This is a genomic window from Streptomyces qaidamensis (assembly GCF_001611795.1).
GTDB lineage: Bacteria > Actinomycetota > Actinomycetes > Streptomycetales > Streptomycetaceae > Streptomyces > Streptomyces qaidamensis.
Genome location: NZ_CP015098.1, coordinates 7,468,703 through 7,526,373, shown reverse-complemented (window position 1 = coordinate 7,526,373; position 57,671 = coordinate 7,468,703). Strand labels below are relative to the sequence as shown.

The window sequence follows — 57,671 nt, the reverse complement described above, 5'->3', positions numbered from 1 at the left end:
CGGGGGACGACCAGGTTGCACACGACCCTCACCCCGACCAAGGAGAGCGGCACCCTCGTCGCCTACCTGTACGACGTGGGGCCGCTCGGCCTCGGCAAGCTGGTCACCCACGCGCCGTACACCTTCCACGGGCGCACCCCCGGAAAGCCGTTCGGCGTCGACCTGGAGCTGTACTCCACGGCCTATGACGTCCCGGCCGGGCATCGCCTCGCCCTGGTCGTCGACACGGTCGACCCGCTCTACATCGAGCACAACCCGTCCGGCGCGCAGCTGACCTTCTCCTCACCGGCGAACGACCCGTCGTACGTGTCGGTTCCGCTGCGCGAGCAGTGATCTCCGGCTGCCGCCGGACGGGCCTGGCCGATGTGAACCGCCGCCCCCGTGGCCCTCGGGCCGTGGGGGCCGCACCCGGAGGGAAGTGCCCCGCGGACGGGGCGGGCGGTCTGCTCACCCCCGTCGGGATCGGCGGTCTTCGGCGAAGTCCCCCTCTCCGACAGGGATGAAGGGCACATCGTAGTCGAGGTCCGATCCGATGAGCCGTCCGGTGCCCGCCCGTTCAGTGCTTGAGGATCTTGGAGAGGAAGTCCTTGGCGCGGTCACTGCTCGGGTTGGTGAAGAACTCGTCGGGGCTGCGGTCCTCGACGATCCGGCCGTCGGACATGAAGACGACCCGGTTGGCGGCCGACCGGGCGAAGCCCATCTCGTGCGTGACGACGATCATGGTCATGCCGTCGCGGGCCAGTTGCTTCATGACCTCCAGCACCTCGTTGATCATCTCCGGGTCGAGGGCCGAGGTCGGCTCGTCGAAGAGCATCGCCTTGGGCTCCATGGCCAGGGCGCGGGCGATGGCCACGCGCTGCTGCTGGCCGCCGGAGAGCTGCGCCGGGTACTTGTCCGCCTGGTCGGCGACGCCGACCCGGTCGAGGAGTTCATGGGAGCGCTTGTCGGCGTCCTCCTTCTTGCGTCCGCGGACCTTGACCTGCCCCAGGGAGAGGTTCTGCAGGACGGTCTTGTGGGCGAAGAGGTTGAACGCCTGGAAGACCATCCCGACATCGGCGCGCAGCCTGGCCAGGGGCTTGCCCTCCGCCGGCAGCGGCTGCCCGTCGAGGACGATCTCTCCGGACTCGATGGTCTCCAGCCGGTTGATCGCCCGGCAGAGGGTCGACTTTCCCGACCCCGAGGGGCCGATGACCACGACCACCTCCCCCCGGCCGACGGTGAGGTTGATGTCCTGCAGGACATGCAGCTCCCCGAAGTGCTTGTTGACGTCACGCAGCTCGATCAGCGGCTCGACGGCCATGCTCAGCCCTACTCACTCTCAGCTGTGTGGTGGTTGCCGCAACGTATCCAGGCAAGATCGGACTTGTCGGGCGACACGCACTTTTCGATCATTAGCCGTATTTAAGTCGGACTTTGGGCCAAAGGTTGCGGTCATGGGGCTCACGACTCCGCGACTTCGGCGTACAGCTGCGACAGCTCGGGGACCCCGTTCACCGCCCACTCGTGGCCGGAGTCCACGACGTCGAACTCCCGGCCGGAGACCAGTCGCACGACCGGTTGTCCGTCGGACCGGATCTCCCAGGCGGCTCCCGGCACCGTGCGCACGATGACGGTGCCGAGGTAGAGACCGGCGTCGTTGCCGAGCCAGGGCAGCGTCTCCTCGTCGTCCCGCCAGCGCGGCACGAGCTGGTCGAGCGCCTCCAGGGAGGCCGCCGAGTCGTCCAGCCGGACGCCCTCCCGGTACGCCTGGGAGCGGAGCAGTTCGCACTCGGCGAGGAGTTCCGCGATGCCTGCGGGGTCGGGGAACCCGACCTTCTGGCGCCGGTTGCCCAGGAAAGGGATGTTCATACTCCCAGCGTGTCATTCGTACCGCCGTACGCACCACAGGGCGCGCGGGTCCGCCGATCCCGGTCGAGTTCAGGCCGAGTTCACGCAGCGCGCGTTGACGGGTCACTCCCGTCTCCCTAACTTCACCGTGCGTCTTGTGTCCCGGCTGTCGTTGTCTCTTCGGTTTTCGTCTCTGCGTTTCGTCTGTCGCGTCGTATGTCGATGAGCGGGAGGAGTCGGCCGTGCGCCGATGTGTCCGGGGGATCCTGGTCGTCCTGACCCTGTGCGGGTCGCTGGTGCCGACGGTGTCGGCGCAGGCCGCCGAGCGGGGGCGGGCGGCACCGGTGCCGCTGGAGCGGCTGTTCGACAACGTGGCCGTCAGCGACGACAGCCGGCCCCGGGAGGCCGACTTCGACGGCTCCGGCGCCTCCCTGTCGGCGCGGGACCTCACGGCCGCGGGCTGGACGCCCGGCCGCGCGCTCACCGTGCAGGGCGCCCGGCTGACCTGGCCGAAGCGCCGGCCCGGCGAGCCGGACAACGTCCGCGCCGCCGGGCAGGACGTGCGGGTCACGGGGCGCGGGGACGCCCTGGCCTTCCTGGTGGCGGGCACCGCCGGCACGGAGGTGGGCGGCCCGGGCACGGTCAGGTACGCGAACGGCACCCGCTCCGGGTACCGGCTGACCGCGCCCGACTGGCGCACCGGGCCGCTCGCGACCAAGGCGGTGGCCCTGCCGCACATCAACACGCCCGGCGGCCAACTCGACCGGCAGGCCCGCCTGTACGTGGTGACGGTGCCGCTGGTGCGGGGGCACGCGGTGAAGTCGGTCCGGCTGCCGAGCGCGACCGGGCTGCACGTCTTCGCGGTGTCGGTGCGGTCCGCCACGCAGGGCTGGACGGGCAGCTGGACCACGGCCACGGGAGGCTACGCCGCCGTGGGCCCCTGGACGGGCCGGACGTTGCGGCTGGTCGTGCACACGTCCCTGGGCGGGCCCCGGGTGCGGATGCGGTTCGACAACACCTTCGCGGCCGCTCCGGTGCGGATCGGGAGCGCGACGGTCGCGGTGCAGGCGTCGGGCGCGGCCGCGCGGGGCACCCCGGTGGCGCTGTCGTTCGGCGGTGCCGCGGGCGTGGCGATCCCGGCCGGGGGCCAGGCGTACAGCGACCCGCTCGGCTTCTCCGTGCCGGCGGACGCCAATCTGCTGATCAGCTTCCACCTGCCCGGGACGGTGGCCGCGGCGCCGGTGCACGGGCTCGCCCAGCAGCGCTCGTACGTCAGCGAGCCCGGCGACCACGCGGTGGACGCCGCCGCCGGGGCGTACACCTCGGTGATCACCCGCTGGCCGCTGCTCGCCGGGGTCGACGTGAGCGGCGGTCCCGGCTCCGTGGTGCTGCTCGGGGACTCGATCACCGACGGCGACAAGTCCACCGTGGACGCGAACCGGCGCTGGCCGAACGTCCTGGCCGGCCGGCTCCTGAAGCAGGGCACCGTCCCGAGCTACGGCGTGCTGAACCTCGGGATCTCGGGCAATCGAGTGGTCACCGACCGGTACCCCGGCGACGGGGTGTCCACGGACACGGCCGGGGTGAGCGCCCTGCACCGCTTCGACCGGGACGTCCTCGCCCAGCCGTCGGCGCGTACGGCCGTCGTCTTCGAGGGCGTCAACGATCTGCGGTGGGGCACGTCGGCGGAGGCGGTGGTCGCCGGGCTGCGCGAGCTGGCGGCGCGGGGGCACGCCCGGGGGCTGCGGATGCTCGCTGCGACGATCCTGCCCTGCGAGGGCGAGGCGCGGTGCACCGCCGCCGTCGACGCCGAGCGGGTCGCGGTGAACGAGTGGATCCGCGGCGGCGGGGCCTTCGACGCCGTGCTCGACTTCGACGCGGTGGTCCGCGATCCACAGCGGCCGTCCCGGATACTCCCCGCGTACGACAGCGGGGACCGCCTGCACCCGGGCGACGCGGGGCTGGCGGCCTTGGCGGACTCGGTCGACCTGGGGCTGCTGCGGCCCTGAAGCCCCTAGGAGGGTGCTGAAGATCTTGGCCGGATCGGCGAGCGGCGCCTGGTGCGTGCGGCTGCAAGGCGCCGGAGCGTCCTCGTAGCGGAGCTACCAGGGCGTTTCGGCAACGCGGCAGACGTGCGTGCCAGGCGCCGGGAGCCCGGCCAAGATCTTCAGCACCCTCCTAGACGTCCAGGTCCACGACGACGGGGGCGTGGTCCGAGGCGCCCTTGCCCTTGCGCTCCTCGCGGTCCACGTACGCGTCGCTGACCGCCTTCGCGAAGGGCGCGTTGGCGTACACCAGGTCGATGCGCATGCCGCGGTTCTTCGGGAAGGAGAGCTGGCGGTAGTCCCAGTACGTGAACGGGTGGTCGTACTTGAGGGGCCGCGGGACCACGTCGGACAGGCCCGTCTCGCGCAGGGAGGCCAGCGCGGCGCGCTCGGCGGGGGTGACATGGGTGGAGCCCTCGAAGAAGGCGGGGTCGAAGACGTCGTCGTCCGTCGGCGCCACGTTGTAGTCGCCCATCACTGCGAAGGGGCGGCTGCCCGCCGCGTCACCGGCGACGGCCGCCTTGAGGGCCTCGAACCACTGGAGCTTGTAGGCGTAGTGCGGGTGGTCGACCTCACGGCCGTTCGGCACGTAGACCGACCAGACGCGGAGCGGGCCGCACGTCGCCGAGATGGCGCGGGGCTCCACCGAGCCGTCGAACCCGGGGTCGCCGGGCACGCCCTTGACGACGTCCTCGATGCCGACACGCGAGAGCACCGCCACGCCGTTCCACCGGCCGGTCGCGTGCACCGCCGACTCGTAGCCCAGCTCGCGCAGTTGCTCCGAGGGGAACTGCTCCTCGGCGACCTTGGCCTCCTGGAGGCACAGCACGTCCGTGCCGCTGCTCTCCAGCCAGGCCAGGAGCCTCGGCAGGCGGGCGGTGATCGAGTTCACGTTCCAGGTCGCGATGCGCATGCCCCACAACCTACCCGGCGGGTCCGACAACGCGTCCCGGTCCCCTCGGGGCCTCAGACCTCGGCGGACTCCCCCGGCGTCAGCCGCAGGTGCTGCGCGCCGCCGAGGTGCCCGATCTGGCGGTCGTAGATCGGACGGGCCAGGTCGGTGAGGAGGGCGTCGTGGATGTCGTAGGCGCGCTGCGGCCGCACCTCGCGGACGTAGTCGATGACCTCGGAGATCTTGCTCCAGGGGGCCATCACGGGGAGCATCAGCGTCTGCACCGGGTGGTCGGGGACGGTGAGGGCGTCGCCGGGGTGGAAGACCCTGCCGCCGTCGACGAGGTAGCCGACGTTGGTGATGCGCGGGATGTCCGGGTGGATCACCGCGTGCAGTTCGCCGTGGACCTGGACGTCGAAGCCCGCGGCGGTGAAGGTGTCGCCGTGGCCGACGGTGTGGACGCGGCCGGGGAAGGCGGCCGAGATCTTCTCCGCGACCGACTTCAGGGTCCAGAGCTCGGCGGCCGGGTTGTCCTCCATCGCAGCGCGCAACCGGAACTCGTCGAAGTGGTCGGGGTGCTCGTGGGTGACGAGGATCGCGTCCGCGCCGAGCGCGGCGTCCTCCTCGGTGAAGGCGCCGGGGTCGAGGACGAGGGTCCGGCCGTCCTTCTCCAGGCGGATGCAGGCGTGCGACTTCTTCGTGAGCTTCATGATTCCATCCTGCCTCCGCGCTCTCCCGCGGGCTCACTCCTGGGGTGTGGTCTCCTCGCGGATGACCTGCTGGGCCACCTTGAAGGCGCTGTTCGCGGCCGGGACGCCGCAGTAGACGGCCGCCTGGAGCAGCACTTCCTTGATCTCCCCCGGGGTGAGGCCGTTGCGCAGGGCGGCTCTGGTGTGGAAGGCGAGCTCGTCCAGGTGGCCGCCGGCGACCAGGGCGGTGAGGGTGACGCAGCTGCGGGTGCGCCGGTCCAGGCCGGGGCGGTCCCAGATCTCGCCCCAGGCGTAGCGGGTGATGAACTCCTGGAAGTCCCCGGAGAACTCGTCGGCCTGGGCGAGCGCCCGGTCCACGTGCGCGTCGCCCAGCACTTCGCGGCGGACCTTGATCCCGGCGTCGTACGGGTCGGGCCGGCCCTGGACCTGCGGCGGTACGGCGAGCGGGGCGATCTCGGCGACGGGCCCGGTCTGCAGGGGCTGTGGCGGGGCGGCAGACAGGACCGGCTTGAGGGCGGCCGCCGGCAGGGCGTTCTGGCCGGTGGAGGTCTCGAAGACGGGCTGCCAGGCGGTGGAGAAGTGCCGCACCAGCAGGTCGGTGACCGCCCCGGGCTGCTCCACCGGGACCAGGTGGGAGGCGCCGGGGACGACGGCGAGGCGGGCGTCCGGGATGCCGGCGACCAGCGTGCGGGCCTCGGCGGGGCCGGTGACCTGGTCGTCCGATCCGACCAGGACCAGGGTCGGTACGCCGACCCGTCCGAGCTCGGGGCGTACGTCGAAGGAGGCGAGCGCCTCGCAGGAGGCGATGTAGCAACCGGGGTCGGTGGTGCGCACCATTTGCACGGCCCACTCGGTGATCGCGGGCTGCGCGGCGGCGAAGCCGCCGGTGAACCAGCGCTCGGGCGCGCTGCGGGCGATCGGGTCGAGGCCGTTCGTGCGGACGATCACGCCCCGCTGCCGGAACTCGTCGGCCGTGCCGAAGCGGGGCGAGGCGGCGATCAGCGCGAGCGAGGCGAGCCGCTCCGGGTGGCGCAGGGCCAGCTCGATGCCGACGGCACCGCCGAGCGCGCAGCCCGCGTAGCCGAAGCGCTGCACGCCGAGCCCTTCGAGGGTGGCCAGCAGCCGCGTGGTGAGCTCACTCACCGATCCCGCCGGGTACGCGGGAGCGCCGCCGTGGCCGGGCAGGTCGAACCGGAAGACGCGCCACTGCTTGGTCAGCTCGGGGATCTGGCGGTCCCACATGTGCCATGTGGTACCCAGTGAGGGACCCAGGATCAGGACGGGAGCCTCTTCTGGCCCGTCAAAGCGGTATTGCAGGGTGTTCGGTGGTGTCGCGCTCACCCGTCTGAGCCTCTCATCTGTCACGAGATGTCACATCGCCGGGGTGGACCTAGCGGGCCTTGCCCGGCTCCGGTCCTGCCAACGAGAACCCAGGTATACATTCTCCGGCATGTACTCGTGGCCGTGTCGGCAGTGGGCCTTCCGGGCGCGTGCCCTCCTTCAGCCGCTACGAGCAACGCTTTCCTCTTTGATCACGGCCTCCAGGCGGTTCAGGAAGCAGCATCGAGTGTGGTGGCACGAACGAGGCTCGGCGTGATCCCAGGGCTCGATCAAGTTCCGTGGTTGCGGGGAAGGTTGGCGATCGAGGTCGGTAGGGGCGGGTAGCAGTGCAGGCACGGGGATCCGTGATCATTTTGGTGTCTAAGCCGATGATCACGGGGATGTCCCGTGCCTGCTGTTGCATCTTCCCCTATCCCCGCCGTACTGACGAAGCTGGGTCCGCTGGATCCCGACCGGATCGCTGACCTGCGCCCTTACCTCGAATCGGTGCCCGATCCGCGTTCCTGCCGGGGCCTGTGGTACTCGCTGACGTCGATCTTGCTGGTGTGTGCCTGCGCGGCCATCGGCGGCGCGAAGAGCATCGACGAGCTCGCCGAGTTCGGCGAGCGGGCCACGCCTGCGCTGCTGGCATCCCTCGGTGTGCGCCGTCACCTGCTCGGCTGGCGGCGCAGCCCGAGGCCGGTCACCATCGGACGCGTCTTTGCCGCACTCGACGGCGATGCCCTGGACCAGGCAGTGGGCGCCTTCCTGGCCGACACCCGCCGCACCACCACGGACGAGTCCGCCACCCGATCGCGGCAGGTCATCGCCGTGGACGGCAAGGGCCCTCAAGGGCTCCTCCCACCTGGGTACGCCGCGCCGGCACCTGCTCTCGGCCGTCACACACGCACCCGTGGCCACGCTCAACCAGGTTGAGGTCGGTGCGAAGACGAACGAGGTGCGCCACTTCAAACCCTTGCTGTCGCCGCTGAACCTGGCCGGCGCCGTCGTCACCTTCGATGCCCTGCACTCGGTAAAGGCCAGCATCACCTGGCTCATCGAGACGAAGAAGGCGCACTACATCGCCGTGATCAAGACCAACCAGCCCACCGCCTACGCCCAGCTCGCCGCCCTACCCTGGGCCGACATCGCCGTCCAGCACAGCGCCTCACAGACCAGGCACGGCCGCCGCGAGTCCCGCTCGATCAAGACCTGCGCCATCACCGACAACCTCGGCGGCATCGCCTTCCCCCACGCGGCGCTCGCCGTCCGCGTCCACCGCCGACGCAAGCCCGCCGACAAGCCCGAGAGCCGCGAGAACCTCTACGCCGTCACCAGCCTCGACGCCCACCAGGCCGGACCGGCCGCGCCGGCCGCCGCGATCCGCGGGCACTGGGGCATCGAGAACTCCTCGCACCACATCCGGGACGTGACCTTTGCCGAGGACGCCTCGACCGTGCACGCCGGCAGCGCACCCCGCGCCATGGCCGGCTTCCGTAACCTCGCCATCGGCATCCTCAAGCTCCTCGGAGCCGAAAACATCGCCAAGACCACCCGCGTCATCCGCCACGACCCCGAACAAGCACTCGCCATCCTGGGCATCACCAACAACCCGGACTACCACGGAACTTGATCAAGCCCTGCTCACGAAGGCGTCGGCATCTCACGCGACGTGTCGGAAGCGCGGCGTGTCGACGAGACCCGTTGAGTGCCGGACAAAGTCTGCCGGTGAGCAGATCCCCAGTCGGGGATCTGCTCACCGGCTCGGAACATCGGCCAGGACCGTGAGGGCTCAGGAGGAATCGCCGCGAATGAGCTCGAGAGGTCGCTGTCGAGAACGAGGTGGAAGCAGAATGTCCAGCTTGAGGTATCCGACCAACTCCGCGACGGCCTGGTCGATATAGGCGTCCATGTTGACGTCGATGCTGGTGATGCGAGGCGACACCAGCTGCATGGCGGGGGTGTTGTCGACTCCAATGATCGCGACATCGTCGGGAATCGCGAGCGTGAGGCGTCGGGCGACGGAGGCGACAGCGAGCGCGACGGTGTCGTTGTACGCGGCGACTCCGACCGGCGAGTCGGGGAGCATGGGTGCGAGGGCGTGGAACGCGCCATCCGCGTCGACAGGGATATCGACTCGAATGGGCTCGCTGAGTCCGAGGGCGCGAGAGATGTCCTGAAACATCTCGAACCGTCGATCGCTGAAAGGGTCCGGGCGTTGGTCGAGGAGTCCGGCGTACACGATTGGTCGCCGACCGCGCCGCTGCAGTTCAGAGACCTGCATCTCGGCGATATCAAGATCGAGGTGCACGGTTTGCGAGTTCTGATCAATCCGCGGCACGGTTGGCACACCCTGTTGGGCGAGTCTGTCTCGCGCCTCCTGGGGGAGCGCGCCCAGGTCGACGACAGCGAGTGGCCGTAGCCGCAGCAGGGACGACACCGTCGTGTCGGGATCCTCGTCCGCGAAGCGGAGGACCACGTTGCCAGAGAGAGAGCCGGCGTCTGCGATGAGGCGGTCGAGGGCGTCTTGCTGGTTCTGACCGATCGTTGAGTTTGGCGCCAGCGCGACGATGGTGTCGCCACGGCCTGTGACCAGGTTGCGGCCGGCCGGGGAGGGGCGGTAGTCGAGCTGGCGAGCAGCAGCGGTCACTTTCTCTCGTGTGCTTTCGCTGAAGCTGCTGGCCCGCCCGCCCAGGATGTGGCTGACGGTGGCGCGGGAGACTCCCGCGACGGCAGCCACATCCGCGGCTGTGGCGGGTCGACCGGCGATGCTCGTCATGCCCCCATCATGACACGTTGCGCCAGAGTTATCACGTGTGCATGATGACTTATCACGTGTGCATACGCGTGTGACCCGATCTCACCCGCTTGAACGACCAGACAACAATGGGGTTGAAGCATGACTAACGATGCCAACAATCCGGCAAGCGCCGGTCAGCCCCCGGTGGGGCTCCCGGCAGCTGCCGCGATCGCTGCGGAGCAGCTGAGTGATACGGCTGCTGTGCCCACGGTGAAGCTCCGCAAGGGTTACCTGTCGGTTCTGATCCTGAGTTACTGCGCCCTGTACGTGGCGTGGATCGCGCCGACGGCGTTCTCGCTGGCGATCCGAATCGAACAGATCGCACCCGACATCAAGGACACGGCGATTGCGATCGCGGTCGGTGTGCCCTCGCTGATCGTGCTCGTCACCGGGCCCTTGGTCGGCGTCCTCAGTGACAAGACCCGGCTTCGTTTCGGGCGGCGCCGGACGTGGATGCTGGCGGGAATGCTCATGGGCCTCCTCGGCTCGGTCCTCGTCGGGTTGTCGGAGAACATCGGCCTGCTGATCGCCGCGTGGACACTCGCCTTCATCGGCTATACGGCAGCGGGCGGCATGTTCGTCACGCACCTCGGTGACAAGCTGCCCGAGCAGCAGCGCGGCAAGGTCGCGGGTTTCACGGGAGCCGTGACGCAGATCGCCCCGGTGGTCGGTGTCGCCATCGCAGGGGCATTCAGCGCCATGCCACTGGCCATGTTCGCAGCGCCCTCCGCGATCGCCTTCATCCTCGGCCTCGCGTTCATCGTCGTGATGAAGGACGATCCTGCACCGGCAGACAGCTCGAAGATCAACTTCCGTCAGCTCGCACAGGGGTTCTACTTCAACCCTCGCCGCCACCCGGACTTCGCGTGGGTGTGGATCAGCCGGTTCTTCATCTTCCTCGCCCTGTCGATCATGTCCCTCTACACCGTGTATCTGCTCGGTGATCGCCTCGCGCTCGAGCCGGGCGCGCTCGCGGGCCTCGTTGCGACGGGCGGACTGCTCGGCATCGGCGTCGCGATCACCGGATCGATCCTCAGCGGTGCGATCTCGGACCGCATCCGGCGTCGCAAGCCGTTCATCGTCATCGCAGGCCTCCTCCTCGCGGGCGGACTGGTCGTCACGGCGACACTCACCTCCATCACGCAGTTCTACATCGGGTCGCTGGTCGCGGTATTCGGTGTGGGCATCTTCGGAGCCATCGATCAGGCCATCGGACTGGACACCCTGCCCAGCGACCAGGGACAGAACGGACGCTTCCTCGGAATCTTCAACCTCGCCAACCAGCTGGCACAGGGCGTGGGCCCGTTCCTCGCCGCGGCGATTCTGTCCCTTCTCGGCGGGGACTACACCGGCGTGTACATCGTTGCCGCAGCGTTCGCCGTGGTCGGTGGACTGCTGATCCTCGGGGTTCGACCCGGACGGCCCACCACCGTCGGCATCCCTGTCCCGAAGATCTGACCCGAAGACGACTCCGCGAGTTCGCCGCGGAATGGAGGAACACCTATGCCCGCAACGCTGTTCAACGACGACTGGACGGTCAAGCCGAAGACGAGCATCTTCGCTCAGATCGGACAATCCGCTGACTCGGGAAAGTTGGTCAGGCTGCCGCATGACGCACTGATCTCGGCCGAGCGCGACCCGGCAGGCTCGGGCAAAGGCGCGTACTTCCCGTCTGCGGCGAACTTCGAGTACACCAAGACATTCCTCGCGCCCGACGCGTGGCGAGATCGCAACGTCCGCGTCGAGTTCCAAGGCGCCTACCGTGACGCGGTGGTCTACCTCAACGACGAGTACGTGGGTCAACGCCCCTACGGGTACTCGATCTTCGAGGTCAATCTGGACGACCACCTGCGTTTCGGAGAGGAGAACACTCTGCGCGTTGAAGTACGCGCCCAAGACGACTCCCGCTGGTACACAGGCGTCGGCATCACGCGGGACGTGCTCCTACACGTGACGGACCCGTACCGAATCTCCTCTTACGGCGTGCAAGCGCGACTGGAGGACATCGATGAGGAAATGGCGACCGTGAAGGTCGATATCACCCTCCTCAACGGTCGACGCCATCGCACTACCGCACGAGTGGATGTGACCATCCGCGACGCCGACGGCCACGCGGTCGCCAACGCGACGACACCCGCCACGGTCAGCGGCGGGCAGGCCGGCACGGTATCGACACAGCTGTACCTTCCGGCCCCGCGTCGGTGGTCGACCGATGACCCTTACCTCTATTCGGTTGACGTGCACGTCCGCGAGGGCGACACGACGCTCGACCGATCCGAGGTCCCCTTGGGGCTCAGGACGATCCAGCTGGATCCTCAGCGCGGTCTGCGCCTCAACGGCACCCCGATCAAGATTCGAGGCGCCTGTGTCCATCACGACAATGGTGCTCTCGGCGGAGTCGCCCTCGCCGCCGCGGAAGAGCGCCGAGTGCGCATTCTCAAAGAAGCCGGCTTCAATGCGATCCGCAGCGCCCACAATCCGATCAGCATCCCGATGCTGGAAGCGTGCGACCGGCTCGGCGTCCTCGTCATGGACGAAACGTTCGACGTGTGGACCGAGAGCAAGTCCTCGTTCGACTACTCGCTCGATTTCCCGGAATGGTGGGAGCGAGACGTCGAATCCATGGTCCTCAAAGACCGCAACCACCCCAGCGTCATCTTCTACTCCATCGGCAACGAAATCCCCGAGATCGGGACGGCACCCGGTGCCGAGTGGAACCAGCGCCTCGCCGCGAAGGTGCGCCAGATCGACCCCACCCGCCCCGTCACCAACGGAGTCAACGGGTTCGTCGCCGCGCTGAAAGACGTCATGCAGATGATGCAGCAGGCCACCGACGCCGGAGCCGCCGGTGGCGTCAATGACGCCATGGGAAGCGCCGGCGACATGATGAACCAGATCAGCGCCTCCGACATCGTCTCAGAGAAGCTCGAAGAACCCCTCGCGGCACTGGATGTGGCGGGCATCAACTACGGAGACAGCCGCTACGAGCTCGACCGCACCGCCGCTCCGAACCGCATCCTCGTCGGCACCGAGACTTTCCCGGGCCACATCGATGTCCTGTGGCGCCTCGTGCTGGACAACCCGAACGTGATAGGGGACTTCACCTGGGCTGGATGGGACTATCTCGGCGAAGTCGGAGTGGGACGCACCCGCTACCTCGACGACAACGACATGGCCTTCGAAGCGCCGTACCCGTGGATCTCGGCATGGGTGGGCGACATCGACATGAGCGGACGCCGCCGCGCGATCTCCTACTACCGCGAAACCGTGTTCGGGCTTCGGGAACGGCCCTTCATCGGCGTCCACCGCCCACAGAATCACGGCCGCGCAGCCATGACCGGCGGATGGTCCTGGCCGGACACCCAGGAGAGCTGGACCTGGTCCGTGGACCCAGGATCCCCGATCCGCGTCGACGTCTACTCCACCGCATACGAGGTGGAGCTCCTGTGCAACGGGGAGTCTCTCGGACGCGCGCGCACGGGAGTCGCGAAACCCTTCATCGCCGAGTTCGATGTGACCTACGAGCCCGGCGTTCTCGAGGCCGTCTGCTACTCGCACGGCGAAGAGGTGTCGCGCTCACAGATCCGCTCGGCCGCAGGCGAGGCCATCCTGCACCTCACCCCTTCAGCGATGACCATCGCCGACGGGCCCGGTGACGCGGTGTTCATCGAGATCGAGATCCTCGACGCCAGCGGCATCCGGGTCACCGACGACGAGAAGGACATCCAGCTCACAGTCTCCGGCGCCGGTGAGCTGGTCGGCGTGGTGAGCGGCCGACCCAACCCGGAACATCCACTCACAGGGGATGTCTGCCAGACACTCGACGGGCGCGTGCTCGCCATCGTGCGCCCCCTCCACGCCGGGACCATCGAAATCGCAGCGACCGCCGGCACTCTCCAGGGAGGCGTAACGGTGCAGGTCGTCCAGGATTCCGATGACTGACCGCGTGGTCGAGGAGATCGCGGTCGCTGACCGGGAGTCTACGTTGCGCTGGGCCATCATCGGCACCGGCGCGATCTCCCACCACATCGCCCAAGACGTGACGGGCCTCATAGGTGCGGAACTGGTCGCCGTGGCATCGCGTAACGCCCGTCGAGCGGGAGAGTTCGCGCGGCTTCACGGCGCCGCCCATGCGGGATCCCTCAGTGAGGTGCTGAGGCTCGGCGAGGTCGATGTCGTGTACATCGCGACGCCGCACGCCACCCATCACGAGATCGCACGGCGGGCCCTGATGGCAGGCAAGCACGTTCTCATCGAGAAGCCGGCGACCATGGACGTGGCCGAGGCTGAGGATCTCCGCCAACTCGCTCAGGCCACCCACGCGTTCCTCATGGAAGCGATGTGGATGAAATTCAACCCGGCCTACCGCGCTCTGATCGACTTTGTTCAGTCCGGCGGGATCGGGGCGGTGCGCAGTGTGCGGGCGAGTTTCGGACTCCCGTTCCCGCGTGACGACTCGAGCCGCTGGAACGCGGACCTCGGCGGCAGCGCGTTGTTCGACCAGGGCATCTATCCGCTCACCCTCGCCTGCGACATGCTCGGCGCCCCCACGGAGATTACGGCGCGGGGCGTGCGCGAGGCAGGGGTGGATATCGCGCAGCACATGACGCTGGAGTTCGGCGACGGCCGCTACGCGCAACTCGCCAGCTCCATGAGTGAATTCGTCGAGCCGACCGCCGCTGTGAACGGCACCGACGGGTGGGTCGAGATCCCCTTCCCGTTCTGGGTGGCCACGGAGTTCACCACCCACCTGGCGGACCCGAAAACGTTCCTCACGTCTCAGACCTCGCAATTCGAGAAGCAGGGCAACGGATACACCCCCATGCTGCGAGCAGTGCAGCAGGCGATCCTCGACGGGGCGCGAGAGCACTCTCTCCACACCTGGAACGACACCACGGCGGTGCTCGCTCTCCTACAGAGCACCGCGACGCAGATCACTCAGAACCGATGACGCTACGGATGAAGGGCTTCTCCCTCATGCCCCGATCGCACAACGACTTCCTCTGGGGTGCATCCTCCTCGCCCCACCAGATCGAAGGGAACAACGTCAACTCTGACTGGTGGGTCTACGAGCAGCAGATGCCGAACTTCTCGCTGAGCGGTGACGCGGTCGACAGCTACCACCGGTACGCGGAGGACATGCGCCTGCTGGCCGAGGCCGGATTGACGTCCTACCGGTTCGGCATCGAATGGGCGCGCGTCGAACCTCTGCCCGGTGAATTCTCCATCGCTGTACTGCAGCACTACCGCCGGATGATCGACACCGCACACGACCTCGGCCTCACTCCCGTCGTCACTCTTCACCACTTCTCCAGCCCCCGGTGGTTCATTGAGGAGGGCGGATGGTTCGGGGAGACGGCGATCGCCCGCTTGTCCGCCTACGTCACCCGGGTCTGCGAGATCCTGCACGACGTCCAGTGGGTCGCGACGATCAATGAGCCGAACATGTACGCGTTCATGATGCTCATGGCAAGCGGCATCACCGGCTCCGTCGTGCCCGAGTTCGAGACCCCCACGATCCAACCGGAGAACGGCTTCGTGCTTCCGCGGCCGTTGCCCGAAGCGGTCGAGGTGCTCATCAAGGCGCACCATGCCGCACGGGAGATCGTCCGACAGAACACCTCCGCGAAGGTGGGCTGGACCGTCGCGAACCTGGCGATGTATGCCGACGCACCAGAGAACGAAGCGCGGTTCCTGGAGGAGCGGTACGCCCGCGAGGACGTCTTCATGGAAGCAGCCCGCGGTGACGACTTCATCGGCGTCCAGGCGTACACCACCCAGGCGGTCGGCGCGGACGGGCTCATCCCGCATCCGCCGCACGAGGACAACACCCTCGTCGGCTCCCCGTACCGTCCCGACTCGCTCGGCATCGCCATCCGCCACGCATGGGAGGTGACCGGCGGCGTCCCCATCCTGGTGACCGAGAACGGCATCGCCACTGCCGACGACAGCCGCCGCGTCGCCTACATCGAAGAAGCGCTGAAGCACCTGTTCGCCGCAGCCGACGACGGTATCGACATCCGCGGCTATCTGCACTGGAGCGCCCTGGACAACTTCGAGTGGGGGCACTGGGAGCCGACCTTCGGTCTCATCGCCGTCGATCGAACCACCTTCGAACGCACCCCCAAGCCCAGCCTCGCCCGCCTGGGTGAGATCGCTCGTACGCGCACCACCACGCCCAGCGAGGGATAGCGGGAGAAGACGCCCGCTCCGCTCCTCGGCACCTGACCTGGACGGTGGAGCGGGCGCCCTCGCCCGGAACCGGTCGTACCCAAGTACTACGAGACGGCGCCACACCTGATCGACTCACGTCCCCACTCGCCTAAAGAAAGAGACCGAACATGAAGGACTTCCCGATTCCCACCACCATCAGCCCAGAGGCGCAGAGCATCCTGGCGATGGTGGGACAACTTCCTCAGCAGCCCGACCCCACGCCTGACGATGTAGAGGGTTGGCGCGCTCTCGCGGAGGCGGCAGCTTCCGAGGACCCGGCGACGGTGGAAGCGCTGGCTCTGGCTACGACCGGAGCGGTCGCGACGGATGTCATCGCGACGGTCGAGCCCGCGGAAGTCGACGGGGCAAAGTTCTATATCGCTCAGCCAGAGGGTCTCGGCGACGACGACGAACGAGTGCTTCTCTACGTTCACGGTGGCTCGTTCACCTGGGGTGGCGGCGCCACCGCCCGTCGTTCAACGCAGCTCATCGCCGCAAATCTCGGCGTACGCACCTGGGGGATGGACTACCGGCAGCTTCCCCAGGACCCCTATCCGGCCGGCCTCGACGACTGCATTGCCGTCTATCGCCATCTCCTGCGAACGCACAAGCCACAGAACATCGCAATCGGCGGCCAGTCCGCGGGCGCCAATCTCACGGCAGCGCTGCTCCTGCGGGCGCGAGATGAAGGCCTGCCCCTCCCCGCCGCAGCAGTACTCATCTCTCCGTGCGTGGACTTCACCATGGCCGGTGACACGCAGACCACGAACAGCTTCGCGCTCCCAGGCCCGTTCGACAACACGCTCGAGCTGTACCGAAACGGGCATGAACTGACCGAGCCGTACATCTCGCCATTGTTCGGAACCTTCACGGAGGACTTCCCTCCAACCATCCTGACTGCCGGGACAAGAGACTTCCTTCTCTCGGACACGGTGCGACTCCACCGCAAGCTTCTCCGCGCCGGCGTCCGCGCGGAGCTCCACGTCTGGGAGGGCGCACTGCACGGCATGTTCATGGGGCAGGCCCCCGAAGATCGAGAGCAGATCGAACAGGTACGCGGCTTCCTCGAAGACGTCTGGACGAGTGCCTAGTCCTCCTCTGAACGCGCTAACCGGACGGCTCTCTCGGCGCCGATTCTTCTGATGTCGATCGGGGCGGTGCGAGCGATGACTCGCTGCTACACCATGTGGAGGGACACGGCCCTTGTGGGTGGTGTAGTTGTCGCAGATCAGGTGGACATCGAGGTGCTCGGGCACCTCCTTGCCGAGCTTGGTTGCGACGACGTCGCCCGCCGCGATCACCGCAGCAACGTCTCCCGTTCCTCGCCCGTCAGGACCAGCCCGACCGTCGGCCGACCCAAACGCGCCATGAGCACAGCCCACTTCTACTGCGAAATAGGGACTCAGGACACCAGGGCCGCAGACGTTCACCGTCAGCCGGTGAACAGGGTGCGGTGCAGCATGACGCGCACACGGCGGCTCAGATGCTCGCTTGCGGGGGAGTCGGACAGGGATGCCGCGGCCTCGGCCATTTTGAGCGCCGTCAGCACGTCATCCGCTTCCACGTCCGGGTGGACCGTGCCGCACTCCCGGCCCCGTGCCAGCAGTGGTTCGAAGGCTTCCGTGGTGCGGGTGGCGAGGTGGGTGAACCAGGCGACATCCGCCCCCGCGAGCACGTGGACGATGCCACGGTTGCGCGCGTGCATGTCCAGGACGAAGTCGAACAGTTCCGCGGCGCCCTGCGCCTTGCCCCGCAGTGCGGCGGCACGATCCTCGATCTGGACCACGCTGTCCTCGAAGACGGTCGCCGCGAGTTCTTCGCGGGTTGCGAAGTTCCGGTACAGCGTCGTCCGGCTCACCTCCGCGGCACGCGCCACCTCCTCCAGGGGCACGTCGGCGCCCTGCTCCGCGAACATCCGGCGTGCGGCCGCGAGCAGCTGTTCCCGATTGCGCGCGGCATCGCGCCGCAAGGGCCGGCCGGCTTCCTTCGACATGGCGGAAGAATATCCGCGGCCGCGCCGGAGGATGATCGCAGGGCACCGCTGAGCGGGGCTGTTCAGGAAACGTACATCGATGTACGGTTTCCATGTCACAGGCGGATCCGCCTGTGACCAGGCGCGCCCCGCGCCCTGATCCCCCCGCATCCACGCCACGGCAGTACGGCAGCATCCGGAAGGGAGCCGACATGGACGGACTCGAAGGCAAAGTCGTGGTCTTCGCCGGTGGCGGAGGGATCGCCCAGGCGACCGCGGAGATCCTCGGCGCCGGCGGCGCCAAGGTGATCGTCGGCGACATCGACGCGGACTCGGCCGGGGCGGTGGTCCAGGCCGCGAAGTCCGCCGGCGGTGAAGGTCTGGCGGTGACCGTCGACATAGCGGACCAGGAACAGGTCAGGAAACACATGGAGCTGGCCGTGCGCGAGTACGGCCGCATCGACGGCCTGTTCAACGTCGCCGCCAACATCCATCCGGACGAGGTGGCCAAGGACACGCACGCGGTCGACATCGACCTGGGCGCCTGGCAGCGGTCCATCGACGTCAACCTGACCAGCTACCTGCTCACGCTTGAGCGCGCGTTGCCTCACATGATCACCGGCGGTGGTGGCTCCGTGGTGAACATCCTCTCGGCGGCCGCCTATGCCGGAATGCCGGACAAGGTCGCCCACTCGGTGACGAAGGCCGGACTCACCGCGCTCACCCGACACGTCGCCGGCAAATACGGCAAGCACGGGATCAGGGCCAACGGCGTCGCGCCCGGGCGCGCCCTGACCGAGCAGACCAAGCTGAACCTGCCGAGCGAGTACCAAGACCTCGCCCTCCGAGCCACCCCCTCACCGCGCCAGGGAAAGCCCGAGGACATCGGCTCCATGGTGGCGTTTCTCCTGTCCGACCGATCCGCGTGGATCAACGGCCAGATGCTCTCGGTCGGCGGAGGCAGCACGATGCGCCCCTGACCGACCCCAGGACCGCATGGCGGCCGTCGCACCGGCGAAATCCAGAATCGAGAAAGGACCGAGCCCTCCCTCATGTCTGCCCCCCACACCTCGACGACCCTCACGACGCCCGGACTGCCGGAACCCGACTTCGACATCGAGGCCCTGCGCGAGAAGTACCGGGCCGAGCGCGACCGACGGCTGCGCCCCGACGGGACTTCCCAATACCACGGCGTCGGCGGAAGGTTCGGCTACTACGCACAGGACCCCTACACGGACCAGGAGTTCACCCGGGAGCCCTTGCACGACCGCGTCGAGGCGGTCGTCATCGGCGGCGGATTCGGCGGTCTGCTCGCGGCCGCGCGCCTGCGGCAGGTGGGCGTCGAGTCGATCCGGGTGATCGAGAAGGGCGGGGACTTCGGCGGTACCTGGTACTGGAACCGCTATCCCGGCATCCACTGCGACATCGAGTCCTACGTCTACATGCCGCTCCTAGAGGAGGTCGGCTACATACCGAAGTGGCGGTACGCGCCGGGCGAGGAGATCCGCCGGCACGCGCAGGCCATCGGGGAACACTTCAAGCTGCACAGCGACGCGTGCTTCCAGACACAGGCGACCGAACTGCGCTGGGACGACGCCGAGTCGGAATGGCTCGTCAGCACCGACCGCGGCGACGCGATGCGGGCCCGATTCGTGGTGGTGGCCACCGGAGTACTCAGCCAGGCGAAGCTCCCGAGGATCCCTGGGATCGAGTCCTTCCGCGGGCATACGTTCCACACCAGCCGCTGGGACTACGCGTACACGGGCGGCGACGCGAACGGAAATCTCCACAGGCTCGCCGACAAGCGCGTCGCCGTCGTCGGCACCGGCGCCACGGCCATCCAGGTCGTACCGCACCTCGCGGCCGACGCCCAGCACCTCTACGTCTTCCAGCGCACGCCCTCCACCGTCGACGTACGCGACAACCGGCCCACCGACCCGGAGTGGGCCGAGCGCCTCACCCCCGGCTGGCAGCGGCGCCGCATGGACAACTTCCTCAAGGTCCTCACCGGCATCCCGGTCGACGAGGTCGACGAGGACCTGGTGAACGACGCCTGGACCAGCTCTGCGCGACTGCACGAGAAGCTCATCCCCACCAACGTGTACGCGGAGATCCCGGCCAAGGTGCGCGAACGCGTCTACGAGATCACCGACTTCCAGAAGATGAACGAGCTGCGCGCCCGCGTGGACGCGGTCGTCGCGGACCCGGTGACGGCCGAGAAGCTCAAGCCCTGGTACCGGTACATGTGCAAGCGGCCCACGTTCAGCGACACCTACCTGCAGAGCTTCAACCGGGACAACGTCACACTCGTCGACACGGCCGATACCCATGGCGTGGAGCGGATCACCGAGGACGCGGTCGTGGTCGGCGGCACGGAGTACGAGGTCGACTGCATCGTCTTCGCGACCGGTTTCGAGGTCGGCATCTCGGGGATTCTGTCCGGCCGGCTCCCGGTCTACGGACGGGGAGGCGTACACCTCTTCGAGGCATGGCACGAAGGGCCCAAGACCCTTCACGGCTTCTACAGTCACGGTTTCCCGAACCTCTTCCAGCTCGGCCCGCTGCAGAACGCGAGCTCCGTCAACTTCGTCCACGTACTCGACGAACAGGCCACTCACGTCGCCGAGGTCGTGGCCGCAGCCCGCGAGCGCAAGGCCCGCTACGTCGAGCCGAACCCTCAGGCTCAGGACGACTGGGTGGCCGGCCTCCGGAAGAACGCGCCCGACCTGCACAAGTTCCAGGCCGAGTGCACCCCTGGCTACTACAACAACGAGGGCAAGCCACGCGAGCGCAACGAGACCTATGCCGACGGACCGGTCGCCTTCCACGCACTGCTCAGGGACTGGCGCGAGGGCGGCGGCCTGGACGATGTACTCGCCCCGGCCGATCAAGAGGGGGGCGAAGGGTGATCACCGACCGACAGGCAAGGACGCCCACCAGGTTCGACGAGCCCGGCAACCACCGGCCGAGAAGCGCTCGTTGGCGGGCCGAGCGGCTCAACCCGCCCCACCGGTTGTGGGGTTCCAACGGCATCGCCTTCGGCCCGGACCGTCGGCTGTACGTCGCCGAGTTCCTGGCCGGGCGCGTCAGCGCCGTCGATCCGGCCACGGGTGACCTGGAGGTGATCGTGCCGATGGACGGCCCGGTGCAGTCCCCGGACGACCTGGCTTTCGGCGCGGACGGCTCGATGTACATCGCCGACCTGGTCCCCGGCCGCGTATGGCGCCGCAGCCCTGACGGAACGTACACGCTGGTCTCCGACCAGGTGCAGGTACCGAACGGCATCACCTGTATCGGGGACCGGCTCTTCGTCAACGAAATGAAATTCGACGGCCGCCTCCTGGAGCTGTTCCCGGACGGCGGCGACCCTGTGGTGCTGACCGACGGTCTGGCCTTGGGCAACGCCATGCAGCGCGGCCCGGACGGTTGCTTGTACTACCCGCACATGGTCACCGGCCAGGTCTGGCGTATCCCACCGGACGGCGGGGAGCCGGAGGTGGTCGCGCATGACGTGCACGAACCGGTTGCCGTCCGCTTCGATCAGGGCGGTGTCCTGCATGTCCTGTCGCGTGGAGTCGAAGGCATCGTGACACGCATCGATCTGCACGGCAGCGGATCCCGGTCCCTCGTCGTAAGTGGCCTGGTGGGCTTGGACAATGCCGCCTTCGACGCCGAGAACCGCATGTTCGTCTCCAGCTACGCCGCCGGTGGCATCACGGAGTTGCACCCCGACGGTCGCACCCGCGAGATCGTACCGCGAGGGCTCGACGGTCCGTACGGCGTGACCGTCGCCCCCGGCGGCACGGTGTACGCGGCCGACCACTACCGTCTGGCCACCCCGGCGGCCACGCACGAAGGTGAGCCGGCCACCGTCGTCCGGGCCGGCGATCCGGGCGGGGGCGTCACTTCGCTCACCCTGCTGCCGCCCGCAGTCCACGGCGTGGCCGCCGCCGACGGCCTGGTGCACTGCACCTCGCAGTACGGCGACGTCCACACCTATGACCCCGAGCAGAACACAACTCGCCTGCGAGCAACCGGCCTTGATGAGCCCGGCGGGATAGCGGTGGGGCCGGACGGGTCACTCGTGGTCGCCGAGACCGGGGCGGGACGGATCGTGGCCGTCGGGCCGGACGGCACCATCACCGCGCTCGTCGAAGGCATCGACCATCCCGTGGACGTGACCTTCGACGACGAGGGGCGGGCGTACGTCAGCGACGACCGGCGCGGGACGGTGCTGCGGATCGACGACGGGAAGACGGTCACCGTCGCGGACGGACTCGGGGCACCACAGGGCCTGGCGGCCTCAGGGGACGAGCTGTTCGTCGTGGAGACCGACCACCGCCGAATCCGGGTGATCTCCCTCACCACGGGGGCGAGCCGCGTCGATGCCGAGGACCTTCCGCTCGGGCCGCCTCCGGGCGTCGTGCCGCGTGCAGAACCCGCCTTGTTCACTCCCGACGGCATGCCCGGCGTACCCCGCCGGTTCGCCGGCCTCGCGGCCACTCCTTGCGGCTCGCTCCTCCTCGCCGCCCATGGCGAAGGCACCGTACTGCGTTTCACGCCGGTACGTGACGAGTCCGACGACCAGGACGATCAGGGAAGTTCAAGCACACGGCTCGGTACCGCATGAGTGAGGGACGGAAGGGGCCGGACATGTCCAAGCCCGCAGTGAGCCACACCCTCGGCGTGGCGGTGCTGGCCTTCGGCGGCATCGTGGCCGCGACCATGCAGACCTTGGTGGTGCCGATCCTCGGTGAACTGCCGGAGATCCTCGGCACCTCCGCGTCCAACGCGTCCTGGGTCGTCACGGTCACGCTGCTGACCGCTGCCGTGGCCACCCCCATCGCCGGCCGCCTGGGTGATCAGCACGGCAAGCGCCGTATGCTGATCGCCTGCACGATCCCCCTCTGTTCGGGTTCTGTCCTGGCCGCCGTGGCCACCTCCCTGCCGCTGATGCTCGTCGGGCGCGGGCTGCAGGGCATGGGGGCGGGACTGGTGCCGCTCGGCATCAGCGCGATGCGCGACATCATGCCGCCGGAGAAGCTCAACACCGCCGTCGCGCTGATGAGCGCCTCGCTCGGAATCGGCGGCGCGCTCGGCCTCCCGCTGGCGGCGACGGTGGCCCAGTACGGCAGTTGGCGCGCGCTGTTCTGGGTGAGCGCGGTGCTCAGCCTGGTCGCGGCGGTGCTGATCCGCCTCATTCTCCCGGTTCCGGCGTCACCGGGGAGGGCCGGAAGCGGGTTCGACTTCGTGGGAGCCCTGGGGCTCAGCACTGGCCTGGCGGCACTGCTCCTCGCGGTGTCCAAGGGTGCCGACTGGGGCTGGAGCAGTGGCATGACGCTCGGGCTCTTCGGCACGGCGACCATCGTCCTGCTTACCTGGGCCTGGTGGGAGCTGCGCACCACGGAACCGATGGTCGACCTGCGCACCACGGCCCGACCGCAAGTCCTCCTGACCAATGCCGCTTCCGTCGTCGTCGGCTTCTCCATGATGGCCTCGTCGCTCATCGTGCCGCAGCTGCTGCAGCTGCCCGAGCGGACCGGCCACGGACTCGGCAAGTCGATGCTGGTCGCGGGCTTGGTGATGGCACCGGGCGGACTCGCGATGATGGCGGTGGCACCCGTGGCCGGCCGTATCTCCACGAAGTTCGGGCCGAAGGTCACGCTCCTCACCGGCTGCCTGATCGTCGCGGCAGGCTATCTGGCCTCGCTGTACCTGATGGACTCCGTGGCGACCCTGATGGCCGTGGTGATCGTCATCTCCGGTGGCATCGGCTTCGCGTACGGCGCGATGCCCGCACTCATCATGGGCGCCGTCCCGGCGACGGAGACGGCGGCGGCCAACGGCTTCAACGCCCTCATGCGGTCCATCGGCACCTCCGCCTCTTCGGCCGTGGTCGGCCTCGTCCTGTCCCAGATGACCGTCACGATCGGACCGATGAGCATCCCGTCCGAGGACGGTTTTCGCACCGGATTGCTCATCGGCGGGCTCGCAGCCCTGCTCGCGGCACTGATCACCCTCGCCATTCCCTGCCGCAGGCCCGCCGAACAGCCCTCGACCAGCACAGGCGTCTCCGCCGAGACCAGCCAGATCCCCACCCATGTGAAAGAGAGCAACTCATGAGCACCATCAAGGAATTCACGGACCGAGCCGTGATCGTCACCGGAGCCGGCTCCGGCATCGGCCGGGCGACGGCGATCGCGTTCGCGGCGCGCGGCGCACACGTGGCCGTCGCCGACCTCAACGCCGAGGGCGCCGCGGCGGTCGTCAAGGAGATCGAACAGGCCGGCGGCAGCGCGGTCGCCGTCGTCGGCGACCTGAGCGACCAGAGCGTCGTCGACGCGGTCGTCGACACAACCCTGAAGTCGTTCGGCAGCATCGACGTCCTCGTCAACAACGCCGGGATCATGGACAGCATGTCCGCGGTCGCCGACGTCAGCGACGCCGAGTGGGAACGGCTGATACGCATCAACCTGACCGCCCCGTTCCTCCTCACCCGGGCCGCACTGCCGCACATGCTGCAGGCCGGGCGCGGCTCCATCATGTTCACCGCCTCGGAGGCGTCCCTGCGCGGATCGGCCGCCGGCGCCGCGTATACGGCCGCCAAGCACGGAATCGTCGGCCTGACCAAGTCGCTGGCGGTCATGTATCGCTCCTCGGGCATCCGCGCGAACGCAATCGCCCCGGGAGGCACCATCACCGGCATCCAGCTCAGCGCGGACCCCGAGGCCCTCGGCCCGCAGACCCTGGCGTCGTACATGGGCAATGTCGGACAGCCGGCCGCCGCCGAGACCCAGGCCGCGGCCATCGTGTTCCTCGCCTCCGACGCGGCGAGCAACATCAGCGGTGTCGTGCTGCCCGTGGACGGCGGTTGGTCCGCGGTCTGAACCCGTTGGGACCGTCACCGAGCTCGGGCTGGCCGGGATGCGACGAGTACGGCTGGGCGAGAGGGGCCGGTCGGGCGTCTCGCCGAGCCGTCAGGCAGGCGCCTGCCGCGGTGGACGGGAAGGCCGTCCGCCCATGCTGGACCGCCGCACCACCAGCTCCGGCTGGAGCACGACGTGCTGGTGACGATGGTCCGCCGCCGAATCACCGGTCTCCTCCGCTCGCTGTCATCGCTCTCAACCTCACCTCCCCGCCCCAGAACCCCGAGGCCTACCTCTCCGCCTTCCAGCACACGCTGATCTTCAGCACAGTCCTGCTCGCACTCGTCGCACTGCTCGCGCTCACGCTTCCCAGACACACGGCTGCTACGGACTGGCAGCTTCCGTCAGCTCATATTCCGTAACGCATAGGGACTATCCTCATGGAACGGACATCCGGACCGCGTCCGAGCACACATCCCCCCCCCCCCCCCCCCCACGGGGCCTCCCGCACGTAACGGAACTACCAGGTCACGGCCTCCCCCTTAAAGCCCTGCTCGCCCCACACCCCGGAATCAGTGGCCCCACCCCCCCCCCCATCGGCCACGCTGTCCGTGGTCAGCCGAATTGCACGCGCCGCCGCCTCACGCGAAGGCACCCGCAGTACGTCTGACCAGCGGGCTTGCACGGCACGCGGCAAGATCCACTCAGTGGGGGAATCTGCCTGCGCAAACGGTGTCGTTCCGGACCGCGTGGACGCCCAAAGACGGTTTCCACGACATGTGCCATGTGGTACCCAGTGAGGGACCCAGGATCAGGACGGGAGCCTCTTCTGGCCCGTCAAAGCGGTATTGCAGGGTGTTCGGTGGTGTCTCGCTCACCCGTCTGAGCCTCTCATCTGTCACGACAGCCCCTATGAGCGGGGGGCTGGCTGTAGCTGTTTTACCAGGTGGAAGACCTCCGGGCCGCGTAGCTATTGAGGCAGCGGACGATTTCGCGCCGCGTCTTGCCTCCTTGATCCGCCGCTCGTAGTAGTCCTGAGTGCGCGGGTCGACCCGCAGGCGGGTGAACACGATGCGGTGAAGCGCGGCGTTGGCCTGCCGGTCGCCGCCGCGGTTGAGGCGACGGAATTGCCTGCGTCCCGAGGAACGCTCGACAAGCCCGACCTTCTCTACTGCCTCGGGGCCCATGGATACGGGACCGTCTGCCCCGGGTTCATGACCATCGTCGAGAAGAACGGCCGCTACCACGCCCGGCATGTCAGGGGCGAGGTGTCCGAGACAGCGGGCGAGAGCGAGCTGCACAAGGCGCTCAAGAAGCCGGGACAGCAGCGGCACGTCCGCATTGCGGTCCTGCACGCTCGCCGCCGTCACCAGCACCACGAGCAGCAGCAACCCCAGCGCGTCCACAGCCAGGTGCCGCTTACGGCCGCCCACCTTCTTCCCAGCGTCCCAGCCCGACGTGGTGCACGGCACGCTTGCCGCCGCCCGCAGCGACCGGGCGTCCACGATCGCCGCCGTCGGATCGATCTTGCGGCCCTCCTTGACCCGGACCGCATCGCGCAGCCGGTCGTGCAGTTCGGTCAGCAGCACGCTGACCTGCCAGCGGCGGGCGAAGGCATGCACCCGCCGAAACGGCGGAAAGTCCGCCGGTAGATTCCGCTTAATGTGGAATCGAGTCGGGCTAGGCGGTTTCGTTTGGATCAGCGGGCGGACCAGAGGAAGATGCCCGCGATGTGAAGTCCGGCGAGGTAGATGGTCGCGGTCTTCTCGTAGCGGGTGGCGATGCCGCGCCACTGCTTCAGGCGGTTGATGCACCGCTCGACGGTGTTGCGCTGCTTGTATGCCTCGCGGTCGAAGGCCGGCGGTCTGCCGCCCGCCTGTCCGCGCTGCCGCCGGCTGGCTGCTGGTCGGCGCGTTCCGGAATCACCGCGCGGATGCCACGTCTGCGCAGGTGGTCGCGGATCGCGCGGGAGGAGTACGCCTTGTCGCCCAGGACCAGGTCCGGCCGGGTACGGGGCCGTCCAGAAGGGCGGGGAACGCGCAGGCGGGACATGACGTCCGTGAAAGCGGGTGCGTCGCCGGCCTGACCGGCGGTGAGGACGAACGCCAGTGGTCGGCACCGGCCGTCGGCCGCGAGGTGGATCTTCGTGGTCAGTCCGCCGCGGGACCGGCCGATGGCGTGATCGTCCGGCTCGCCGGCCGGGGCCCCTTTTTGCGGGCTCCGGCCGCGCGCTGGTGTGCGCGCACGATGGTCGAGTCGACCGAGACGGCCCAGTCGAGGTCTTCGTCGGCGTCTGCCTGAGCGACCAGCGCGGTGAACACCCGCTCCCAGGTGCCGTCGACGGCCCACATTCGCAGCCGGTTGTAGACGCCCCGCCAGTTGCCGTACTTCTCCGGCAGGTGCACCCACTGAGTACCGGTCTGGAACTTGAAGGCGATCGCGTCGATCACCTCACGATGATCCCGCCAGCGGCCACCCCGCTTCGGCGTCCGGTCCGGGAGCAACGGCTCGATCCGCGCCCACTGCGCATCAGTCAACGGCACACCCGGACCAACGACCGTCTGATCCAAACGAAATGGCCTAGTACTGCGGCCGATTGCAGAGGAAGCAGCCGTCCCAGAGCGGGAGCGCGCTGACGACGCGGTGGCACACGCAGGAGGCCATCGCGGCCTCGTCCGGGCCGGGGAAGCCGCGTGCGGCGCTGCTGTCGGCGGGTGGGGTGCAGGACTCCACCATGGTCGTGAAGCGGTGCAGGCAGTCATGCACGCGGGGCGGGTGGTAGCCCAGCTCGCTCCAGCGATGTCCGCTCGCCGCGAGTGCTGTGGCACGTAGCACGAAGTCCTTCGCGCGGGCGCGTTCCCGCTCCGTCGCACCCCAGTCGAACTCCGCCAGGTCGAACCCGACGGCACCGCGCCCCATGACGTTCTGGTCCTGCAGGGTCAGCAGCGCCGCGAAGCGGAAGTCCCAGTCCTCGGAGGCGAGATCGGACACGGCCAGCATCAGCACGTCGATGAACACCGCGGTGGCGCCATTGGACAGGTCCAGGTCGTGGTTACCGCCGGAGAAGATGTTGCTCACCGACCTATGATGCGATCCCGGCCCTCCGCCTGCTTGGAGAAGACGCATGACGGATGCGAGCACCGGCAAAGTGGTCGTGAACAGGGTGATGTCCCTCGATGGGTTCATCGCCGGTCCCGGCCACACGATGGACTGGATCTTCGAGCACATGACGTCGACGACGTTCCCGGAGGTCATGGCGGCCACGGGCGCCATGCTCATCGGCCGGGGCACGTACGAGGTCGGCAAGCGCATGTCCGACGAGAACCCCGGCTACGACGGCGGGGCGCAGTTCGTCCTCACCCACCGCCCGCCCGACGAGCTGGACCCCAACGTCACCTTCCTCACCTGCGACATCGAGGAAGCCGTGGCCACGGCACGCCGCGCCGCCGGCGACAAGAACCTGGAGATCCTCGGCGCCGACGTGGCCGCCCAGTGCCTACAGCGCGGCCTCGTCGACGAGATCCTGGTGTACGTGCTGCCGGTGCTGCTCGGCGACGGCGTCCGCTTCGCGCCGCCGGGCCTCGACCGGATCGACCTGGAACCGTTCAGCAACGTCCAGTCGGGCGGGGTCACCATGCTGCGCTTCCACGTGCGCAAGTAGCCACGTTCGCAACTACTAGCTGTTGCGGGTCAGGACGTTGGTGACGGCGCATAGTGGTGGGCAAGATTGGTGGCGAGGTCGCGGAGGTGATCCCTGGCTTCGGTGGGGCCGTGCACAGTGATGGCGCTCCCGAACGGCAGTAGTGCTCGCACGTCCTCCAGATGCAGGAAGCGGATCGTCACCTTGTGGCCGGTGGCGGATTCTTCATGGTCGCCCCGGACGAGGCGTTGGCCGAAGATCCGTTGCGCTCGATCGATCTGCGTCTGGTCGATGGTGGCGCTGACCTCTATCGCGTGGTTGTGTTCCCACTGCTCAATGAGCGCTGCAGCGACGGTGGCCAGGGTCTGGTTCTCGCGGATCCGGCGTGGCTGGTCGACTTCTTTCCACGTCGTGATCCGTTCGAGTCGGTACATCCGTGGCACGCGGGCACAGTCGGCGACGAGGTACCAGGTGCCGGCCTTGGCGAACAGCCCGTAGGGATCCACGACCGGGTGGCGTGGGCATGATTCGCGTCGGCTGTCGTACTCGATCCGTAGTCGGCGACCTCGCCGCACTGCGCCGATCAGCGAAGCCGGAGTCGTGCCGGACGTATGTTCCTGGAGCCAGGGACGGCTGTCCACGTGCACTACGTCGGTGAGCGGCAGGAGCTCATGAACTCGACGTGACTGTGTAGCGACGATCTTGGAGAGCGCGCGCTGGCTTTCAACCGATACGTTGAGCTCCGCACGTTGCTTCTCATCCAGCCCGGTGAGCGACAGATGATCACGCTCGCCCGGTGTGAGCCGCGTGAGGTCGAGCCCGGACCCGGGCAGCATGGTCACGCCTCCGAGGCGACCCCGGTGTGCGGACACCGGCAGACCGGCGTCACGGAGCCAGTTCAGATCCCGGGTGATGGTTCGAAGGGATACCCCGAGCGCCGAGGCAAGTTCCTGTGTAGTCACGGCATCCCTCGATTCGAGGAGCAGCATCAGGGCGAAGAAGCGGTCTGGGGTCACACACCAACTTTTTCAGGAATTGCGACACGATGCGGCGCATATCCCGCTCAGGCTGGTGGATGCGTACCTACCACCTGTGAGAAGGAACAACCATGACCACATCCGTCGTGTCCATCGTCTACGTGAACGACGCTCCCACCGCAGCTCGTTTCTACGGCGACCTCCTCGGCATGAGCCCCTCGTTCGAGACTCCGGGATACATCACCTTCGACCTCGGGCCAGGCGCTGACCTCGGTCTGTGGTCTGGCCAGTTCGAGCATCTGTCACCGGACATCCCGCGCACCAGTGAGGTTTGCCTGGCCATCGACGGTGGACCCGACGAGCTCAACGCGACCTTTGAGCAGTGGCAGTCCAAGGGGGTCACGATCCTGCGCGAGCCTCATGATGCGGGGTTCGGGCTGACCTTCCTCGCAGCCGATCCGGACGGGAACCGTATCCGCGTCGCACCGCAGGACTGAAAGGCCGCAATGCGGCAGGCGCGCACGATAGGTGTCGCGCCTGCCGTCGTCTGACTTGGAGAGGACGACGAGTGCCCCACGCGAAGGCGACCGTGAGGCGGTCGCCGTCCTAGCGGAACGGCCCTGCGAAATCTGGAGGGGGACACGATCGAGCTGCGGGAGGCATCCGAGGAGGAACTGCGGGCAGCGATCGATCCGCCGCCCGACGCACAGGAGTGATCCCCTGCCAGGCAGGCTAGTCTCGCCGTTTCGCTTGAGTTCGGCGGCTGTTGACGCGGAAATACGAAAGTGCCTTCCTGACCTGGGACGATGAACCTTGCTGAGGGGTTCTGTCGGTCCAGGCGGAGGGCACTTTCTACGTGCAGGCTATCGGGTTGCGTCCCAAGGTTAGGTCAGTGCCGATGGTTCGGGGGTGGTCGGGCATGCCGGGGCACGGTTGCTGGCGGATCTCGCCGATGCCACCGGGCTGACCGCCGCGTACTCCGCCGCGCTCAGGCCGCTTCGGCCGCGCGGGACCGGACATGACCCGGGCCGGATCGCCACCGACCTGGCGGTGATGCTCGCCGACGGCGGCGAGGCCATCGCAGACCTTGCCGTACTGCGGGACCAGGCGGCAGTCTTCGGGCCTGTCGCCTCGACACCGACGGCCTGGCGGCTGCTCGCCGATGTCGACGAGACGGCCGCCGCCTCGCTGGCTTCTGCCCGTGCCCAGGCCCGGGAAGTCGCCTGGATGCAGGCCGCCGATCACGGTGAGGGCATCCCCGCAGCCCGGGCTGCGGCGCATGCTGCCCGGTCTGGTCCTGGACCTTGATGCCACGCTGGTCACCTGCCACTCCGAGAAAGCGCAGGCCGCACCCACCTATAAGGGCGGCTTCGGCTTTCACCCGCTGCTGTGTTTCCTGGCCAACACCGGCGAGGCGCTGGCCGGCCGGCTGCGGCCCGGGAACGCCGGCGCCAACACCGCCGCCGATCACATCACGGTGCTCGACCAGGCGCTCGCGCAGATCCCTGACGCCCACCGGCACGGCACCGACATCCTCGTCCGCACCGACAGCGCCGGATCCGCGAAAGCCTTCCTCGCGCACGTCCGCGACCTGCGGAAACGAGGAATCCGTACCTGCTTCTCGGTCGGATACGCCATCACCGGAACGGTCCGACGCGCCATCCGGGCCATGCCCGACCGCCTCTGGCATCCCGCCCTGGACCAGGACGGAACGCTGGGTGAGGGCGCCGAGGTCGCCGAGCTGACAGGCCTGATCGATCTGGACGGCTACCCCAACGGCACCCGCGTCATCGTGCGCCGGGAGCGGCCGCACTCCGGAGCCCAGCTGTCCCTGTTCGACCAGAACAAGGGCCGACGCCATCAGGTGTTCCTCACCGACACTCCCTCCGCCTCGCTCATCGGACAGCTGACGATCAGCCGCGTCTCATCACACCAACCGAAACGGCGAGGCTAGCTGGGGAAGCGCCCGCGATGTCACCGCGCAGTGTCCGTGGTACGCCTAGCGGGCCGTGATCCTCGGCTCCGTTCCTGGGCCGCTGTCCTGCCGGATCTGCCACCGCACCTGGCTGAGCGCCGAAGTCACGGCTGCCGAGTGCAGACCAGGCATCCATGTCGCCCTGTGCCCCGACTGCTACGAGACCGAGGTCCTGATCCACCTCGCTACCGTGGTCTCCGCCCCATGCAGCGGCAGACGGTGTGCTTCGCTGGCGGCACCGGATGCAACGCCCTGGAGGAGCGCGGAAGCTGCGAGCAGTGCTACTCCCCTAGGCAGGAAGAGGACGCCTGGCTGTGTCCAGACTGCCTGGTCGCTCGATCGCCCAGTGCTGACCGCCCGGCCCAGCTGATGTCCCCGCATGCCGAACACCCATACCGCCCCTGCCTGAGTATCTGGTTGTCGGCCTGTCCGCGGGCTACCTGATTGCCTTCCATCGCCACGGTGGTGCCCCTGCCCGGCCGCGCAGGCAGTCGATGCGGTATTGCGCCTCGCGCCGCCACTCCGGGCGTGTGGCGGCATGCTGCGCGGCGTACGTCGTCATCCGCAGCTCTCGCGCGCCAGCCAGAAGTTCATACCCTTCCCACTCCGTGACGTCAGCGCCGTAAGTCTCGCAGAACGCGGCGTACTCCTCCGCAGACACCGCGCCGGTCGTGGTGAGCTTCACTGCGGTCGACACGAGATCCCACTCCGGGGGGGCCGAACGAAGCGCGCTCGAAGTCGAGCAACATCGGGCCGGCCTCCGTGCGCGCCACGTTGCCGACCCATGCATCCCCGTGAACTACACCCTCCGGCAGGCCCTTCGGCCTCGAACCCCACTGGTCCTTGAGGTCCTTGAGCCGGCCGTGCAGCCACTGTCGGTCATCGCCAGGAATCGCGCTCGCTGCGTCAATGCGCTCAGCCAATCGGACGAACGGGTCCAGCTCGCCAAGGGGTAGGTCTGGTTTCGGCAGGGCGTGCAGTTTTGCCCGCAGGCCGGCGCTGAGGGAGATGGTGCTGCTTCCTCGACGCACTGCGGCCTCCGCTTCGGATCGGCGTGCGTAGCGACCCGAGTGATGTTCCTCCACGGTCCTGGGTCAGGCAGGAGCTGCACGTTCGTCTGCGGATATTTGCCTGTCAATGCCCACGCAATGACACGCCCAATCCCGTAGATATCTGCGGAGGGTGTGGCCTCGTGCGCCGCGACGAAGAGTTCAGGTGCCGCGAAGCCCTCAGTGCCAATCTCGAAGCGAGTACGTCCAGCCTTCGTAGTCTCGCCCCTCGGCCGCCTGACGATCCCCCAGCCGGCGAGAGTCCATTGACCGTCCAGCAGCAGGATATTGGAGGGCTTGACGTCGCGGTGAAGCCAGTCGTGAGTGTGAGCGATTTCCAGCACGTCCATTAGCGCCTCGACCAGACCGCGTAACGATGCAGGATCCCTGAGGTCGTCGTGCCGACCCTCCGCGGTCGCCTGTGCCATCGGCATGACGAGCCACCCGTCTTGTGGGCTGGAGTCGAGGATGGGCATGTAGTGGGTCTGCTGGCCCAGGAGGTGGGATACCTCGATCTCTCGCCGTATCCGTGCGATGTCGAGGAGCGCCAGGTCGACACCGACGTCCATGGCGGCGATCAGGTCGTTGTCCTCGGCGTTGAGGGCGCCCGGATTGGTGACCGTCAGGTGGGCCGCCTCGCCGACGCGCTCGACGTGCAACCGGCCGAGATCGACACTGCCGCGCCCGGTGAACTCCGGCAGCAGTGCCAGGGCCCGGTCCGTGGGCCGCAGCAGCGACTCCATCAGGTGGAGGCCGGCCCGCTCCTGCCGCAGCACGCCGGAGAAGAAGACGGCCTGGTCGATCTCCCGCCCTTCCTTGTCGGCCTGCGCGAGCCCGGCCTCGGCGGCCATCTGCTCGCGGGTGGGCACCAGGCCGTCCAACAACGCGGCGGCGTCGAGGAGTTCGTCCAGCCGAGGTAGGGGGGTGCTGTTCCCGATCAGCGCGTCGTACACGGCCTGCCCGTGCTCGGCCAGGAACGCGGTGCGCGCGCGTCGCGCGTCGTCCGTCGCCGCGTTCACGCGCGCCCGCTGTTCGGGAGTGCGATCGGCCTTGCGCGGCACATCGGCCAGGACTTCCTCGGCGCGCACCACCAGGGTGCGGGGCCCCTGCCAGGCCGCGGTCAGGGCGGCGGTCACCGCTCGCCTCCCGTCCTTGGGGCTCCGGCGGCGCGCAACGCCCGATCACAGGCGCCGAGATGGGTGCCGAGCGCATCCTCGGAGGAGGTGCAGGGGGCGTCGAGGATCAGGCCGCGCAGCAGCCGGGCCGCGACGCCGGAGGGACTGCCTGCCAGGGCCTTGGCCACGCGGTCGTCGAGCGCGTCGGTGATCTCGTCGACGATGCCCAGATCGAGCGCCTGGCAGGACTCCAGCACTCCGGTGCCCGACATGCACAGTGTGAGCCTGCGGGCGAAGGAGACACCGACGCGGTGGGTGAGCCGGTGGACGGCCATGCCGGGCCAGAAGTCCCCGGCCGCGGTGGGCAGGGCGATCCGCAGGTCGGGGGCGGCGATCCGGATGTCCGCGGTCATGAGCAGGTCGAACGCGGGCCCGCCGCACGCCCCGGAGGCGGTCACGAGGGTGACGGCGTCCAGGCGTTCCCACTGCCGCAGGGCGCGCTCCCACTTGTTCACCGTGTGGACGTCGACGGAGCCCGGCCAGTCCGTGTGGCCGGGGCCGAGTTCGATCACCGCCGCCGCGGCCCGCTCGTCCTCCGCCCGCTCACGGAACGCGGTGATCGTCCTGGTCGGTGGCGCCATGCCCTGCGTGGAATCGAGCCGTATGCGCAGTGTCGTCATCGTCTGTTCACATCCATCCGTGTCACCACCGCACCAGCGCGGTTTGGATGGTCGAGCCGGGCCCCATGCTCATCAGGACGCCGAGGTCGCCGGGGCGCACCACGCCCCCGTCCAGGAGCCGCCGATAGGAGAAGAGGAAGGAACCGCTGGAGAGATTTCCGTGGTCGCGCAGCACGCTCACGGTGTGCCGCAGATCGTGTCGCGTCAGGCCGAGGTTCACCATGACGGAGTCGATGACCTTCTTTCCGCCGGAGTGCACGACCCAGTGCGCGATGTCCGTGCGCCGCACTCCCGTGCCGGCGAGCAGCGTGTCGACGGCCTGCTCGGCGTGGGCTCCGACGACGTACGGGACATCACGGTCGAGGAAGAAGCTGAACTTCCCCTGGTCTTCGTCCCAGTCGTAGCGCATCGCCTCCAGGGCCTCGGTGATGAGCAGTCCGGCGAATTTCAGGATCTGCGCACCGCCGCCGGCGTGCCCGGACGGGTGGGTGTCGTCGTCGGCGCGCACCGCGAGGCGGCCGCACCGTCGTCGCCGAACAGGCTGTTGACCACGGCGCTGCGCATCGTGTCGTCGAAGACGTACGCGGCCGGGCACGCCTCGACGCAGAGCATGATGGCGAGCTGCCCGGGGTGGGTCGCGGCCCAGCCGGCCACGGCGGTCAGCGCGTTGAGCCCCGCGTTGCAGCCCATGCCGACGATGTCCGCGCGCGCAGGTCCTCGGCAGCGCCAGCTCGCGGATGATCCGCGCGGAGAATCCCGGTGTGAGCAGTCCCGTGCTGGTCACGCACATCAAGCAGCCGACGTCGCCGACGGACGCGCCGAGCTTCTTCAGACAGCTCTGCAGGGCCGCCGAGCCCATGACGATGCCGGTTTCCCGGTGTTTGGCGAGGAGTTCGCCCTGGCTCTCCGGTCGTGGCCTGCCGGTGTCCGGGTCGATCGGCGGCAGGTCAGGTGGCGCCGTTCTATCGCGCTGTTGGTGAAGAGCGACCGGACCCGGGGGCCCGAGATGCCGTAGAGGTCGAGTACCTCGGACTGGGTGTAGGACAGGGGTGGTGCGGCGGTGGCCAGTTCGAGTATGCGGGGCCGGGTTCGGGCCAGGAGTCCCGTGGGTGCTTCGGCGGTCGTCACCGCGCACCCACCGTGTCGGACAGCACCTTGTTCTTCCGTCCCTTCACTCGGCGGCTCCGTCTTCCGGGGGGGTGCCACTGCCGCCCAGGTGATGCGAGATTCTCGCCGCGATGTCGCGCAGCGGTCCGGGCTGCGTCATCTCCTGGTGGGCGCAGTCGATTCCGTACGTCGTCATCCGCCCGTCCACGTAGGGGGCGAAATCCCGCGCCGGTGTCGGAGCGGGGTTCAGGGCGAGGTCGGCGAGGGGCTCGAAGAAGAGGACGTCGCCGTGGAACACGTCGGGCCGGTGCTCGCGTGCGAGCCGCTTTCCGGCCAGTGTCAGCTCGACCATCGCGCGGGCGGTGTCCTCCTGCATCCCGGCGAACTCCGGGTCGCTGCGGATGAGGAAGCGGGCCGCTTCGGCGATGCCGCGGGCCGCGGCCGCGACCTCGGGTGTCTCCGCGTCGACGGCATGGCCGAGTTCGCGCAGCCCCTCGCGCAGTGCCGCCGGGATGTCGTCCGCCGGGCCGGGTTCCGTCGGCCCCGGTGCGCCGTCCGGGAGCCTGGCGTCGAGCAGCGCGAGCAGCTCCACCTCCTCGCCCTCCGCCTGGAGCCGGGTCGCCATGGCGTGGGCGAGCGTACCGCCCATGGACCAGCCGAGCAGCCGGTACGGTCCCGACTTCTGTACGTCGCGGACGCGCCGGACGTAGTCGCCCGCCATCGCCGCGAGCGAGGCCGGGGCCCCGCCGCCCTCCGACAGCAGTCGGGCCTGCAGCCCGTAGACGGGCACGTCGGGCGCGAGGTGCCGCAGCAGCCCCGCGTAGCACCAGCTGAGCCCGGCGCCGGGGTGCACACAGAACAGCGGTGCCTCGCCCGCCGCCTGCGTGCCGGGCTCCGGTTCGCGCAGCGGCAGCAGCACGTCGAGGGCGTCCCGTGCCGGGGGCGAGCCCGCAAGGCGCCGGGCCAGCGCTTCGACCGTGGGTGCCTCGAAGAGGGTCCGCACGCCCGCCTCGGCGCCGAGGACGGAGCGCAGGCGGCCGACGAGCCGCGCGGCGAGCAGGGAGTGTCCGCCGAGGTCGAAGAAGCTGTCGTCGATCGTGACGCTCGGCAGGCCGAGGATCTCGGCGAAGAGGCCGCACAGCGCCTGCTCACGTGTGGTGCGCGGGCCGCGGCCCGTCGGTGACGCGGCGTGGCCGGGAGCGGGCAGGCGGCGGCGGTCGAGCTTCCCGCCGTCCGTGCGGGGCAGTTCGCCGAGGGTGACGACGGCGCCGGGCACCATGTGCTCCGGGAGGGTGGCCCGTACCCGGTCCCTGAGCTCGGCTGCCTCGCACCGCGCGCCGGGCGCGGGCACGACGTAGCCCACGAGCCGGGCGTCGCCCGGGGTGTCCTCACGGACGACGACCGCCGCGTGCGCCACGTCCGGGTGGCCGAGCAGGGCCGCCTCGACCTCGCCCGGCTCGATACGGAAGCCGCGCACCTTCACCTGGTCGTCCACGCGGCCCGCGAACTCCAGCCGCCCGTCGGGCAGCCGGCGTGCCAGGTCACCGGTGCAGTACATGCGTTCACCGGGGTGTCCGTACGTCGCCGCGAACGGGTCCGCCACGAAGCGCTCCGCCGTCAGGCCGGGCCGCCGCACATAGCCGCGCGCCAGCTGCGCGCCCGCCACGTACAGCTCGCCCACCACGCCGGGCGGTACGAGACCCAGGCGCCGGTCGAGGACGTACACCCGGGTGTGCGGCACGGGGGTCCCGATGGGCACACCGCCCGGCTCCGGGTGGGACGTTCCGCGGCAGTCCCCCACCACCACGTCCACGCTCGCCTCCGCGGGCCCGTAACAGTTGGTCAGGGTCGCGTCGAGCGTGTCGGTGAATGCGGTGACGGTCCGGCGTGTGAGGGGTTCACCGCCGCTCAGGACCCGGCGCAGCGCGGTGCACTCGGCGGCCTCGCGCGTCTCCAGGAAGGCCTGGAGCATCGACGGCACGAAGGTCGCCGTCGTCACCGCGCGGTCGCGCGTCAGCCGGGCCAGGTACTCCGGGTCGCGATGCCCTTCCGGCCGCGCCACCACGAGCGCGGCCCCGTCGATCAGCGGCCCGAGGAACTCCGGCACGAACGCGTCGAAGCTCGCCGGTGTCTTCACCAAGGCGCGGTCGGCGCCGCTCAGCGGGGCCCGCTCCCTCATCCAGCGCAGGCGGTTGGCGATGCCCCGTTGCGGGACCATCACGCCCTTGGGGCGGCCGGTCGAGCCGGATGTGTAGATCACGTACGCCGGGTGGGCAGGGCGCAGCGGTCGCACGCGCTCCACGTCGGTGGGGTCGCCCGGGTCACGGGCCGGGTCCGCGTCCGTGTCGCCCGGGTCCTGGTCCGCGCCGCGCGGCAGGTCGTCCAGGACGAGGCACGGCAGCCCGGTCTCCGGGACGGCTGCGGCTGCCGACGGACGGGTCACCACACAGCCGGGGCGGGCGTCGGCGAACATGAACGCGGCGCGTTCGGCGGGCAGACCGGGCTCCACGGGCAGAAACGCGGCGCCCGCCTTGAGCACTCCGAGCAGCGACACGAGGAGTTCCGCCGAGCGCTCCATGACCACCGCCACGACGTCCTCGGGCCCCGTCCCGTGGGCGATGAGGCGGTGCGCGAGCCGGTTGGCCTCGGCGTTGAGCTGCGCGTAGGTCGAGGTGATGTGCTCATCGATGACGGCGGTGGCCCCTGGGGTCCGGGCCACCTGCTCCTCGAACAGCTCCGCGACGCGCCGGTCGGCCGCCGGCGCCCCGAGGGGCCCGCCGTCCCCGTCGGACGTCAGCCGTGCGCGTTCGTCCGCGGAGAGCAGGTCCACGTCGGCCACCCGCAGGTCCGGATCGCGGCTGACGGCGTCGAACAGCCGGGTGAGGCGGTGTGCGACGGCTTCGACGGTGATGTGGTCGAACAGATCGGCGGCGTACGTGATGCCGCCCTCGACACCGGCCGGGGCGCCGTCAGCCGTGAACCGTTCGGTGAAGTCGAAGGAGAGGTCGAACTTCGCGGCGCTCGCCCCGGGCGCCACCGGCTCGACCCGCAGACCGGGCAGTTCGAGGGCGTCACGGGCGGTGTTCTGCAGGGTGAGCATGACCTGGAACAGGGGGTGGCGGGCCGGTGACCGGACAGGATTGAGCGCCTCCACCAACTGCTCAAACGGCAGATCCTGATGCGCGAAAGCCGCCAGATCCACCGACCGCACCCGCCCCACCAGCTCACGAAAACCCGGATCCCCCGACACATCCGCACGCAACACCAACGTGTTCACGAAGAACCCGACCAGATCCTCCAGACCCTCATCCGACCGCCCCGCCACCGCCGTACCCAGCGCGATGTCCTCCCCCGCCCCCAACCGGGACAACAACGCCACCACCCCCGCCTGCAACACCATGAACACACTCGCGCCCGAACCCCGCGCCAGCCCCACCAACCGCCCATGCGTCCCAGCCGGCACCACCAACGGCACCACCCCACCCCGACCACTCGACACCCCAGACCGCGACCGGTCCACCGGCAACACCAACTCCTCCGGCAACCCCTCCAACTCCCGCTGCCAAAAAGCCAGTTGCCTCGCACTCACACTCTCCGGATCACCCACCTCCCCCAGCAACTCCCGCTGCCACAACGCGTAATCCGCGTACTGCACCGCCAACCGCTCCCACCCCACCACCCGCCCCTCACACCGCGCCCCATACGCCCGCCCCAGATCACGCGCCAGCGGCCCCATCGACCACCCATCGGCCGCGATGTGATGCACCACGAGCAGCAGCACGCTCTCGTCCTGCGCCACCTCGAAGAGCCAGGCCCTCAGGGGCACTTCGGAGCTCAGGTCGAAGAGGTGGTCCGCCCGGGCAGCCGACTCCAGGCCCAGCTCCGCCGGGGCCACCCGCGCCACCGTGAGCAGCTCGTCCACCTCGGCCATGTCGAGCACCCGCTGATACGGCACTCCTCCCGGGGCCGGCGGGAACACAGTCCGCAGGCTCTCATGCCGCTCGACCACATCCCGCAACGCCGCCACGAGGGCAGCCGTGTCCACTACACCGCCCAGCCGGACCACCATCGGGATGTTGTACGTCGCCGACGGGCCCTCCAGCCGGCCGAGGAACCACAGCCGTCGCTGCGCGTACGACAACGGAAGCCGGTGCGGCCGAGCCTGCGCGCCGAGCGTCGGCCACGCCGGGCCACCGGCCGGGAGCCGCCCGGCGAGCGCCGCGACCGTGGGGTGGTCGAAGAGATCGTGAATGCGTGGCTCGACTCCGAGCTCGGCCCGCACCCGGCTCACCAGACGGGTCGCGAGCAGCGAATGCCCGCCCAGGGCGAAGAAGTCGTCGTCGACGGTGACCGACGGCACGCCGAGGACATCGGCGAAGATCCCGCAGAGCACCTCCTCGCGCGGCGTCCGCGGCGGTCTGCCCGCCCTCGCGTGCCGCACCCTCGGCGCCGGCAGGGCCCGTTGGTCGAGCTTGCCGGTCACGGTCAGCGGCAGGGCGTCCACGGCCACCACGGCCGCCGGCACCATGTACTCGGGCAGGTGCCCGCCGGTCAGTGCCGCGGGGTCCAGGTCGTCGACGGCCTCGCGTGCCACGCCCACGGCCGGCACCACGTATCCGACGAGCCGCCGGTCGCCAGGGCGGTCCTCACGGACGACTGCCGCCGCCTGCGCGATGTGCGGATGGGCCAGGAGCGCCGCCTCGACCTCGACGGGCTCGATGCGGAAGCCGCGCACCTTCACCTGGTCGTCGACGCGCCCGACGAACTCGAGCCGCCCGTCGGGCGCCCAGCGCGCCAGGTCGCCGGTGCGGTACATGCGCTCACCGGGCGCTCCGTGCTCCGCCGCGTACGGGTCGGCCACGAATCGTTCCGCCGTGAGCCCGGCACGGTGCGCGTACCCGCGCGCCAGACCGGTGCCCGCCACGTACAGCTCTCCGGTGACGCCCGGCGGGACGAGGCCGAGGCCCGCGTCGAGCACGTACGCCCGTGTTCCGTCCATGGGCCGTCCGATCGGCGGCGACGCGGCGGTGAGGTCCGTCTCGGCGACTGCGCCGCAGGTGGCGAAGGTCGTCGCCTCCGTCGGGCCGTAGACGTCGATCACGGTGGTGGCGGGGCAGGCTCGCAGTACCCGTGCGAGGACCACCGAGGGCACCGGTTCGCCGCCGGTCCACACCTCCTGGAGTCCGGCGAAGCACTCCGGCGCCTCCTCGGCGAGGACCCGGAAGAGACCGATCGTGAGGAACAGCGCGGTGACGCCTCGCCCGCGGACGGCCCGCTCGACTCCCGCGGGACTCAGCTCGCCCGGCCCGGCCACCACGACCGTTCCGCCGCCGAGCAGGGGCACCCAGATCTCGTACGTCGACGCGTCGAAGACGTGCGCCGAGTGGAACAGCACACGCCGGTGCGCGCCGGCGCCGAACCGCCGGTCCCCGGCCAGGCCCATGACACCCCGGTGGGTGACGGCGGCCCCCTTGGGCCGCCCCGTCGAGCCGGAGGTGTACATCACGTACATCAGACCGTCGGGCCCGGCGCCGCGCCCGCCCGGCATGTCCCCGAGGGAGGCCGGCGCGATCCCACCCGCCCCCTGAGGGTCCTCGTGCATGTGGACGCGTACGAGAGGGCCGTCGGCACCGGGACCGGCGTCCGAAGTGCCGTCCGTGAGGAGGACCGTCGCTCCCGTGTCCCGGAGGATGAAGTCGATCCGCGAGCCCGGCCACCGGCCGTCCAGCGGCACATAGACGCCCCCTGCCTTGACCACCGCGAGCAGTGCGACGATCAGGCGCGCCGAGCGCTCCACGAGCACCGCCACCGGCTGCTCGGGCCCCGCACCCGCCGCGACCAGGCGCCGGGCGAGGCGGTCGGCGCGGGCGTCGAGTTCGGCGTACGACAGCTCGGTTCCGTCCGCGTCGACGACGGCCGTCCTCTCCGGGATGCGGCGGGCCCGGGCCTCGAAGAGATCCGCGACGTTCCTGTGCGGGAGTTCCTGGCGGGCGCCGTCCCCGGCGGTGAGCAGGCGGATGCGCTCGTGCGGGTCCAGGACGGGCAGGGCACCGAGCCGCCGGTCGGGGTCGGCGGCGGCAGCGGCGAGGAGGCGGGTGAGTCGCCGCGCCATGGCTTCGACGGTGGTGTGGTCGAACAGATCGGCGGCGTACGTGATGCCGCCCTCGACACCGGCCGGGGCGCCGTCAGCCGTGAACCGTTCGGTGAAGTCGAAGGAGAGGTCGAACTTCGCGGTGCCGGGCCGGACGCCGACGGACTCGGCGGTCACTCCGGCGAGGCTCAGCCCCGCCTGCCCGTCCGCGTGCTGGAAGCCGAGCATGACCTGGAACAGGGGGTGGCGGGCCGGTGACCGGACAGGATTGAGCGCCTCCACCAACTGCTCAAACGGCAGATCCTGATGCGCGAAAGCCGCCAGATCCACCGACCGCACCCGCCCCACCAGCTCACGAAAACCCGGATCCCCCGACACATCCGCACGCAACACCAACGTGTTCACGAAGAACCCGACCAGATCCTCCAGACCCTCATCCGACCGCCCCGCCACCGCCGTACCCAGCGCGATGTCCTCCCCCGCCCCCAACCGGGACAACAACGCCACCACCCCCGCCTGCAACACCATGAACACACTCGCGCCCGAACCCCGCGCCAGCCCCACCAACCGCCCATGCGTCCCAGCCGGCACCACCAACGGCACCACCCCACCCCGACCACTCGACACCCCAGACCGCGACCGGTCCACCGGCAACACCAACTCCTCCGGCAACCCCTCCAACTCCCGCTGCCAAAAAGCCAGTTGCCTCGCACTCACACTCTCCGGATCACCCACCTCCCCCAGCAACTCCCGCTGCCACAACGCGTAATCCGCGTACTGCACCGCCAACCGCTCCCACCCCACCACCCGCCCCTCACACCGCGCCCCATACGCCCGCCCCAGATCACGCGCCAGCGGCCCCATCGACCACCCATCGGCCGCGATGTGATGCACCACGAGCAGCAGCACGCTCTCGTCCTGCGCCACCTCGAAGAGCCAGGCCCTCAGGGGCACTTCGGAGCTCAGGTCGAAGAGGTGGTCCGCCCGGGCAGCCGACTCCAGGCCCAGCTCCGCCGGGGCCACCCGCGCCACCGTGAGCAGCTCGTCCACCTCGGCCATGTCGAGCACCCGCTGATACGGCACTCCTCCCGGGGCCGGCGGGAACACAGTCCGCAGGCTCTCATGCCGCTCGACCACATCCCGCAACGCCGCCACGAGGGCAGCCGTGTCCACTACACCGCCCAGCCGGACCACCATCGGGATGTTGTACGTCGCCGACGGGCCCTCCAGCCGGCCGAGGAACCACAGCCGTCGCTGCGCGTACGACAACGGAAGCCGGTCGGGGCGGTGCCGCACGGCGCGTACCGGCGGTCGCGGCCTGCCACCGGTCTCGGGGAGTTCGCGGGCCAGCGCCGCAACCGTCTGCGCCGCGTACAGCTCCGCCATGCCCAGCTCGACTCCGAGCTCGGCCCGCACCCGGCTCACCAGACGGGTCGCGAGCAGCGAATGTCCGCCCAGGGCGAAGAAGTTGTCGTCGATCGTCACCTCGGGCAGGCCGAGGAGCTCGGCGAACAGCGCGCACAGGGTGTGTTCGCGCGGGGAGCGGGGGGCACGGCCGCCAGGGGCCGCGGCTGCGGGTCCGGGGTGCGGCAGGGCCGCGCGGTCCAGCTTGCCGTTGGCGGTGAGGGGCAGCGTCCCAAGGAGCACGATCCCTGACGGCACCGCGTGGCCGGGGAGCACGGTCCGGGCGTGGCGGAGGATCGCCCCGGTGTCCACGGGCCGCGGGTGACCGTCGTGGGCCGGGCCCCGACGACCGCCGCGTTCCGGAACGACGTACCCGATCAGTTGCTTGTCGCCGGAGCCGTCCTCCTTGACCGCCGCGACCGTGCGCGCCACGTCCGGATGGCCGAGCAACGCGGCCTCGACCTCGCCCAGCTCGACGCGGAAGCCGCGCACCTTCACCTGGTCGTCGACGCGGCCCGCGAACTCCAGTTGTCCGTCGGGCAGTCGGCGGGCCAGGTCGCCCGTGCGGTACATGCGCGCGCCGGACAGGCCGTACGCCGCCGCGAACGGGTCCGCGACGAAGCGCTCGGCGCTCAGGCCGGGGAGGTTGGCGTAGCCGCGCGCGAGGCCGGTGCCCGCCAGGTACAGCTCCCCCACCGCGCCGGGCGGCACGAGTGCCAGGCGGTGGTCGAGGACGCAGGTGCGCATACCGTCCATCGGGCGACCGATCGGCACCGTGTTCGGAACGCGGTCCGGGTCCCCGGTGAAGGTGCTGAGCGTACTGAAGGCCGTCGTCTCCGTCGGGCCGTACGCCGCCGTGATCACGGTGTCCGGGCAGGCGCGCAGCACCCCGCGGACCCCGGCCGCGGAAACGACGTCACCGCCGGTCGTCACCTCGCGCAGCCCCGTGAAGACCTGCGGTTCCTCCTCCGCCCAGACACGGAAGAGGCCGGCGGTCGCATGGAGGCGGGTCAGACCGTGCCGGGCAATGTGCTCCGCCACGGCCGCGCCGTTCAGGGGGCCCGGCGGGGCGATCACCACGCGGCCGCCGTGGACGAGCGTGGCCCACACTTCGTAGGTCGACGCGTCGAAGGCGTGGTTGGCATGGAAGAGCACTCCGTCCTGGGCGCCGTCGCGCAGCCACGGCCGGTGGGCCGCGAACGCCGCCACGGCCGCATGCGGGGTCACGACGCCCTTCGGACGGCCCGTCGACCCGGACGTGTACATCACGTACAGAGTGCTGTCGGGATGGATGAGGGCGGGCGGTGGCGTCCGGTGCGTATTGCCCTCGTCGTGGAGGGTCGTCGCGTCGTGGCCCGCGGTGACGTCGAGGACCGGGATGCCGATGTCCGGTAAGAGTTCGGCGGTGCCGTCAGTGAGCAGGAGGACCGGGCGCGTGTCGTCGAGGACGAGACGGGTCCGTGCCGGGGGTGTGTCGCGTTCGAGCGGGACGTATCCCGCACCGGTCTTGAGGACCGCGAGGAGCGTCACGACGAGGTCGGCGGAGCGGTCCATGGCCACCGCGACCAGGCGTTCGGGGCCCGCGCCCCGGGCGCACAGGCGCTGGGCGAGACGGTCGGAGAGGGTGTCGAGGCCGCGGTAGGTGAGTTCGGTGTCCCCGAAGACGAGCGCCGTCGCGTCGGGGTGCCGCGCCACGCGCGCCGCGATCAGCCGTGTCACCGTGTCCGGCCGGGCGGCCGGGCCGTGGGTGCCGTCGCCTTCCGCCAGGAGGAGTGCGCGCTCGGCCGGGGCGAGGAGGTCCAGGGCGGTGACCGGCCGCCGCGGGTCGCCGGCGGCGGCGGTCAGGAGGCGGACGAGACGCTCGGCGATGCGACGGGCGGTGTCCTCGGTGTACAGGTCGGTGGCATGGCCGAGGGTGCCGGTGATGCCGGCCGCCCGGCCGTCGGCGTCGTGCCGCTCGGTGAGGTCGAAGGAGAGGTCGAAGTGAGCGGCGGGAGTGCCGAGCGGCAGCACATCGACCTGCAGGCCGGGGAGTCGGGGGGCGGCGTCGGTGAACTTCTGGAAGGCGAGCATCACCTGGAACAGCGGGTGGTGAGCCGGCGAGCGCGTCGGGTTCAGGGACTCCACGAGCCGCTCGAACGGGAGGTCCTGGTGTGCGAGCGCCGCCAGATCCGCGTCCCGTACACGCTCCACGAGGTCCGTGAACGTCGGATCGCCGCCGGCGTCGGTGCGCAGCACGAGGGTGTTGACGAAGCAACCCACCAGATCGCTCAGGGCGTCGTCGGTGCGGCCCGCCACCGGTGTGCCGATGGCGATGTCGTCGCCCGCGCCGAGCCGGGACAGCAGGGCCACCAGCCCGGCACGCACCACCATGAACAGGCTCGCGCCCAGCTCGTGGGCGAGCCGGGTGAGGCGGCCGTGCAGCTCCGGGCCGAGTTCCAGCGGGACCGTGCCGCCCCGCCGGCTCGCGACCGGTGGCCGGGCCCGGTCCGTGGGCAGGGCCAGTTCTTCCGGAAGGCCCGCCAGCCGGTCCCGCCAGAAGGCCAGCTGACGTGCGGCGAGACTGTGCGAGTCGCCCTCGTCGCCGAGCAGTTGGCGCTGCCACAGGGTGTAGTCCGCGTACTGCACGGGCAGCGCCTCCCAGTCGGGGGCCCGCCCCTCGCGTCGTGCCGCGTAGGCCTGGCCGAGGTCGCGCAGGAGAACGCCCATCGACCAGCCGTCGGCCGCGATGTGGTGCACCACCAGGGCGAGGAGATGCTCGTCGGGGCCGGTTTCGCACAGCCAGGCCCGGAGCGGTGCCTGTTTCGTGAGATCGAACTCGTACGTGGCGAACTCGTCCAGGAGCACGGCGGGTTCGGTCTCGCCACGGGCGCCCGTGGTGGTCGGTGTCGCGTCCGTCAGGAGCTCGCCCACGTCGTCGGCGTCGAGGATCAGCTGGCAGGGCTCGCCTTCGTGCCGCCCGACCACCGTCCGCAGACTCTCGTGCCGCTCGACCAGGTCCCGCAGCGCCGCCGCCAGAGCCGCCCGGTCCAGTACCCCGCTCAGGCGCAGGGCGAGCGGGATGTTGTACGAGGCCGAGCGGCCCTCCAGCTGCCCGGTGAGCCACAGACTCCGCTGTGCGAACGATAGGGGGATCACTCAGGGTTCTCCTCTGGGGCGGGTGCGGGGTACGGCGCCACGTGCTGTGTCCGCGCGGTCAGCGCATCCTTCGCAGAGCGGGACGCTGCGTCGCGGCCGCGGCGGGCTGTTTCAGCCGCGGCTCCAGGGCTGCCACCGTCGGGTGCCGGAACAGGAGCGGGAGGTCCAGGTCCACGCCCAGGACGGAACGGACCCGGCCCGCCAGGCGCAGGCTGGTCAGGCTGTCGCCGCCGAGCGCGAAGAAGCTGTCGTCGATGGTGACCTCGGGCAGCGCGAGCACCTCGGCGAACAGGGCGCACAGGGCGCGCTCACGCTCCGAGCGCGGCGCGCGGCCGCCGGCCGCCGTGGTCCGCCCGGGGGCCGGGAGGGCCGCGTTGTCGAGCTTGCCGTTGGCCGTCAGCGGCAGGGCGTCGAGGACGACGACGGCCGAGGGCACCAGATGGCCCGGGAGGCGTTCGGCCGCCGCCTCGGTCACCTGCGCGGGGTCGATCTCGGCGGGTGCGACTCCGCGGGCCGGCACCACGTACGCAACGAGTCGCCGGTCGCCGGGCCGGTCCTCGCGGGCCACGACCGCCGCGTGCCCGATGCGTTCCTGCTCGCCGAGTGCCGCCTCGACCTCGCCCGGCTCGATGCGGAAGCCGCGCACCTTCACCTGGTCGTCGGCGCGCCCCGCGAACTCCAGCTGCCCGTCGGGCGTCCAGCGGGCCAGGTCGCCGGTGCGGTACATGCGCTCACCGGACAACCCATACGTCGCCGCGAACGGGTCCGCCACGAAACGCTCGGCGCTCAGGCCGGGGCGCTGGGCGTAGCCGCGCGCGACGCCCGCGCCCGCCAGGTACACCTCCCCCACCGTGCCGGGCGGCACGAGGCCGAGGGAGCCGTCCAGGACGTAGACGCGTGTGCCGTCCAGCGGGCGGCCGATCGGCACCGCGTCCTGGACATGGTCACCAGGGGCGAACGTCCGGCAGGTGGCGAAGGTCGTCGTCTCGGTCGGCCCGTACACGGCGACGACGGTGGTGCCCGGGCACGCGCCCAGGACGGCGCGCAGTGGCTCGGGCGGCACCCGCTCGCCGCCCGTCCACACCTCCCGAAGCCCCGCGAAACAGCCCGCCGCCTCCTCGGCGAGGACCCGCAGCAGTCCGATCGTCAGGAACATGCCCGTCAGGACGTGCCCGGCGACCAACTCCTCGACGCGGGCCGCGGTCAGCGGACCCGGCGGTGCCACGACGATCCGGCCGCCGTTGAGGAGCGGCACCCACATCTCGTAGGTGGACGCGTCGAAGGCGTGGGAGGAGTGCAGCAGGACCCGCTGGTGCGCGCCGGAGCTCAGCCTGGTGTCGGCCGCGAGGGCGATCACGTCCCGGTGCGTGACGGCGACGCCCTTGGGCACTCCGGTCGAGCCCGAGGTGTAGATCACGTACGCGAGGGCGTCCGGGTGGGCGACCGTGGCGTGGCGGCGTGCGCTGGCAGGGCCGAGGGCGCGCGGTGACCGCGCCTCGGTGAGCAGGACGCTCGCGCCGGTGTCGGCCAGGACGAAACGTCGCCGTCGCTCGGGCCAGCGCGGGTCGAGCGGCACATAGCAGGCGCCGGTCCGCACCACGGCGAGGAGCGCCACCACGAGGTCCGCCGAGCGGTCCATCGCGACGGCCACCCGGCGCTCCGGGCCCGCGCCGCACGCGAGGAGCTCGCGGGCCAGCGCTGCGGCGCGCGCGTCCAGTTCCCGGTAGGTGAGGCGGGTGCTCCCCTCCTCGACGGCCACCCGTTCGGGGGTCCTGGCCGCCTGGACGGCGAAGAGTCCGGGCAGCGTGGGGGCGGGCTGCCACCCGGCGCGGACCGGGGGCGCGCCCCGGCCCCAGTCGGTGAGGGCGCGTCCGCGTTCTTCCTCGGTGAGGACGTCCGTTCGGGCCACGAGGCGACCCGGGTCCGTCGCCGCCGTCCGCAGGATCCGGACCAGGCGGTCGAGGAGGCCGCTCGCCGTCACGGCGTCGATGAGGTCCGTGCGGTGCTCCAGGCGCAGCCTCAGCCGGTCGCCGGGGTGCGTGATCAGGGCCAGCGGGTAGTGCGTGCCTCCTCGGTCCCGCGTGCCCGTGATGCGCGGACCCGGGACGTCCGGGTCCGCGGGCGCGAGGTCGACCGGGTAGCTCTCGTGGACGACGACCGTGTCGAACAGCTCGCCGGTGCCCGTGAGACGCTGGAGTTCGGCGAGCCCGATGTGCTGATGGTCTATCAGCTGTGCCTGCTGGGCGTGAAGTCGCGCGCAGACGGCGGCCAGGCTGTCGCCGGGTGCGGTCCGCACGCGCACAGGCACGGTGTTGATGAGCAGCCCCACCATGTCCGCGACGCCGGGGAGTTCCGGCGGCCGCACCGCCACGACGCTGCCGAACACCACGTCGTCCCGCCCGGTCAGCTTGTGCAGGAGAACCCCCCAGGCGCCCTGGACCAGGGTGCTCAGGGTGATTCCGTGCGCGGCGGCGCATGCGCGCAGTTCCCGGGTGAGCCGCTCGGAGAGGTCCGTGGTGAGGTGCGCGGGCGCCTGCGCGGGCCGGTCGGCGCGAGCCACCGGCCGGTCCTGCCCGGCTCGGGCCGCCGTCGACAGGCACGTGGGCCCTTCGAGTCCGGCGAGTACCGGGGCCCAGGCCGCCCGCGTGGCGTCCTGATCCCGTTCGGTGAGCCAGACGAGGTAGTCGCGGTAGGGGCGGAGCTTCGGCAACTGCGCCGGGTCACCGCGGTGCGCGTAGAGGGTGAGCAGTTCCCGTACGAGGACGGGAACTGACCAGCCGTCGAGAAGGATGTGGTGGTACGTGAGGGTGAACAGGTGTTCCTCGTCGGCGAGTTGCAGGAGGGTGAAGCGCAGCAGAGGCGGACGGCTCAGGTCGAAGCCGCGGTCGCGCTCCTCGGCGAGCAGCCGGTCCGCGGCCGCCTCACGTGCCCGCGGCGCGTCCGTGTCCCGGCCCGTCTCCCGCAGGTCCCGCTCCTGCCACGGGGTGTCCACGTCGGAGGCGACGACCTGGACGGGCCGGTCGAGTTCCTGGTGCAGGAAGCCCGCGCGCAGGTTCGCGTGCCGGCGCAGCAGGGCCCGGCAGGCGGCGCGCAGCAGGCCGTGATCCACGGTGCCCGCCAGCCGCAGGGTCAGCTGCACGCCGTAGCCGTCCACCGTGCCCGCGGGGCCCGCTGTGCCGTGCTGGGCGTGGTACAGCAGCCCTTCCTGCAGCGGTGTCAGCGGCAGGATGTCTTCGATGTCCGCGCTCACCGCGCTGTCCTCCAGGTGTGTTCGAGCTGCTCGATCTGCTCCTGGCTGAGGGAGACCAGGCCGAGGTCGGACGGGGACCGGCCGCCCGCACCCGGCCGCTCCGCGTGACGGGCGAGGCCCCGCAGAGCCTCCAGCCACAGCCGGGCCAGTCCGGCCACCTCCGGCTCGGCGAGCAGGCCGCCGGGCCAGGAGAGGGTGGCGCGCAGGCGCGGTCCCGTCCCGTGGTCCTCGACGAGCGTCGTGATCTCCAGTACGTGGGACAGGGCCGGGCCCGGTGTGCCGTGCGGCGGTCCTGGCGGGGCGGCGACGGGGCGCCAGGGGGTGGGGGCGAGGGAGTCGGCGACGGTGAGTCTGCCCAGGTGGTTGAAGAGGATCTGCGGACGGGCGAGCGCGGCGAGCGCCGGCGCCGTTTCACTGTTCAGATGGCGCAGCAGGCCGTGGCCGACGCCGTTGTCCGGCACCGCACGCAGTTGTTCCTTGACCCGTTTGAGCGCGGCACCCAGTGCGGGGCCCCCGGCCCGGATGTCGGCCAGGTCGGTTTCGTCGTCGAGGCCCGCGTCCAGGCGTACGGGGTGCAGGGTCGTGAACCAGCCCACCGTGCGGGACACATCGGCGCCCGGCACGAGCGACGCCTCGCGGCCGTGCCCCTCCACGTCGATCAGCACGCTCCCGCCCCGGGCCCGGCCGCCGTCCCGGTGCCACGCGGTGAGGGCGACGGCGAGGCCGGTGAGCAGCACGGTGGGCACGTCGGTGCGGAAGGCGGCGGTCACCCGGTCCAGCAGCGGTTTCGTGTCCGCCGCCCGGAGTGTCACCGTGTGGGAACGAGCGGTCTCGGTCAGATCGGTCCTCGGGTCCAACGGGCGCCCGCCCAGCGGTGGTTCGGCCTCCTTGAGGAGCGCGGTCCAGAAGGGCAGCTCCGCCAGCCGTTCCGGCGCCCGCGCGTGTGCCACGAGGGCGGCGGACCAGCTCCGCAGGGAGGTGGGCACGGGCGCGAGTGCCAGCCGGTGTCCCCCGGCGACGGCCTCCCAGGCGGCGGCGAGGTCGGCGAGCAGGATGCGCCATGACACCGCGTCGACCGCCAAGTGGTGGGCGGTCATGAACAGTTGACCGTGCCGCCGGCGGCCCGCGTCGAACCATACGGCCTGCAGTACGACCCCCTCGCGCGGCCTCAGGCGGCCCGCCGCGGCCTTGGCCTCCGCGGCGACGCGCTCGCGCAGTTCCACGTCCTCCGCCCCGGCCACGTCGACCCTGCGCAGACAGCGGGCCGTGTCGACGGTGCCCGCCTCGCGGATGTGCGGGAGCCACCGCGTGTCGTCGCCGCCCAGACGCATCCGCAGCGCGTCATGGTGGTCGAGCAGGGCCCGCAGCGCCGTGGTGAGGCCCGTCTCGTCGAGTTCCGGCGGGGTCCAGACCTGCACCGACTGGTGGAAGCCGTCGACTGTGCCACCGCGCTCGCGGAGCCAGTGCATGACCGGCGTCGGCAGCAGGTCACCCGTCCCCGGCTCCGGGCCGGGCCCGGTGGGCGTGCTGTCGGTCGTCAGCTCGCGTGCCACGTCGGCGAGTTCCGCGACCGTCGGGCAGCGGAACACGTCACCGGGCGTGAGTCTGATACCGGCCGCGCGTGCCCGGCCGACCAGGTCGATCGAGAGGATGCTGTCGCCACCGAGGTCGAAGAAGCCGTCGTCGACGGTGACCGAGTCCACCGCGAGCACCTCCGCGACCAGCGCGCACAGCGTCCGCTCGCGGGCCGTGCGGGGAGCGCGGCCGCCGGGCGCGGCAGTGAATCCGGGTGCCGGCAGCGCGGCGCGGTCGAGCTTGCCGTTCGCCGTCACCGGCAGGGCGTCCAGGACGACGACGGCCGCCGGCACCATGTAGTCGGGCAGCACATCGCGCAGGGAACGCCGCACGTCCACCGGGTCGCACGCGTCGCCGCCGGTCCGGCCGGCGCCCGCGGGCACCACGTAGCCGATGAGTCGGGGCTCCCCCAGGCCGTCCGCCCGGACCACGACCGCGGCCCGCGCCACCCCTGGGTGGCGGAGCAGGGCGGCCTCGACCTCGCCCGGCTCGATACGGAAGCCGCGCACCTTCACCTGGTCGTCGACGCGCCCGACGTACTCCATTTGCCCGTCGGGCCGTCGGCGCGCCAGGTCGCCGGTGCGGTACATGCGCTCACCGGACACCCCGTAGGTCGCCGCGAACGGATCCGCGACGAAGCGCTCCGCCGTGAGCCCGGGCCGCCGCACATAGCCGCGTGCCAGCTGCACGCCCGCCACGTACAACTCCCCCACCACGCCCGGCGGGACCAGGCCGAGGCGGTTGTCCAGGACGTAGAGCCGGGTGTTGGTGACGGACTCACCGATCGGCACGGGTCCGGCGTTCGTCGCGTCGGCGGGGCGGCAGTCCCAGGCGGTGACGTCCACCGAGGTCTCGGTCGGCCCGTAGAGGTTCGTCAACGGTGCGTCGACGGTGGCGAAGAAGGCCGCCTCCAGTTCCCGGGACAGGGCCTCCCCGCTGCAGAACACCCGGCGCAGTGGCGAGGGTTCGGCAGCGCGCGGCGCCCGCAGGTAGGCCTGGAGCATCGACGGCACGAAGTGGGTCACGGTCACGCCGCGCTCGCGGATCACGTCGGCCAGGTAGTCCGGGTCCTTGTGGCCCTCAGGTTCGGCGACGACCAGCGTCGCGCCCTGCGTCATGGGCCAGAAGAACTCCCAGACGGACACGTCGAAGCCGACGGGGGTCTTCTGAAGTACTCGGTCGCCGGGGGTGAGGGGGTAGCGCTGCTGCACCCAGGCCAGCCGGTTGGCGAGGCCTTTCCGGGTCACCACGACGCCCTTCGGCTGGCCCGTCGAACCGGATGTGTAGATCACATAGGCGGGGTGGTCTCCGGGCGGGGGGGGCGCCGGGGCGGGCTCGCGGGGACCGGCCGGTACCCCGGCTTCTTCGGGGCCGGGTTCGTCCGGTACGAGCAGCGGGCACACCGCGTCCGTCAGTCCCGCGACGAAGGGCTCGCGTGTCACGACGCACATCGGGGCCGCGTCCCCGACCATGAACGCGACGCGGTCCGGGGGAAGGTGCGGGTCCAGCGGCAGGAAGGCGGCGCCGGTCCTGAGGACCGCCAGGAGCGCGACGATCAGCTCGGTGGACCTCGGCAGCGCGATTCCGACGACGCGCTCGGGGCCCGCTCCGAGCCGGGCGAGGCGGCCGGCCAGTCGGTCCACGCGGGCGTCGAGTTCCTGGTACGACAGCTCGGTGTCGCGGAAGACGAGCGCGGTGGCCCGCGGCGTGCGGGCCGTGTGGGCGGCGAAGAGGTCCGGCACCGTGCCTGCGGGGAGGGGGCCGCGGGTGTCGTTCCAGTCGGCCAGCAGGCGGGTACGCTCGGCGGGTTCGAGGATGTCGATGCCACTGAGCGGAAGGCCCTCGTCGGTGGTCACCGCGTCGAGGAGGCGCACCAGGCGCCGCGCGACGGCGGCCGCCGTGCGCTCATCGAACAGGTCGCTGGCGTACTCGACGCTGCCGCTGATTCCGGAGGCCGCGCCGTCCGGGGCGAAGCGTTCGGCGAGCTCGAAGGAGAGGTCGAACTTGACGGCGGGTGCCGGGAGCGGCTCGCGCCGCACGCGCAGCCCGGTCAGTTCCAGCTCGGCGTCGGCCACGCTCCGGAAGGCGAGCATCACCTGGAACAGCGGGTGCCGCGCCAGCGACCGCGGCGGGTTGAGCGCCTCGACCAGCCGGTCGAAGGGCAGGTCCTGGTGCCCGAACGCCGACAGGTCGCACTCCCGGACTCTGGCGAGGAGTTCGCGGAAGGTCGGGTCGCCCGAGGTGTCGGTGCGCAGCACCAGCGTGTTGACGAAGAAGCCCACCAGGTCGTCGAGGGCGTCCTCCGTGCGCCCGGCCACGGGCACCCCGAGGGGGATGTCCTCGCCCCCGCCGAGCCGGGTCAGGAGCGCGGCGACGGCGGCCTGCACGACCATGAACACGCTGGCCCCGGCGTCGCGTGCCAGCCGCCCAATCCGGTCGTGCAGCCGCGCGTCGAAGACCAGCGGCACGGAGCCGCACCGGTGGGAGGCGGCCTGCGGGCGCGGGCGGTCGTAGGGCAGGGCCAGTTCCGGCGGCAGACCCCCCAACGCCGCCCGCCAGTAGGCGAGTTGCGATCCGGCCAGGCTGACCGGGTCGTCCGGTGCGCCGAGCAGTTCCCGCTGCCAGAAGGTGTAGTCCGAGTAGCTCACGGGCAGCGGCGGCAGGTCGGCGCGGCTCCCCGCACGGCGGGCCGCGTACGCCGCGGACAGGTCGCGCAGCAGCGGCGGCACCGACCAGGCGTCACCCGCGATGTGGTGGACGACCAGGAGCAGGACGTGCTCGCCGGGGGCGACGGCGAACAGCGTGGCGCGCAGGGGCACCTGGCGGGTGAGGTCGAAGCCGCGTGCGGCCTGCGCGGCGAGCAGCCCAGGCAGCTCGGCGGGGTCCGACTCGACCACGTTGAGCGGCGGCCCGCTCTCCCCGCCGTCCAGGACCCGCTGGTGCGGCAGGCCGTCGGGGCCCTGGGGAAAGACGGTGCGCAGGGGTGGGTGCCGGTCCGACACGTCGGCCAGCGCCCCGGCGAGGGCGGGCCGGTCGAGCGTCCCCGAGAGCCGAAGGGCCAGCGGCATGTTGTAGGTCGCGTTCGAGCCCTCCAACTGCGCGATGAACCACAGGCGGCGCTGGGCGTACGACAGCGGTGGCGGAACCCGCAGGGCCGCGGGGGACGCGGGCTCCAGCGGCGGCCGTACCCGTTTCGCCCCCGCCAGGTCCTGGGACAGCGCGGCGACCGTCGGCGTGTCGAACAGGGTCCGCATCTCGAGCTCCAGGCCGAGCCGCGAGCGCACCCGCCCTGCGAGGCGCGTGGCCGTCAGCGAGTGGCCGCCCAGGTCGAAGAAGCTGTCGTCGATCCCTGCCCGCTCGACACCGAGGACGTCGGCGAAGAGCTCGCACAGCACCGCCTCCAGCGGGGTGCGGGGCGCACGCCCCGGCGTCTGCGTGCCGAAGCGGGGCACGGGCAGGGCGGCGCGGTCGAGTTTGCCGTTCGCCGTGATCGGCAGGGCGTCCAGGACGACGACGGCCGCCGGCACCATGTAGTCCGGCAGCTGCCGGGCCAGCGCGGCGCGCAGCTCCCCGGGGCGCGGTGGGCCGCCGGAGCCGGCCGTGGCCGAGGGCACCACGTACGCGACGAGCCGCTTGTCCACCCCCTCCGGCCGCCGCGCCGGGCCGGATCCCGCCGTCGGCACGCCGAACTCTCTTACCAGGACGACCGCTTGGCCCACCCCGGGATGGCGTCTGAGCGCCGACTCGACCTCGCCGGGCTCGATGCGGAAGCCGCGCACCTTGACCTGGTCGTCGGCGCGTTCCAGGTACTCGAGCGTGCCGTCCGCCCGCCAGCGGGTCATGTCTCCCGTGCGGTACATGCGCTCGCCCGGTCCGCCGAAGGGGTCGGCCACGAACCGTTCGGCGGTCGGCCCGGGGCGCCGCCAGTAGCCGCGGGCCAGACCCGCGCCCGCCAGGTACAGCTCGCCCGGGACGCCGATGGGGACGGGGCGCAGCCGCGCGTCCAGGACGTGGGCCCGGGTGTGGTCCATGGGGCGGCCGATCGGCACGGCGTCGGGCACCGGGTCGGTGGCGGTGAACGGGATGTGAGTGGCGAAGGCGGTGGTCTCCGTCGGCCCGTAGGTGGAGCGGATCACCAGGTCCGGACAGGCCCGCTGCAGGGCGCGGACCGCGTCCGCCGAGACGATGTCGCCGCCGGTGGAGATCTCGCGCAGCCCGGCGAAGATGTGGGGCGCCTCCTGGGCGAGCACCCGGAAAAGACCGGCGGTCGCGTGGAAGTTGGTGGCCCGGTGGGTGGCGATGAGCCGCCCGATGTGCGCGGCGGTGGGTGGCCCTGCCGGCGCCACAACCACGCGTCCGCCGCGCAGCAGGGGCACCCAGAGTTCGTACGTCGAGGCGTCGAAGGCATGGTTGGCGTGGAAGATCACGCTTTCGGCGACGGCGTCGCTCCAGCACCGGTCGAGCGCGAAGGCGGCCACGCCCGCATGGGTGACCGCCACGCCCTTGGGCCGGCCGGTCGACCCGGAGGTGAACATCACGTACGCCAGGGCGTCCCCCGGCACGTCGATACCGAGGTCGGCCGAGGCCCCCTCCCCGGCCCCGTCGCACTCGCCGGTCTCGCCGGTTCCGCCGTTCTCGTCGTCCGGATCCGCCTCGATCACGGGCAGGTTTCCCGCAAGGGCCGCCCCGTGCCCCGCCGCCAGGGCGTCGACGAGGAGCAGGCGCGCCGCTGTGTCGTCGAGGATCTGCCGGGACCGCTCCTCGGGGTGGGCGTGGTGCAGCGGCACGTAGCCCGCACCGGCCTTCAGCGTCGCGAGGATCGCCACCACGAGCCGCGCCGAGCGCTCCATGAGCACCCCCACGAGATCGCCGGGCCGCAGGCCCCGCGCGACGAGGAGCCGGGCGAGCCGGTTCGCCCGCGCGTTCACCTCGCCGTAGGTGAGGGTCCGTTCCGAGTCGACGAGCGCCGTGTCCTCGGCGTGGAGCGCGGCCCGGCGCTCGAAGAGCCGCGCGAGGTTCTCCGTCGGCGGAGGTGTGTCCGGCCCGGGATCGCGCCATGTGCGGAGCAGTCGGCGCTCCTCCCCGACGAGCACGTCGACGTGGGCCAGGGGCTCGTCGGGGGTGCGTGCCAGGGCGTCCAGGTACGCGGTGAAGCGCTCGCGATGACGGGCGAGTTCCGTAGCGTCGTACACGGCGGGGTTGGCTTCGAATTCGATCAGGATGCCGCCGCTGCCGTCCTGTGTGCCGACGGCGACGATCGACAGGTCCTTGACCGGCCCCGTCATGACCTGGTGGCGGGTGACGCGCAGGCCGGCGAAGGCCGGTGTCTCCTCGAAGGCGACGGTGTTGACGGACACCGCGTACAGGTCGTGCGAGACGCCCAGCAGGCCCAGTTGCGCGCGGAGTTCCTCGCCCCTGTAGCGCTGGTGCCCGATCGCGTCGCTGACGCGTCCGCGGGTCTGGGCGACGAGCTGGGCGAACGTCGTCGTGGCGTCGAGGGCGAGGCGCAGCGGCAGCACGTTCACCGCCATCGACGGGGTGGCCGCGGCCGCCCGCCCCACGCGTGCCGCCAGCGGCAGCCCGACGACCACCTCGCGCGCACCGTCGAGCCGGTGCAGATACGCGGCGTTCGCGGCGACGACGAGCAACGACCAGCGGCCCGCGGCGCCCGGCACCGCGTCGAGGAGTCCGCTCACCCGCTCCCCGGACAGTCGTACGGCGCTGCGCAGCACGGCCGCCGAGGGCGCGGCGGTGCGTCCGGCGAGAGTGACGGGGGCGGGTGCCCCGCCGAACTCGCGCAGCCAGTGCGCACGGTCGCGCGCGTGGCGCGGGGAGAGACGGTACTCCTCGTCCTCGGCGAGAAGGTGATCCAGCGGGGCGAAGGGCCCGGCGCCGGGGTCACGGCCCGCCGCCAGGGCACTGTAGAGGTCCGCGAGGCGGCGCAGGTAGAGGTTCTGGCCGTAGCCGTCGAGGACGATGTGGTGGTAGCGCAGGTGCAGCCAGGCCCGGTCGTCGGCCAGCCTGAGCAGGGTGTGCGCGGCCAGCGGGTCGCGCCCGGGATCCATGGGGGTGGCCAGGTCGGCGTCGGTCCAGGCGTGGGCGGCGGCTTCGGCGCCGGAGGGCTCCGCGCGCAGGTCGACGACGGGCAGCGGCTCCTCGGGAACGTCGGCGATGCGCAGGCGCAGTTCGTCCCCGTACGTGACAAAGCGCGCCCGCAGGCTCTCCGCCTCCGTGAGCGCGCGCCGCACGGCCGCACGCAGCGACGGGATGTCCAGGTGGCCTTCGAGAGCCAGGCGGACACAGCAGTTGTACAGCGTGCTGTCGGGGTCCAGTTGGTGGGCCAGCCAGATGCCCTGGTGTGCGGCGCTCGCGGCCCGGTACGTGTTCGGGTCTGACACCCCGCCAGTCTCGGGGGGCCCGGCATGCGCGCCCTATCGGCGCGTTATCGCTCAGCCCTGCCCCTCCCGCCGGCCTGCGTGGAGCGGCTGCGGGGCGGCGCCGAGGGCCACCTGCCGCGCATCGACATGAGACGGGCGCGGTGGGACGGCGGTGGTCGCGCGGAGGGTCACACCTGACAGCTTCCGCCATCGGACGGCCTCCTGTGTGACCCGTGATCCGTACGGGGGAATCGGGGCACCCGGGGAAGCTCGAACCCATGCACGACCGTCCGGTCGGGCACGGCCCGCAGCGGCAGCGGTTCGGGGCCCCTTCCGGCGCCGAGCCGGCTGATCGACATGAGCGGGCGTGGTGTCGGCGGGCAGCCGCGCCCCGATCCGGAGCTGCGGGCGCCCTCAGCCGCGTCGGCCCCGGCGTCCCTGCGCTACGGGGCCACCCGTGCCGTCGTGCGTGTGCCGCTCGCCGTCAGCCGATCAGTTCCTTGATCGTGGCGCCGGGATCCACGGCCCGCATGAGCAGTTCTCCGACCAGGACCGCGTCCACTCCCGCCCGTTCCAGCTCGCGTGCGTCCTGCGCGCCGCGGACACCGCTCTCGCCGACCATGACCCGCCGGCTGCCCACCCGATCGC

General features: G+C 70.6%; 32 protein-coding genes and 6 pseudogenes (2 of these 38 running past the window's edge). 18 read left to right on the top strand and 20 right to left on the bottom strand.

Annotation, left to right across the window (positions count from 1 at the left end; genetic code table 11):
- Positions 1-333: the final stretch of an alpha/beta fold hydrolase gene (locus A4E84_RS33025; protein WP_062930053.1), read on the top strand. Its footprint begins 1,236 nt before the window's first position; 333 of the gene's 1,569 nt are visible here — the last part of the coding sequence; its start codon lies off the left edge, out of view; its stop codon occupies positions 331-333.
- Positions 334-556: 223 nt separating this feature from the next.
- On the opposite strand, the gene A4E84_RS33020 is transcribed toward A4E84_RS33025, so the two are convergent.
- Together A4E84_RS33020 and A4E84_RS33015 are read right to left on the bottom strand one after the other, a co-directional pair.
- The gene (locus tag A4E84_RS33020; protein WP_062930052.1) at positions 557-1,300 is read right to left on the bottom strand and encodes an amino acid ABC transporter ATP-binding protein; all 744 of its coding nucleotides are present in this window, start codon (positions 1,298-1,300) and stop codon (positions 557-559) included.
- Between the two features lie 140 nt (positions 1,301-1,440).
- The gene (locus A4E84_RS33015; protein WP_062930051.1) at positions 1,441-1,848 is read right to left on the bottom strand and encodes a DUF6278 family protein; all 408 of its coding nucleotides are present in this window, start codon (positions 1,846-1,848) and stop codon (positions 1,441-1,443) included.
- A 221-nt stretch (positions 1,849-2,069) separates the two neighbouring features.
- Here A4E84_RS33015 and A4E84_RS33010 point away from each other — a divergent pair, with 221 nt between their 5' ends.
- Positions 2,070-3,836: an SGNH/GDSL hydrolase family protein gene (locus tag A4E84_RS33010; protein ID WP_062930050.1), complete on the top strand. Its 1,767-nt coding sequence runs from the start codon at positions 2,070-2,072 to the stop codon at positions 3,834-3,836.
- A 169-nt stretch (positions 3,837-4,005) separates the two neighbouring features.
- On the opposite strand, the gene A4E84_RS33005 is transcribed toward A4E84_RS33010, so the two are convergent.
- The 3 genes from A4E84_RS33005 to pcaDC are packed head-to-tail and all read right to left on the bottom strand — an operon-like array spanning position 4,006 to position 6,815.
- On the bottom strand, positions 4,006-4,785 hold the full coding sequence (locus A4E84_RS33005; protein WP_062930049.1) for an exodeoxyribonuclease III: 780 nt from the start codon (positions 4,783-4,785) through the stop codon (positions 4,006-4,008).
- Positions 4,786-4,838: 53 nt separating this feature from the next.
- Complete coding sequence (locus tag A4E84_RS33000; RefSeq protein ID WP_062930048.1) at positions 4,839-5,474, bottom strand: MBL fold metallo-hydrolase; 636 nt, start codon at positions 5,472-5,474, stop codon at positions 4,839-4,841.
- A 33-nt stretch (positions 5,475-5,507) separates the two neighbouring features.
- Positions 5,508-6,815, bottom strand: a complete 1,308-nt coding sequence (pcaDC, locus tag A4E84_RS32995; RefSeq protein ID WP_062930047.1) for a bifunctional 3-oxoadipate enol-lactonase/4-carboxymuconolactone decarboxylase PcaDC — start codon at positions 6,813-6,815, stop codon at positions 5,508-5,510.
- A 486-nt stretch (positions 6,816-7,301) separates the two neighbouring features.
- On the opposite strand from pcaDC, the gene A4E84_RS44880 reads away from it, so the two are divergent.
- Together A4E84_RS44880 and A4E84_RS44875 are read left to right on the top strand one after the other, a co-directional pair.
- Entirely contained in the window at positions 7,302-7,730 is a 429-nt protein-coding gene (locus A4E84_RS44880; RefSeq protein WP_237305033.1) for a transposase family protein, read from the top strand.
- On the top strand, positions 7,708-8,427 hold the full coding sequence (locus A4E84_RS44875) for an ISAs1 family transposase (protein WP_237305032.1): 720 nt from the start codon (positions 7,708-7,710) through the stop codon (positions 8,425-8,427). The genes A4E84_RS44880 and A4E84_RS44875 overlap by 23 nt, the downstream gene beginning before the upstream one ends.
- Positions 8,428-8,586: 159 nt before the next feature.
- Here the strand turns inward: A4E84_RS44875 and A4E84_RS32985 are convergent, their stop codons facing one another.
- Positions 8,587-9,573, bottom strand: coding sequence for a LacI family DNA-binding transcriptional regulator (locus tag A4E84_RS32985; protein WP_062930046.1), 987 nt, complete (start codon positions 9,571-9,573; stop codon positions 8,587-8,589).
- Positions 9,574-9,693: 120 nt separating this feature from the next.
- Here A4E84_RS32985 and A4E84_RS32980 point away from each other — a divergent pair, with 120 nt between their 5' ends.
- The 5 genes from A4E84_RS32980 (at position 9,694) to A4E84_RS32960 (ending at position 16,898) form a co-directional block, all read left to right on the top strand.
- Complete coding sequence (locus A4E84_RS32980) at positions 9,694-11,052, top strand: MFS transporter (protein ID WP_079129211.1); 1,359 nt, start codon at positions 9,694-9,696, stop codon at positions 11,050-11,052.
- Between the two features lie 45 nt (positions 11,053-11,097).
- Complete coding sequence (locus A4E84_RS32975) at positions 11,098-13,536, top strand: glycoside hydrolase family 2 TIM barrel-domain containing protein (protein ID WP_062930044.1); 2,439 nt, start codon at positions 11,098-11,100, stop codon at positions 13,534-13,536.
- Positions 13,529-14,545 carry a Gfo/Idh/MocA family protein gene (locus A4E84_RS32970; RefSeq protein ID WP_062930043.1) on the top strand — a complete coding sequence of 339 codons (1,017 nt, stop codon included), beginning with the start codon at positions 13,529-13,531 and terminating at the stop codon, positions 14,543-14,545. Before A4E84_RS32975 ends, A4E84_RS32970 begins: the two co-directional genes overlap by 8 nt.
- Before the next feature lie 26 nt (positions 14,546-14,571).
- Positions 14,572-15,786, top strand: coding sequence for a family 1 glycosylhydrolase (locus A4E84_RS32965; protein WP_062931698.1), 1,215 nt, complete (start codon positions 14,572-14,574; stop codon positions 15,784-15,786).
- Between the two features lie 149 nt (positions 15,787-15,935).
- A complete protein-coding gene (locus A4E84_RS32960; protein ID WP_062930042.1) occupies positions 15,936-16,898 on the top strand; it encodes an alpha/beta hydrolase in 963 nt (320 codons plus the stop codon).
- Positions 16,899-17,239: 341 nt separating this feature from the next.
- Here the strand turns inward: A4E84_RS32960 and A4E84_RS32955 are convergent, their stop codons facing one another.
- On the bottom strand, positions 17,240-17,800 hold the full coding sequence (locus A4E84_RS32955; RefSeq protein ID WP_062930041.1) for a TetR/AcrR family transcriptional regulator: 561 nt from the start codon (positions 17,798-17,800) through the stop codon (positions 17,240-17,242).
- 191 nt (positions 17,801-17,991) lie between these two features.
- Between A4E84_RS32955 and A4E84_RS32950 the strand changes: the two genes are divergently transcribed.
- The 5 genes from A4E84_RS32950 to A4E84_RS32930 all read left to right on the top strand — a co-directional run bounded on the left by A4E84_RS32950 (position 17,992) and on the right by A4E84_RS32930 (position 24,666).
- Positions 17,992-18,759 (top strand): SDR family NAD(P)-dependent oxidoreductase, encoded by a 768-nt coding sequence (locus A4E84_RS32950; protein WP_062930040.1) that lies wholly within the window; start codon positions 17,992-17,994, stop codon positions 18,757-18,759.
- 72 nt (positions 18,760-18,831) lie between these two features.
- Complete coding sequence (locus A4E84_RS32945) at positions 18,832-20,688, top strand: flavin-containing monooxygenase (protein WP_062930039.1); 1,857 nt, start codon at positions 18,832-18,834, stop codon at positions 20,686-20,688.
- Complete coding sequence (locus tag A4E84_RS32940; protein ID WP_107308412.1) at positions 20,685-22,409, top strand: SMP-30/gluconolactonase/LRE family protein; 1,725 nt, start codon at positions 20,685-20,687, stop codon at positions 22,407-22,409. Before A4E84_RS32945 ends, A4E84_RS32940 begins: the two co-directional genes overlap by 4 nt.
- A gap of 23 nt (positions 22,410-22,432) precedes the next feature.
- Positions 22,433-23,902 (top strand): MFS transporter, encoded by a 1,470-nt coding sequence (locus tag A4E84_RS32935; protein ID WP_062930038.1) that lies wholly within the window; start codon positions 22,433-22,435, stop codon positions 23,900-23,902.
- Positions 23,899-24,666 carry an SDR family NAD(P)-dependent oxidoreductase gene (locus tag A4E84_RS32930; RefSeq protein WP_062930037.1) on the top strand — a complete coding sequence of 256 codons (768 nt, stop codon included), beginning with the start codon at positions 23,899-23,901 and terminating at the stop codon, positions 24,664-24,666. Before A4E84_RS32935 ends, A4E84_RS32930 begins: the two co-directional genes overlap by 4 nt.
- A 1,061-nt stretch (positions 24,667-25,727) precedes the next feature.
- Here A4E84_RS32930 and A4E84_RS45865 read toward each other — a convergent pair.
- From A4E84_RS45865 to A4E84_RS32915, 3 genes and pseudogenes are all read right to left on the bottom strand, one after another.
- A pseudogene (locus A4E84_RS45865) lies at positions 25,728-26,117 on the bottom strand (transposase); the annotation flags it as partial.
- Positions 26,118-26,344: 227 nt separating this feature from the next.
- A pseudogene (locus A4E84_RS41485) lies at positions 26,345-27,215 on the bottom strand (IS5 family transposase).
- A gap of 10 nt (positions 27,216-27,225) precedes the next feature.
- Positions 27,226-27,723, bottom strand: coding sequence for a hypothetical protein (locus A4E84_RS32915; RefSeq protein WP_062930034.1), 498 nt, complete (start codon positions 27,721-27,723; stop codon positions 27,226-27,228).
- Between the two features lie 46 nt (positions 27,724-27,769).
- On the opposite strand from A4E84_RS32915, the gene A4E84_RS32910 reads away from it, so the two are divergent.
- A complete protein-coding gene (locus tag A4E84_RS32910; protein WP_062930033.1) occupies positions 27,770-28,306 on the top strand; it encodes a dihydrofolate reductase family protein in 537 nt (178 codons plus the stop codon).
- Between the two features lie 29 nt (positions 28,307-28,335).
- Here A4E84_RS32910 and A4E84_RS32905 read toward each other — a convergent pair whose 3' ends face one another.
- Entirely contained in the window at positions 28,336-29,301 is a 966-nt protein-coding gene (locus A4E84_RS32905) for a helix-turn-helix transcriptional regulator (RefSeq protein ID WP_062930032.1), read from the bottom strand.
- A gap of 92 nt (positions 29,302-29,393) precedes the next feature.
- Between A4E84_RS32905 and A4E84_RS32900 the strand changes: the two genes are divergently transcribed.
- Together A4E84_RS32900 and A4E84_RS44865 are read left to right on the top strand one after the other, a co-directional pair.
- Positions 29,394-29,759, top strand: coding sequence for a VOC family protein (locus A4E84_RS32900; protein ID WP_062930031.1), 366 nt, complete (start codon positions 29,394-29,396; stop codon positions 29,757-29,759).
- A gap of 329 nt (positions 29,760-30,088) precedes the next feature.
- Positions 30,089-31,195: pseudogene (locus A4E84_RS44865) on the top strand (IS1380 family transposase); the annotation flags it as partial.
- A 478-nt stretch (positions 31,196-31,673) separates the two neighbouring features.
- Here A4E84_RS44865 and A4E84_RS44860 read toward each other — a convergent pair.
- The 8 genes and pseudogenes from A4E84_RS44860 to A4E84_RS32855 form a co-directional block, all read right to left on the bottom strand.
- Positions 31,674-31,934: a hypothetical protein gene (locus A4E84_RS44860; RefSeq protein WP_237305174.1), complete on the bottom strand. Its 261-nt coding sequence runs from the start codon at positions 31,932-31,934 to the stop codon at positions 31,674-31,676.
- Complete coding sequence (locus tag A4E84_RS44855; RefSeq protein ID WP_237305031.1) at positions 31,852-32,268, bottom strand: phosphotransferase family protein; 417 nt, start codon at positions 32,266-32,268, stop codon at positions 31,852-31,854. Before A4E84_RS44855 ends, A4E84_RS44860 begins: the two co-directional genes overlap by 83 nt.
- Positions 32,269-32,363: 95 nt before the next feature.
- Positions 32,364-32,855, bottom strand: a pseudogene (locus A4E84_RS44850) (protein kinase domain-containing protein); the annotation flags it as partial.
- A gap of 563 nt (positions 32,856-33,418) precedes the next feature.
- A complete protein-coding gene (gene dpgB / locus A4E84_RS32875) occupies positions 33,419-34,081 on the bottom strand; it encodes an enoyl-CoA-hydratase DpgB (protein ID WP_062930028.1) in 663 nt (220 codons plus the stop codon).
- A gap of 22 nt (positions 34,082-34,103) precedes the next feature.
- Positions 34,104-35,158: pseudogene (gene dpgA / locus A4E84_RS45860) on the bottom strand (3,5-dihydroxyphenylacetyl-CoA synthase DpgA).
- A gap of 94 nt (positions 35,159-35,252) precedes the next feature.
- Positions 35,253-45,821 carry a non-ribosomal peptide synthetase gene (locus A4E84_RS32865; protein ID WP_062930027.1) on the bottom strand — a complete coding sequence of 3,523 codons (10,569 nt, stop codon included), beginning with the start codon at positions 45,819-45,821 and terminating at the stop codon, positions 35,253-35,255.
- 58 nt (positions 45,822-45,879) lie between these two features.
- Positions 45,880-49,071, bottom strand: coding sequence for a non-ribosomal peptide synthetase (locus A4E84_RS32860; protein WP_062930026.1), 3,192 nt, complete (start codon positions 49,069-49,071; stop codon positions 45,880-45,882).
- On the bottom strand, positions 49,068-57,044 hold the full coding sequence (locus A4E84_RS32855) for a non-ribosomal peptide synthetase (RefSeq protein WP_062930025.1): 7,977 nt from the start codon (positions 57,042-57,044) through the stop codon (positions 49,068-49,070). The genes A4E84_RS32860 and A4E84_RS32855 overlap by 4 nt, the downstream gene beginning before the upstream one ends.
- 96 nt (positions 57,045-57,140) lie before the next feature.
- Here A4E84_RS32855 and A4E84_RS45855 point away from each other — a divergent pair.
- Positions 57,141-57,221: pseudogene (locus A4E84_RS45855) on the top strand (MGMT family protein); the annotation flags it as partial.
- Between the two features lie 286 nt (positions 57,222-57,507).
- Here A4E84_RS45855 and trpC read toward each other — a convergent pair.
- On the bottom strand, positions 57,508-57,671 hold the final stretch of the coding sequence (trpC, locus tag A4E84_RS32850; protein WP_079129208.1) for an indole-3-glycerol phosphate synthase TrpC. The gene runs 613 nt beyond the window's last position; 164 of the gene's 777 nt are visible here — the last part of the coding sequence; the start codon falls outside the window, past its right edge — the gene reads right to left on this strand; its stop codon occupies positions 57,508-57,510.

Excerpts from the sequence above, each read along its gene's own strand:
- A4E84_RS33020 (WP_062930052.1), bottom strand. The coding sequence starts at position 1,300 with ATGGCCGTCGAGCCGCTGATCGAGCTGCGTGACGTCAACAAGCACTTC.
- A4E84_RS33015 (WP_062930051.1), bottom strand. The coding sequence starts at position 1,848 with ATGAACATCCCTTTCCTGGGCAACCGGCGCCAGAAGGTCGGGTTCCCC.
- A4E84_RS33005 (WP_062930049.1), bottom strand. The coding sequence starts at position 4,785 with ATGCGCATCGCGACCTGGAACGTGAACTCGATCACCGCCCGCCTGCCG.
- A4E84_RS33000 (WP_062930048.1), bottom strand. The coding sequence starts at position 5,474 with ATGAAGCTCACGAAGAAGTCGCACGCCTGCATCCGCCTGGAGAAGGAC.
- A4E84_RS32985 (WP_062930046.1), bottom strand. The coding sequence starts at position 9,573 with ATGACGAGCATCGCCGGTCGACCCGCCACAGCCGCGGATGTGGCTGCC.
- A4E84_RS32980 (WP_079129211.1), top strand. The coding sequence starts at position 9,694 with ATGACTAACGATGCCAACAATCCGGCAAGCGCCGGTCAGCCCCCGGTG.
- A4E84_RS32975 (WP_062930044.1), top strand. The coding sequence starts at position 11,098 with ATGCCCGCAACGCTGTTCAACGACGACTGGACGGTCAAGCCGAAGACG.
- A4E84_RS32970 (WP_062930043.1), top strand. The coding sequence starts at position 13,529 with ATGACTGACCGCGTGGTCGAGGAGATCGCGGTCGCTGACCGGGAGTCT.
- A4E84_RS32965 (WP_062931698.1), top strand. The coding sequence starts at position 14,572 with ATGCCCCGATCGCACAACGACTTCCTCTGGGGTGCATCCTCCTCGCCC.
- A4E84_RS32960 (WP_062930042.1), top strand. The coding sequence starts at position 15,936 with ATGAAGGACTTCCCGATTCCCACCACCATCAGCCCAGAGGCGCAGAGC.
- A4E84_RS32955 (WP_062930041.1), bottom strand. The coding sequence starts at position 17,800 with ATGTCGAAGGAAGCCGGCCGGCCCTTGCGGCGCGATGCCGCGCGCAAT.
- A4E84_RS32950 (WP_062930040.1), top strand. The coding sequence starts at position 17,992 with ATGGACGGACTCGAAGGCAAAGTCGTGGTCTTCGCCGGTGGCGGAGGG.
- A4E84_RS32945 (WP_062930039.1), top strand. The coding sequence starts at position 18,832 with ATGTCTGCCCCCCACACCTCGACGACCCTCACGACGCCCGGACTGCCG.
- A4E84_RS32935 (WP_062930038.1), top strand. The coding sequence starts at position 22,433 with ATGTCCAAGCCCGCAGTGAGCCACACCCTCGGCGTGGCGGTGCTGGCC.
- A4E84_RS32930 (WP_062930037.1), top strand. The coding sequence starts at position 23,899 with ATGAGCACCATCAAGGAATTCACGGACCGAGCCGTGATCGTCACCGGA.
- A4E84_RS32910 (WP_062930033.1), top strand. The coding sequence starts at position 27,770 with ATGACGGATGCGAGCACCGGCAAAGTGGTCGTGAACAGGGTGATGTCC.
- A4E84_RS32900 (WP_062930031.1), top strand. The coding sequence starts at position 29,394 with ATGACCACATCCGTCGTGTCCATCGTCTACGTGAACGACGCTCCCACC.
- dpgB (WP_062930028.1), bottom strand. The coding sequence starts at position 34,081 with ATGACGACACTGCGCATACGGCTCGATTCCACGCAGGGCATGGCGCCA.